The organism is Ruminococcus albus 7 = DSM 20455 (assembly GCF_000179635.2).
GTDB lineage: Bacteria > Bacillota > Clostridia > Oscillospirales > Ruminococcaceae > Hominimerdicola > Hominimerdicola alba.
In genome coordinates, this window is the sequence record NC_014825.1 from 230,687 (window position 1) to 288,357 (window position 57,671).

The 57,671-nt window shown below is 44.4% G+C and carries 47 protein-coding genes (2 of these 47 running past the window's edge); 13 read left to right on the top strand and 34 right to left on the bottom strand.

The annotated features are described in order from the left end of the window. The 11 genes from RUMAL_RS19750 to RUMAL_RS19800 form a co-directional block, all read right to left on the bottom strand. Positions 1-870, bottom strand: partial view of a VirB4-like conjugal transfer ATPase, CD1110 family gene (locus RUMAL_RS19750; RefSeq protein ID WP_013483850.1) — the start only. It extends 1,980 nt beyond the left edge of the window; only the first 870 of its 2,850 coding nucleotides appear in the window; the start codon lies at positions 868-870; the stop codon falls past the left edge of the window. Positions 871-960: 90 nt separating this feature from the next. Then, positions 961-1,848 (bottom strand): fibronectin type III domain-containing protein, encoded by an 888-nt coding sequence (locus tag RUMAL_RS21515; protein WP_013483851.1) that lies wholly within the window; start codon positions 1,846-1,848, stop codon positions 961-963. 9 nt (positions 1,849-1,857) lie between these two features. Next, positions 1,858-2,253, bottom strand: a complete 396-nt coding sequence (locus tag RUMAL_RS19765; protein ID WP_013483852.1) for a PrgI family protein — start codon at positions 2,251-2,253, stop codon at positions 1,858-1,860. Beyond that, positions 2,231-2,359 carry a hypothetical protein gene (locus RUMAL_RS22780; RefSeq protein WP_013483853.1) on the bottom strand — a complete coding sequence of 43 codons (129 nt, stop codon included), beginning with the start codon at positions 2,357-2,359 and terminating at the stop codon, positions 2,231-2,233. Before RUMAL_RS22780 ends, RUMAL_RS19765 begins: the two co-directional genes overlap by 23 nt. Positions 2,360-2,470: 111 nt before the next feature. Further along, positions 2,471-3,268, bottom strand: coding sequence for a hypothetical protein (locus tag RUMAL_RS19770; RefSeq protein WP_013483854.1), 798 nt, complete (start codon positions 3,266-3,268; stop codon positions 2,471-2,473). Positions 3,269-3,303: 35 nt separating this feature from the next. Further along, positions 3,304-3,744, bottom strand: coding sequence for a hypothetical protein (locus tag RUMAL_RS21100; RefSeq protein WP_154662917.1), 441 nt, complete (start codon positions 3,742-3,744; stop codon positions 3,304-3,306). After that, a complete protein-coding gene (locus RUMAL_RS19780; RefSeq protein WP_154662918.1) occupies positions 3,731-5,926 on the bottom strand; it encodes a VirD4-like conjugal transfer protein, CD1115 family in 2,196 nt (731 codons plus the stop codon). Before RUMAL_RS19780 ends, RUMAL_RS21100 begins: the two co-directional genes overlap by 14 nt. A 71-nt stretch (positions 5,927-5,997) precedes the next feature. Then, a complete protein-coding gene (locus RUMAL_RS19785) occupies positions 5,998-7,365 on the bottom strand; it encodes a DUF3801 domain-containing protein (protein WP_013483857.1) in 1,368 nt (455 codons plus the stop codon). Between the two features lie 136 nt (positions 7,366-7,501). Then, on the bottom strand, positions 7,502-8,230 hold the full coding sequence (locus RUMAL_RS19790) for a hypothetical protein (protein ID WP_013483858.1): 729 nt from the start codon (positions 8,228-8,230) through the stop codon (positions 7,502-7,504). A gap of 395 nt (positions 8,231-8,625) precedes the next feature. Next, complete coding sequence (locus RUMAL_RS19795; protein WP_013483859.1) at positions 8,626-8,844, bottom strand: hypothetical protein; 219 nt, start codon at positions 8,842-8,844, stop codon at positions 8,626-8,628. Next, positions 8,834-9,556 (bottom strand): ImmA/IrrE family metallo-endopeptidase, encoded by a 723-nt coding sequence (locus tag RUMAL_RS19800; RefSeq protein ID WP_013483860.1) that lies wholly within the window; start codon positions 9,554-9,556, stop codon positions 8,834-8,836. The genes RUMAL_RS19795 and RUMAL_RS19800 overlap by 11 nt, the downstream gene beginning before the upstream one ends. Positions 9,557-9,872: 316 nt before the next feature. Here RUMAL_RS19800 and RUMAL_RS19805 point away from each other — a divergent pair, with 316 nt between their 5' ends. The 7 genes from RUMAL_RS19805 (at position 9,873) to RUMAL_RS19835 (ending at position 15,366) form a co-directional block, all read left to right on the top strand. Further along, a complete protein-coding gene (locus RUMAL_RS19805; protein ID WP_013483861.1) occupies positions 9,873-10,271 on the top strand; it encodes a helix-turn-helix domain-containing protein in 399 nt (132 codons plus the stop codon). A gap of 21 nt (positions 10,272-10,292) precedes the next feature. Beyond that, the gene (locus tag RUMAL_RS19810; RefSeq protein WP_013483862.1) at positions 10,293-10,790 is read left to right on the top strand and encodes an ImmA/IrrE family metallo-endopeptidase; all 498 of its coding nucleotides are present in this window, start codon (positions 10,293-10,295) and stop codon (positions 10,788-10,790) included. Between the two features lie 27 nt (positions 10,791-10,817). Beyond that, complete coding sequence (locus RUMAL_RS19815) at positions 10,818-12,083, top strand: Y-family DNA polymerase (protein WP_013483863.1); 1,266 nt, start codon at positions 10,818-10,820, stop codon at positions 12,081-12,083. Continuing rightward, positions 12,076-12,411, top strand: coding sequence for a YolD-like family protein (locus RUMAL_RS19820; RefSeq protein ID WP_013483864.1), 336 nt, complete (start codon positions 12,076-12,078; stop codon positions 12,409-12,411). Before RUMAL_RS19815 ends, RUMAL_RS19820 begins: the two co-directional genes overlap by 8 nt. Before the next feature lie 17 nt (positions 12,412-12,428). Next, complete coding sequence (locus RUMAL_RS19825; protein WP_013483865.1) at positions 12,429-13,238, top strand: hypothetical protein; 810 nt, start codon at positions 12,429-12,431, stop codon at positions 13,236-13,238. A 184-nt stretch (positions 13,239-13,422) separates the two neighbouring features. Next, positions 13,423-13,785, top strand: a complete 363-nt coding sequence (locus RUMAL_RS19830; protein WP_013483866.1) for a hypothetical protein — start codon at positions 13,423-13,425, stop codon at positions 13,783-13,785. Positions 13,786-13,869: 84 nt separating this feature from the next. Further along, positions 13,870-15,366 carry a restriction endonuclease subunit S gene (locus RUMAL_RS19835; protein WP_013483867.1) on the top strand — a complete coding sequence of 499 codons (1,497 nt, stop codon included), beginning with the start codon at positions 13,870-13,872 and terminating at the stop codon, positions 15,364-15,366. A 36-nt stretch (positions 15,367-15,402) separates the two neighbouring features. Here the strand turns inward: RUMAL_RS19835 and RUMAL_RS19840 are convergent, their stop codons facing one another. Beyond that, positions 15,403-16,209 (bottom strand): tyrosine-type recombinase/integrase, encoded by an 807-nt coding sequence (locus tag RUMAL_RS19840; RefSeq protein ID WP_013483868.1) that lies wholly within the window; start codon positions 16,207-16,209, stop codon positions 15,403-15,405. A 42-nt stretch (positions 16,210-16,251) separates the two neighbouring features. Here RUMAL_RS19840 and RUMAL_RS19845 point away from each other — a divergent pair, with 42 nt between their 5' ends. Beyond that, positions 16,252-16,881 (top strand): restriction endonuclease subunit S, encoded by a 630-nt coding sequence (locus RUMAL_RS19845; RefSeq protein ID WP_242843421.1) that lies wholly within the window; start codon positions 16,252-16,254, stop codon positions 16,879-16,881. Here the strand turns inward: RUMAL_RS19845 and RUMAL_RS19850 are convergent. Genes RUMAL_RS19850 through hsdR form a run of 3 tightly spaced genes read right to left on the bottom strand, consistent with a single transcriptional unit; the run spans position 16,874 to position 23,171 of the window. Continuing rightward, positions 16,874-18,484, bottom strand: coding sequence for a restriction endonuclease subunit S (locus RUMAL_RS19850; RefSeq protein WP_013483869.1), 1,611 nt, complete (start codon positions 18,482-18,484; stop codon positions 16,874-16,876). The two genes, RUMAL_RS19845 and RUMAL_RS19850, sit on opposite strands and share 8 nt — an antisense overlap. Beyond that, a complete protein-coding gene (locus tag RUMAL_RS19855; protein ID WP_013483870.1) occupies positions 18,484-19,914 on the bottom strand; it encodes a type I restriction-modification system subunit M in 1,431 nt (476 codons plus the stop codon). Before RUMAL_RS19855 ends, RUMAL_RS19850 begins: the two co-directional genes overlap by 1 nt. Then, complete coding sequence (hsdR, locus tag RUMAL_RS19860; protein WP_013483871.1) at positions 19,911-23,171, bottom strand: type I restriction-modification system endonuclease; 3,261 nt, start codon at positions 23,169-23,171, stop codon at positions 19,911-19,913. The genes RUMAL_RS19855 and hsdR overlap by 4 nt, the downstream gene beginning before the upstream one ends. Positions 23,172-23,433: 262 nt before the next feature. On the opposite strand from hsdR, the gene RUMAL_RS19865 reads away from it, so the two are divergent. The 4 genes from RUMAL_RS19865 (at position 23,434) to RUMAL_RS19880 (ending at position 29,485) form a co-directional block, all read left to right on the top strand. Then, positions 23,434-24,549, top strand: coding sequence for a hypothetical protein (locus tag RUMAL_RS19865; protein WP_028504496.1), 1,116 nt, complete (start codon positions 23,434-23,436; stop codon positions 24,547-24,549). 195 nt (positions 24,550-24,744) lie between these two features. Continuing rightward, positions 24,745-26,778 carry a recombinase family protein gene (locus tag RUMAL_RS21105; RefSeq protein ID WP_013483873.1) on the top strand — a complete coding sequence of 678 codons (2,034 nt, stop codon included), beginning with the start codon at positions 24,745-24,747 and terminating at the stop codon, positions 26,776-26,778. Further along, complete coding sequence (locus RUMAL_RS19875) at positions 26,771-28,369, top strand: recombinase family protein (protein WP_013483874.1); 1,599 nt, start codon at positions 26,771-26,773, stop codon at positions 28,367-28,369. Before RUMAL_RS21105 ends, RUMAL_RS19875 begins: the two co-directional genes overlap by 8 nt. 57 nt (positions 28,370-28,426) lie before the next feature. Next, positions 28,427-29,485, top strand: a complete 1,059-nt coding sequence (locus tag RUMAL_RS19880) for a hypothetical protein (protein ID WP_028504497.1) — start codon at positions 28,427-28,429, stop codon at positions 29,483-29,485. 100 nt (positions 29,486-29,585) lie between these two features. Here RUMAL_RS19880 and RUMAL_RS19885 read toward each other — a convergent pair whose 3' ends face one another. The 9 genes from RUMAL_RS19885 to RUMAL_RS19930 all read right to left on the bottom strand — a co-directional run bounded on the left by RUMAL_RS19885 (position 29,586) and on the right by RUMAL_RS19930 (position 39,985). Further along, a complete protein-coding gene (locus RUMAL_RS19885) occupies positions 29,586-30,848 on the bottom strand; it encodes a hypothetical protein (RefSeq protein WP_013483876.1) in 1,263 nt (420 codons plus the stop codon). 382 nt (positions 30,849-31,230) lie between these two features. Beyond that, on the bottom strand, positions 31,231-32,832 hold the full coding sequence (locus tag RUMAL_RS19890; RefSeq protein WP_013498894.1) for an AAA family ATPase: 1,602 nt from the start codon (positions 32,830-32,832) through the stop codon (positions 31,231-31,233). 133 nt (positions 32,833-32,965) lie between these two features. Beyond that, positions 32,966-34,603, bottom strand: coding sequence for a recombinase family protein (locus tag RUMAL_RS19895; protein WP_013483878.1), 1,638 nt, complete (start codon positions 34,601-34,603; stop codon positions 32,966-32,968). Next, complete coding sequence (locus RUMAL_RS19900) at positions 34,590-35,459, bottom strand: recombinase family protein (protein WP_013483879.1); 870 nt, start codon at positions 35,457-35,459, stop codon at positions 34,590-34,592. Before RUMAL_RS19900 ends, RUMAL_RS19895 begins: the two co-directional genes overlap by 14 nt. Beyond that, positions 35,449-36,987 carry a recombinase family protein gene (locus tag RUMAL_RS19905; protein WP_013483880.1) on the bottom strand — a complete coding sequence of 513 codons (1,539 nt, stop codon included), beginning with the start codon at positions 36,985-36,987 and terminating at the stop codon, positions 35,449-35,451. The genes RUMAL_RS19900 and RUMAL_RS19905 overlap by 11 nt, the downstream gene beginning before the upstream one ends. A 113-nt stretch (positions 36,988-37,100) precedes the next feature. Then, positions 37,101-37,310 carry a hypothetical protein gene (locus RUMAL_RS19910; protein ID WP_013483881.1) on the bottom strand — a complete coding sequence of 70 codons (210 nt, stop codon included), beginning with the start codon at positions 37,308-37,310 and terminating at the stop codon, positions 37,101-37,103. Beyond that, the gene (locus RUMAL_RS19915) at positions 37,303-37,554 is read right to left on the bottom strand and encodes a hypothetical protein (protein WP_013483882.1); all 252 of its coding nucleotides are present in this window, start codon (positions 37,552-37,554) and stop codon (positions 37,303-37,305) included. Before RUMAL_RS19915 ends, RUMAL_RS19910 begins: the two co-directional genes overlap by 8 nt. 507 nt (positions 37,555-38,061) lie before the next feature. Next, positions 38,062-39,435, bottom strand: a complete 1,374-nt coding sequence (locus RUMAL_RS19925) for a DNA primase family protein (RefSeq protein WP_013498895.1) — start codon at positions 39,433-39,435, stop codon at positions 38,062-38,064. Continuing rightward, the gene (locus tag RUMAL_RS19930; protein ID WP_013483884.1) at positions 39,371-39,985 is read right to left on the bottom strand and encodes a CHC2 zinc finger domain-containing protein; all 615 of its coding nucleotides are present in this window, start codon (positions 39,983-39,985) and stop codon (positions 39,371-39,373) included. The genes RUMAL_RS19925 and RUMAL_RS19930 overlap by 65 nt, the downstream gene beginning before the upstream one ends. A gap of 219 nt (positions 39,986-40,204) precedes the next feature. Between RUMAL_RS19930 and RUMAL_RS19935 the strand changes: the two genes are divergently transcribed. Next, positions 40,205-42,733, top strand: a complete 2,529-nt coding sequence (locus tag RUMAL_RS19935) for a hypothetical protein (protein WP_013483885.1) — start codon at positions 40,205-40,207, stop codon at positions 42,731-42,733. On the opposite strand, the gene RUMAL_RS19940 is transcribed toward RUMAL_RS19935, so the two are convergent. From RUMAL_RS19940 to RUMAL_RS19985, 10 genes are all read right to left on the bottom strand, one after another. Next, positions 42,716-43,057, bottom strand: a complete 342-nt coding sequence (locus RUMAL_RS19940; RefSeq protein WP_028504500.1) for a hypothetical protein — start codon at positions 43,055-43,057, stop codon at positions 42,716-42,718. The genes RUMAL_RS19935 and RUMAL_RS19940 overlap by 18 nt on opposite strands. Next, complete coding sequence (locus RUMAL_RS19945) at positions 42,999-44,285, bottom strand: relaxase/mobilization nuclease domain-containing protein (RefSeq protein WP_013483886.1); 1,287 nt, start codon at positions 44,283-44,285, stop codon at positions 42,999-43,001. The genes RUMAL_RS19940 and RUMAL_RS19945 overlap by 59 nt, the downstream gene beginning before the upstream one ends. Further along, positions 44,285-44,638 carry a plasmid mobilization protein gene (locus RUMAL_RS19950; protein ID WP_013483887.1) on the bottom strand — a complete coding sequence of 118 codons (354 nt, stop codon included), beginning with the start codon at positions 44,636-44,638 and terminating at the stop codon, positions 44,285-44,287. Before RUMAL_RS19950 ends, RUMAL_RS19945 begins: the two co-directional genes overlap by 1 nt. 359 nt (positions 44,639-44,997) lie before the next feature. Beyond that, positions 44,998-45,459, bottom strand: a complete 462-nt coding sequence (locus tag RUMAL_RS19955) for a hypothetical protein (RefSeq protein WP_013483888.1) — start codon at positions 45,457-45,459, stop codon at positions 44,998-45,000. Continuing rightward, positions 45,456-46,379, bottom strand: a complete 924-nt coding sequence (locus RUMAL_RS19960) for a ParM/StbA family protein (RefSeq protein WP_013483889.1) — start codon at positions 46,377-46,379, stop codon at positions 45,456-45,458. The genes RUMAL_RS19955 and RUMAL_RS19960 overlap by 4 nt, the downstream gene beginning before the upstream one ends. 302 nt (positions 46,380-46,681) lie before the next feature. Further along, a complete protein-coding gene (locus tag RUMAL_RS19965) occupies positions 46,682-47,221 on the bottom strand; it encodes a hypothetical protein (protein WP_013483890.1) in 540 nt (179 codons plus the stop codon). Next, positions 47,211-48,722 (bottom strand): IS66 family transposase, encoded by a 1,512-nt coding sequence (gene tnpC / locus RUMAL_RS19970; RefSeq protein WP_013483394.1) that lies wholly within the window; start codon positions 48,720-48,722, stop codon positions 47,211-47,213. The genes RUMAL_RS19965 and tnpC overlap by 11 nt, the downstream gene beginning before the upstream one ends. Before the next feature lie 92 nt (positions 48,723-48,814). Next, positions 48,815-49,171 (bottom strand): IS66 family insertion sequence element accessory protein TnpB, encoded by a 357-nt coding sequence (gene tnpB, locus RUMAL_RS19975; RefSeq protein WP_013483393.1) that lies wholly within the window; start codon positions 49,169-49,171, stop codon positions 48,815-48,817. Next, the gene (gene tnpA / locus RUMAL_RS19980) at positions 49,165-49,482 is read right to left on the bottom strand and encodes an IS66 family insertion sequence element accessory protein TnpA (RefSeq protein WP_013483496.1); all 318 of its coding nucleotides are present in this window, start codon (positions 49,480-49,482) and stop codon (positions 49,165-49,167) included. The genes tnpB and tnpA overlap by 7 nt, the downstream gene beginning before the upstream one ends. Positions 49,483-49,748: 266 nt before the next feature. Then, positions 49,749-57,671: the 3' portion of a hypothetical protein gene (locus RUMAL_RS19985; RefSeq protein WP_013483891.1), read on the bottom strand. 3,330 nt of this gene lie beyond the right edge of the window; only the last 7,923 of its 11,253 coding nucleotides appear in the window; its start codon lies off the right edge, out of view; the stop codon is at positions 49,749-49,751.

Below are 57,671 nucleotides of genomic sequence, written 5' to 3' on the forward strand. Positions count from 1 at the left end.
CTCGATGAGCATATCGTTATACTCATCGCGGTAGTTATCGTAACCGTCGCCCTTGTGACCGATAAGCACCATGCGCTCGAAATCGGCACGATTGACGCGGTTATTATGTACCGTTATCTGAATGTCGGCGTTAGTATCGAAGCTGTTGAGCACCGAGCAATAGCCTAAGAAAATGCTCTCCTGCTCGTCCTGCTTGGCGATCTGATAATTTATATCCTCAAACTTATATGTTTTGGAATATCGGTTATCGTCCACTTTGAAGATATAGTCGTCGCACACCCTCTGGTATGGCAGAGTTTTCTGCACCGTTTTGGGTACGACACGCTTTTTCTTGATCTTCTTCTGCTTAGGCTTCTTCTTGTTTTCCTCACGAAGCCTGATCTCGTCGCGCTCCTTTGCCGTAAGCGCCGATAATTCGGATTCTTCTTTCTTTTTCTTACCGCGCACCTTTACCATGATTACCGCCGCAGCGATCACCACTCCGAAAGCCCCGGCAAGCAGAGTAAAAGCCTGCGCCTGCTTTGCGTTGAGCGTTATAACGGGCTGCTCCGTAACTGAAGAAACCTCTGTCTCGCTCGCCGTACCCGATGAAAGAACCGTTTCCGCACTCACTTCTCCTTCTGATGAAACTGTCTCGGATATATCTTCTTCCGACGTGTATCCGCTCTCATAAGGTGAAGCTTCGGAATGACCGGAATACGTTGTCTGCGGATAATAGGTCGTGGTCTGCTGTACTCCGGTCTGTGCATAGCTGTCAACTCCCTCATATATGTTATCGGCTGAACTCTGCGGAGAGGTATATGTAACCGGCGCAGCAGTTGTGACCGTTGTGTTTGTAGTAATAGTTTCGGGCGCAGACGCTTCTGACATTGAAGCAGTGGTTACAGTAGTTGTCGCCGTCTTTCGCGTCGTTTCCGCCCTCGAACTGTCATTGTTAGTAGGAATCTCTATCGCCCCCTATTAGTATTCGACAGGCTCACCATAATTGATCTTCTTGATACTCTGTATGTTGCTGCTCAGATCAAGACCGTACCAATTATAGTAGCCCCATGAACCGCTGTAAGCCACACACCCCGGCAGGCTTGCGTCGTCATAGATAAATTCTATGATACATTTTCCGTTGCCCTCGCCGCCGAACCAGTGCCACTTGCCTTCGCCGTCATCTGCCCAGCCCTTGCTGTCGCACTGTTTGACGGTGAACTGTGTCCCGTCCTCCATACAAACGAGATAACGATCCCCGTCAAGCCCGAAGTGCAGACCCATAGCAACACAGTAATCTCCGTATTCATCACGGCGGATACCGGTATGCGTCACGGGGTCGGGGATAGAGCCGTAAATAGCTCCCGACGCAGGTTGTGCCGTCAAGCCGCTGGCTCTCTCGCCCGCCATTGCCGAGGTCCAGCCGTCTATATGCTCAAATTCCCATATAACCTCAACGGTTTCAGTTTCAGCCTTTACGGTCTGACCCTTCAGCTTGGTTGACTTATCTTCGTTTTCTTTCAGTTCGGGGGTCACAGTTATCTCATACTCAGTGCCTTCTCGGAGCCCGTTTATGTAGCACATATCGTTGCCCCGGAACTCGAAGTACATATTATCGGCGTACTCGCCGGCGGTCTCGGTGCTGCACTCAACATAATAGTCGCGGTCTTTCTCGGCGTTCCATGTCACCTTGATGGTGGACACGGAAATGTTGCTTGCTTTCAGATCGGTAACAGCAACTATTGGCGTAGGCTCCTTTATGGGCTTGGGTTCTGCCTTCGGCACATCTGCCGCCTGTGAGGACACCGCCACTGCTCCTGCCATTATCATTCGTATAATGTGATTTACGAGCGGTTCAATACTTAACATTTTGCCTCCTTACTTTTTCCTGAAAAGCCGCTTCTTCCGGGACTTCTTTTCCTCTGTTTCAGTGATAAGCTCCTCGGTCATGTATCCGTTTCTCAGCTCCATAAAGGGCGGTTCATACGAATATATCCTTTGCTGCGGAGAGGTATAGAATCTTATGATCTCCAGTGCGAACTGCTCAAACGCCATATCGTTATACCGGAAAAATCCCGTAAACATTAGCGGAACAGCTATGAGGATAACGACCCACGAAACAGCCTCCTGCGGCAGAAATCTGTTGCCGAAAATGTATATCGGCACACAGATGAGCAGCGCTATTGCCGTACAAATACACTGCCGCAGCGTCAGTCCGAAAAACAGCTTTTCACGATAGTTCTTTATTTCTTTAGGAATACGGATCTCTATCATAGGCATACACCTCGTAGAAATAGTCATTCAGCCGCACAAGTACGCAGATGGTGTATATTATCCCCGCAGCACCCGCGAACACGGCAGCCCAACTCATGAACTGCATCTCTTATCTCCCCCTTACCCTGCGCACGATAAATGCGCCTACTGTCCCGACAGCGATGACCGCTGCGGAAACAATTATCTTCTTGACCATTCACATCACCTACCCTCTGTACTAACCACATCCGATAGCTTGACGCGCCCATTGCCCCGATTTCGCAACACCCAGAGCCAATGACAGCGCTACTATTGTTATTCCTACCTTGTCCGAGCCTCCCATCAGGTCAATGACCTGCGAGAAGGAATAGAACATCAGCACCACTACTAACCCTTGCAGGCAGACAGCGGCATAGTACTTCAGGAAAGCCTTTGCGCTGTCGTGCCAGCCCTCTGCCGCGAATGTAGCAAGCGGTATAGGGGAAACGGCGGTGTAGACAACTATCTCGAAAATACGCCCGATAAGTATAAGGTTTATCACCCAGCAGGCACCCATGAGAATGAGAAAGGTAGGCATGACCTCTAAGTATTTTACAAGGTAGTTCAGATTCATGAACCCCTCCTCGGCGGGCTCGCTGAGGATAGCATCCGTTTCAAAGCTTGATAAGAAACCATAGCTTTCTTCAACGAGCCCTGCCGCAAGTCCATTGAAACTGTTGTAGATTATCCCCATCAAAGCGCTCGCATTCTGTACGATGACCTTAGCGAGAATAAATCTGAAAAATACCTTGAAGACCTGTTCGTATGATTGTAACTTCAAAAGCATAGCCTCGTTGCAAAGCTGCATTGCGAAAAACAGCGATACAAGCACAAGAGCCACGCCCTCAACAGCCGACATCGCCGTGCTTACGGCGGTTATCGAGCTGTTAAAAGGAGATATCGTGAGGGTCTCCATTGCGGTGTCGAAGGCGTTGTTTATCATGCAAAGCCAGTCGTACACCCAATCCTCGACGGTTTCCCATTCAATAAAACTCATGTGTCACCACCCCATTTCGACAAGAGAAAGGGAGCTTACATGGTGAACATATCGTAAGCCTTAGCGACCGCGAACACGATGAAGCCTGATGCCAGACACATAAGACCTCTTGTCTTGCCGTCTGCCGAATCGTCCTTGAAGCCGAGTGCAAACTGGATAGCACCGATAAAGCCGATAACAAGACCGATACGGGCTACCCAGTCAACGATGAACTGAACGACCGTGTTAAAAGTCTCAACACCGTCACCGCCGCCTCCTTCGCCCTCAGCAAATGCTGTGATACCGAAAAGCGAAGTCATCATCATGACCGCCATAAAGCCCATAGAGATCCTGCGCACAGCTCGCTCACGCTTTCTGTCACGCTGCTCGACTGTCAGTTCACTGTTTCTTGTAAAATCCTCTTTGAAGGCGGTCTTTATCTCAGCCGCCTTGTTACGAATCCACTTCGTAGTAACCATCTCCTTAAAATTCATCATAATTATCAAGGTAATCATTTGCATTCACACAAATGTAGTCCTTATCATTTTCCATTTCCGGCTCTGTTGTCACAACAGTATCCTCGTCATCAAGGCTTGCCGGCTCCGGTTTTCCGTTCTTCGGCTTTTTCGGGATATTTGCAAGCCTTTTGGCTGCTTCCATTTCGGCTATCCTGCTGTGAGGCTGCTCCGAATCGACCGATATATCCTCGACATGACAATCAAGCTCTTTTTCTTCATTATTATTTTCGGGGGCTGATTCATGTTCGGTATTATCATCGGCTTCATTATCTTCCGCAGGCTCACTGTGCAAGTCCTCATCATCGGTTTCCGCCGCCTGACCGAATTTCACGGTCATGACATCTTTTACAAGATAAGCGTTATCGCCGTTGAAATCCTCCAGCAGCTTGTAATTCGGGTGCTTTTCGATCTTGAACTTATTGCAGAAAAACGGGAAAATACCTCTGACGAACAGGATACATTCGTTATCCTTCATCGTTTTCAGCTCATCAACTGTCATAAGCTCGCGTCCGAGAATACCGTCATTTTCCGATGTCGAACCCTGCCGTCCGCGTGTGCGGTTATGCGACCTTGTATCTATTGTTTCTTTTCCGAGTGTCTTTGAAATATGCTCTAATGTAGTCGGCTCCTGACCGCCCAAAAACAGCAGGCTGTCGCAGTTACCAAGTACATTCTCCCAGCTGTCCTTGTACATCTTTTTGAGCTGAGAAAGGTTCTGGATTATGACGTTAGCGGATATTTCCATAGAACGCATAGTTGCCAAAAGCTCCTCAAAGCGCGGAATTTGACCAAGATTTGCGAACTCATCGAGCAGACAGCGCACATGAACGGGCAGCCGCCCGCCGTACTTGAAATTCGCTCTGTCGTACAGCACATCAAAAAGCTGAGTGTACATCATAGCCGCCAGAAAATTGAACGTATCGTCCGAGCTTGGTATAATGATAAACATCGCCACGGGCTTATCGCCTATCGTTTCAAGGTGGATATTATCGCAGCTCGTTAAGTCCATTACTTCGGGGATATTGAATGCCTGCAAGCGCACCGCCGTCGATATTAGAATCGACTTTGCCGTATCTCCCGCCGCCTTTTTGAAATCCTTGTAGTATTTGATACACATATACTCATGGGGCTGCTTGTCTTTTTTGGCAAGATCAATAAGGTTTAAATCCTTGACCCTCTTATCAATTTTTCCTGCCTCCTCGGTATATTTATCGGGATTTTCAAGCGCGTCGAAGATCAGATCGAGATCGGACATATATGCATCATCGCCCTCTTTGACTTCAGCCTTTTTCAGCAGCTTCATGACTTCGGAAAAGTTTTGGCGGCTTTTGTCCTCGCATTCTACAAGGTAGAAGCAAAGTGCAGCCAGCAGGGCTTTTGTGCTGTCATCCCAGAACTGGTCGCCCCCGCTATTTTCCTTAGATGTGTTCTTCATCAGCACGTTTACCATTTTAATAACGGCGGTAGCGCTGTAATGCCCGTCCACATCATAGATGTACTCAAAGGGATTGTAGTTATTGGAGTGCGCCATATCTATCAGATTAAAAACTCTGATGTCATATCCGTAATGCTCCAACATCTTTCCGGTTGACCGCAGCAGCTCACCCTTCGGGTCGGTACAGACATAAGAGGTGTTTGCCTGCATGAGATTTGGCTTGACGTAGAATCGGGACTTACCGCTGCCCGAACCGCCTATGACCATCACATTCAGGTTTTTCCTCGTCTGCCTTGTGTTCAGCGACATTTTTACTTCGTTTGTCAGAACCACGTTATTATCAATGGTGTAGGTCTTATCTTTCTTTTTCCAGAATTTCAAACGCTCGAAGAAATTATGCACCTTGACCTTGAACGGCAGCTTTTGTTTCTTGGGCTTGTCCAGCAGGCTCTTGACCTCTTTCGAGTTTGCCCACCTTGCCGAGCCGTGTTCCTCACCTTTGCGGTGAAACTTCTTTTTGCTTGTGTACTTATTCAGCGCATACAGACCTATCCCAAAAGCTGCAAACATAGGTATCTTTGCAGCATAACCGCCAGCCTTCACAAGCTCGAAAACAAGGTGAGTATCCTTCAATGTACTATCCAAAGATTTGGACAGCATATCTAAATCTACCTTTTCCCTATCATCAGCAGCTATATCCATACAGGCACCTACCGCTGCCAACATATACACCGTAAATCCCGCAAGAGCCGAATAGATACTGACCGTTAAAAAATCAAGTTTCTTAGGCTCGCGGCTTATTTTCTCGACCCCCTGTTCTTTGTCTTGTTTGTAAGCGGGTTGGTAGGCTTTGGCAATTTTGCCTTGACCCTCTGGAGCGTGTTCATCGAAACGCTCTGTTTCTTTGCTTTGTTGAAGATCTTTTCAGCCTTGCTCCTGCTTATTCCGAACTTGTCCGTCAGCTGTTTTATTGCCGAATCCTTATCCGTCAGATCAAGCCGCAGCACAGTATTTCCGCCCGTGACCGTAAAGCTGTTCTGAGATTCACGCTCTATGACGAAATTCTTGAAATTCAGCATTACAGCCTTTTCTGCAAATCCGAGCTTTTCAGCCTTTGCCAAAATAGCGGCAATGGTCTCGTTATCATTGACCTTCAAGTAATCGCGGATATTCCGTTCCACGTCCTCGCGCCTGATACTTGCCGCTGACAGCACGACAAAATTGCCCTCGCTGTCGGTAATAGTAAGATGCGGCGCTTTCTCGTTTTTGAACTTCATTCTCGCAAAGGAAAACTTCTCAGTGAGGATATTGTCATCATCAAGCTTTATATCCTTTTCAAAGTAATCCATTTGCTCGACCGTTCGGGAGCTGCTGTAATAGAACTTCTTCTGTTCATCGGTCAGCCTGCCCGCAAGGACATTTGCGACCTCCGCTGCCTTGAACGGCTCGAAGCCCATACGCTCATTCAGCATTCGTTCCAGCCTTGCTTTCGTACAGAAGTTCATGGTCAGCTTTTTACCGTCGTTCATATCGGTAATGACGATCTTAGGCTTGCCCTTTTCCTTTACGACCTCCACCGATATTTTCGATAGTTCCGCCTGCATTTTTCTGTAATTCACAAGCGCCCGGTCTATCTGCTTTTCGTAAGCCGCATTGAAGATACACTTAACACCGTCCTGCGATTCCATGAAATTCACGGGAATATCGTGGTCGGCGCAGTACATCTGAAAGCCCTCGACATTAGCCTTATCAAAGGTTATCATCTTTTCGGCTTGCTCCGGCGGTCCCTGCGCCTTCATAGCATGGATATCCTTTACGATATTATCAAGCGTAGGCTTGTCCTTTAGGTTGAAGAACACGGACAAGGTGTTTTCCTTGCCCTTTTCTTGAATACCGGCAACAGGTATCCCAAGCTTCTTGGCTCTTTTTGCAAGTTCCTTGAAGTCCTCCTTGCTGTACGACGGCAGCATACCTATCTCGCCGCCCGATTTCAGCTTCTTCAAACTGACATCGCCGCGATACTCCTTGGCTTTCTTGACCTTCGGTCCCTTCTGCCGTTCTTTGTCGATGTTTATCTTGATTATTTCCAGAATTATCTCGTTAGCCTTCGAGATAAGATCCGTTGTAACAGTAACACCGGCACTTGCGACGTCATCTCCGTGCATATTTTCACCACTCCTTTCATGATAGGATGATCGCTGTTAAGAGTGACTTGCCTGTCTTGCCCTCTCATAAGTTAGGGGTCGGGAAGCCGTTTTTTTGAGGTCGGACAGAGCAAGTTCTCTTTTTTGCACAAACGAATTACAGTCCGAAGTATTCTCTGCCGGCATTTTTGACAATAGACTTGATCTTTTCGACCGACTCCCATGCGGAGTGAGTGCTTATGCCCTCGTGCTTTGCAATCATGGTCGGGGTCTGTGCATAGCAGAGATACATCACGGCTCTGTTGGTCAGTATCTCGCCGTAGGGCTTGAACAGTTCTCTGACGGTGATGAGCAGTTCGATCTTTCTGGTATTATCCTCCTGATACATACCGTTCATCTCACCTCTCGCCACTTCCTCGAAGCCCTTTCCGTCACGCTTTTTTCTCAGCTTTTCCTTTTCGTAATTATCCTCGCTTCTGTATTTTGCAAGCTGCATACAGATCTTGTTGGATACCTCAATAAAATCGGGACAGTCTCTGTAATCCTCCATAAGATCACAGAGCTTTACAAGCACCGTCTTGCGGCTGTTTACATGGTTGAGCTGGCTTACATACGTTTCGGGAGTAACATACACCCATGTTTCTTTCTTGCACAGGTGCGGATAAAATCTCCTGATGTCCATCTTTACCGCATCATCACTCTCGCTCACAAGCGAAGACATAAGCTCCTTGTAGCGGCAGAGGTCATTATACGCCTCCAGACCCACGTCAAAATACTCCACGCCCGAAATGTCCTCGGGGAAGTATTCCTTAACAGCGATCCTCATGGTCACGCTGCTCTTGCTGCCGTTTTCCTTATTGCCGATAACCTTTACATTCTTATTCATGATAAAATTCCTCCGTTTTGATAATTGTTTTGATTGATTTTTGTTAAATTCAAATTCAAAACGGAGATCATGGATATTTAGCTGTAAGGCACAGCCATTTTGCCGATAAAAACACGAAAAGCCCCTTTCCCGCACACAAATGCCGGAAAGGGGCTATCTAACACAGTACAAAATCGAGCACAAAAAAAGCGCTGCACAAAACGACCGAATAAGCCTGCGTACATGAGTACAGATATACTCATATACCGGTTTTTCGGTCAGATTTTGTACGGCGCTTGGTAGTCCGCAGTTTTTAAGCTGCGCCTCCGCTAAGACGGGTTTCTCTCCCGCCCCAATTATGCACGATTAGAAATCTTAGTCTATATCCAATTGTAATTATTGATTATGTGGTATTCTCAGAAATACCTCTTTGCTGTCCTGAAATACGCAAGATTTATCGCAAAAATGCGCTTGCACTTGGGACACTTTATATTCATATGTCCGGTGCAGTCGGAATAAACGCTCTGCACCTTGTAATTGCACTTTGGGCATTTGATGAACCTCTCGTTCAGCCCTGCCGCGTCTATTTCCATAGAGGAAATAGAAAGATATTTATACATAGCCTCAGTGGTCACTCGCAGCACCTCCGAGGAAAAAGCCTCCCGTAAGCTCTTTTATGTTATGCTTTTCGAGCATATTCAGATGCTTCAGACGGATAATAAGTGCGCTCATGGATACCTGCATGAAATCGGCGATCTCACGGAGCTTGTTCTGCGTTTCTCTGTCAAAGGTATCATTACCGTAAACACATATAGGCTGATCCTCCATTACCGAGCGGCAGGTGTTTCTCACAAGTCTTCTCGGCATGAGGAGCGCGGCAGCACCTCTGTCTGCCTGAAGCTCCCTTTTATCCATGAGAGTTTTGAGTTCTGCGACAGAACACTTCTTTTCCATGCTGAACTCGGTACGGTATGCCGCAATAGGGGTTCCGTTATTAAAAACGGTTTCAAGATGATGATACACCTCATGAGCCAGCGTAAAGCGACGTTTATGTTTCTTTTCGTCTACCTTAAGTTCATCAGCGATAAGAATGTTAAATGCAGGGAAGGTCACGCTCCTCGGTCCTTCTTTAGTCATAACGTTTACCGGAGTTTCTCCGTCGGAATAGAAACCGAGCCTTTTTTCATCTTCCTCATTACAGAAGGAAACATATCTGAGCGTCAGTCCGATAGACCTTGCAAAGCCTGCAATGTCAACGGGCTGGTACGAATAGTAAAGTCCCGCAAAATCCTTGATAAGCTGTTCGCAGATCTCGTCCTGCGCTCTCGGTGATAAATAGTAGTTCATGTTTCTTTACTCCTTTCACTTTACCTGATACGTTGATATATTTTCATCAGCTCCCGCGACCGGGGCTTGCACGTTTGCTGTGATATGAATTATATCACTTCAAAAGCACAATGTCAAGCGCATTTCAACAAATTTTGAAATTTTGTAAGTTTGCACCGAAAAGCGCATTTCAAATGCGTAAAAGTCACAAAAATAGATAAATCGTCGCATTTACTCGGATTTGCTATTGACAAATGCACTTTTTTGTGTTATCTTAAATATACCAAAGTGCGCTTTATAACATTTTGGTTGAGCGCAAATAAACGGAGGTAATATTATGACTTTTGGTGAAAAATTAAAAAATCTGCGCATTTCAATAGATAAGACGCAGGGAGAAGCAGCAGACGGAATAGGCATTTCAAGGAGAGCTTTGCAGCAGTATGAAATGGGCGAAACTATCCCGAGATTTGACAGGATCTATGAACAGGCAGCAAAATACTATAATGTCCCCGTAGAGTTTTTAAAGAACGAATCCGAAGATGATTTTAAGAAGTGCGCAGAATACGGTTACGGTGCCAAAGGAAAAAAGCAGGCTGAGGAGCTTGCAAACGAGATTGCCGGACTTTTTGCGGGCGGCGAGCTTTCCGAGGAAGATGCCGACAAGATCATGAAGGTCATGGAAGAAGCATACTGGGAAATAAAGATAAGAAAAAAGAATAAAGACAACAATACATGATGTTCCGGAGGTATTCAAACATTGGAAAGTATCTATGCTCTTGTTATGCAAATTATTTTGACATATATGACGAGAGACCCCTTTGAGATAGCAGAAAGTCTGGGGATACTCGTAAAAGAAGCAGACATGGGTAATCAGCAGGGCTTTTTCAGATATATTGATGGTGTTCCCTGCATTTTCATTTCATCACGATTAAATGTTTTTCAGCGGCTGATAGTGTGTGCTCATGAGCTTGGACACTATTATCTTCATTCGGAAATAGCAAAGGAAAAAGTGCTCCGGGAGTTTGGATTGTTCAACATGAAAAACATAGTTGAAAATGAAGCTAACGTTTTCGCCGCGGAGCTGCTCATTGACGAAGATGAGTTACTGGAAAAGTTTGAAGAAGGCTATACCATATTTCAAGCTGCAAGTGCTTTGGGCTACAGCAGCAATCTCATATATATAAAGCTAAGAGAAATGAACAGACGAGGCTATAATTTCGATTTATCATGGGGAAATCGTGAACTGTTCAATTGATGATAGTTTGATCTATGAAGGGAGGGAGTGCAATGGCAGAACAATGCTATATGTGCGTGGATCTGTCGAAGTTTTTTCGCAAGTGCAGAATGTGTAGCCAGGAATCTTGACCCGAATACGACCGACCTTGTAGTTGCCGACGAATCGAGAGGCAAGGGCGCTATCTGCCTTGCTGTATCTCCCGCTATTCATAAAAAGGGTGTTAAGAACCGCTGCCGCCTTTATGAGATACCCGACAACCTCGACTACATCATTGCAAAGCCACGAATGAGAATGTACATGAACATCTCGGCTCATATCTACGGCATTTACAAGAAGTTCGTAGCCCCCGAGGACGTTTATCCTTATTCCATCGACGAGGTTTTTCTGAATGCCGGTCCATATCTTTCGTTATACAAGATGACCCCGAAAGAGTTTGCTAATGCGATAATGGACAAGATAATGGAAGAAACGGGCATCACCGCGACCGCAGGTATCGGCACGAATATGTTTCTTGCGAAAGTTGCGCTTGACATAACGGCGAAGCACGTTCCCAATCACATAGGCGTTCTTGACGAGGACACCTTTATTGCGACTGTTCAGAAGCACCGCCCCATAACCGACATCTGGGGTATAGGCAGAGGAACAGCGCAGCGGCTGGAGCGTTTCGGAGTATTTGACCTTGAAGGGATAACCCATATTCCCGAAGCAACCATGTACCGAACCTTCGGTAAGAACGCCGAAATATTGATAGACCACGCATACGGTCGGGAGCCATGTACACTTGCCGACGTTCAGAATTATCAGTCAAAAACACGTTCTTTGTCAAACAGTCAGGTACTTTTCAAAGATTATTCACATTCAGGTGCTCGGCTCATACTGAAAGAAATGGTGGACAGCCTTACGAACGAGCTTGTGGGACAGGCTATGTACACTAATCACGTTTCACTGTATATTCGTTACAGTAATGACGTTATAGCCCCTACGGGTGGCTCAAAGAAACTGGAACAGCACACCAATTCCTACAAGGATATTTCAGAGATGATGCTGAAAATATACGACAGCACCACAAACAAAGGATACAGTATCCGTCAGATCGGTATCAGCTATGGTGATCTCGTTTACGAGCACTGTGAGCAGCTGTCGTTTTTCAAGGACGACGTTAAGGCACAAAAGGAGCAACAGCTTCTTCATGCGGTTTCGGTCTTAAAGGACAGGTTCGGCAAAAACTCCGTTCTGCGAGGAATGAGCTTGCAGGAGGACGCTACGGCAATGATACGAAATACACTTGTAGGAGGTCACAGCGGTGGATAGAGCAGAACGAGCGAAGATTTTTATGCCTTTCGCCAGTCTGAAAGGCTACTATGACCTTATCCTCGCACAAGAGGACGGACAAGAGGTCAAACGGCAGGTGGACGATGAAACCGCCGCAAAGATCTCCGACAAGCTGAACCGTATCAATAAAGGCAGCAGCATCAAGGTCGAGTATTTTGAGTGCGGCAACTACATCACAGAAAAAGGCAAGGTCAGCCGTATTGATTACTCGTACAAGTTCCTTGTGGTGAACGAACAGAAGATATGGTTTGATGATATTATGGATATTGATGACTATGTTCCCTATGGACGGGAAACGTGGCTGTAGAAAGGAAGGAATACAACATGGGTTATTTATTTACAACAAGCAAGGATATTAATGATCTGGATATATACAAGTTCGATACCATTATGGCAACAGACGAGGAGGTCGAAATAGCAAGACTGTTTCTTCTCTCCGAATTTGATGATGACTTTGTCAGAATGGAGAAGAATTATTCCGAAGAAGCGGCGTCCTATGTATATAGGAGAACGCTTGTAACATTTCTAAGATATGTTCAGGAGTGGATGAACATAGCCGTGTATCCCGGCTTAATGGGGCAGGAGCACAGACCCTCTGCCGGGGAGGAAGCCGTAATGGTTATAGTTACAAGGTCTATTTTACCGGAAATGGTATCGGATTATTTAGAGGGAAAAAGTTCCTCACAGGGCTACACTATATATCAGATGTCCGACGAAGATGTTTTAAGCATTCGTGAAGAGTTTACAGGGAAAGAAGCTACGATCAATGAAGATGATCTGATAGCCATCGGCTCCGACGCATTTCATGTCATTGACTACGAAAGCGTCCTCCCTGTCAAAGTAACCGACCGCAAAGGATTTCTATTCTTCTGCGAAGATAGTGAGGGAGAAGACTATGTTGTACCTTTCCACCGGCTCTTCCGAACCGAGGAAGAAGCTGACAGACTGGTTGCGGAAAGGAATGAACGCCGTAATAGTGCGATTGAACAATATCATCTTCTTGATTTTACCGATGATAAGAAATTACAGCATGATCGGAAAATAGCGCTTGAATGGCTGCATTATAACCATGATATACCCGAGTTGCTGGCTTATAGGCTCAACAAAGGTATTAAACTGACAACAGCCGTATAAGAATAAGAACCGACATCTGAGTTCACTGATTAGGCTTGATTATATATTGGATGCCGGTGACTACGTTCCAAATGGTCTGAAAAGCGGATATAAAGCCTGCTTCTAAAATGGACTTGCATTATGAGATAAACTATGGTATAATCTATATAACGGTTGTTACTATAAAAACGAGGAGACTTCATCAATGGACGACAGCAATAATATTGGAATCAGAATCGTAACGCTATTTGATATACTTGTATCAATATTTGTCGGAATAAAGTGCATACCCTCCGGCGTTCATATCCTGCTGAGAATACTCATTATTTTCGCCATATTCTTTGCAGCTTTCTTTATAATGAACATAAAAAAGTTCGGCATCGGCTTGATTGCCATTGTCGCCCTAAGCTTATTGTTCACATGGGTCGCAAACGGGATCATTATTGCACCTAAAGTGGAAGATACGGTATGGAAATGGGTACTAAGAGCCTGCGCTTTTCTGATCTGCTTTCTCGGACACATTAAGCTTACTGTTTGGGACGAGGAGATCAAGGACAGATTTTTTTGATTAAAAAACCTGCCTCAGCATCTGCGATGATGTTGGGATAGGTTTTCCTTTCGTTTACTATATATACCAACATAATGGAGATAAATGTGGCTTATATTATTTTGCCATGATAATCACATCATGGCATTATGTTTGTTGGCAAGCTCCTTTGTCAATGAACTTCCAATGGCAAATTCATATTATGATAGTTTGCATTATGAGAAGTTCCCCGATGGTTCGGTGAAGTGCATCGAAGATGAGATACCGTTTGAGCTGCCGGAGGGGTGGCGTTGGGATAGGCTTGGTAATGTATCAATCATTGCAAGAGGTGGTTCACCACGTCCAATAGAATCGTATATAACAGACGATGAAAACGGTATAAATTGGATTAAAATCGGTGATACAGAAAAGGACGGAAAATATATATTTAAGACGAAAGAAAAAATAAAACCTGAAGGATTATCCAAATCACGTTATGTTGAATCAGGCGATTTTCTTCTTACTAACTCCATGAGTTTTGGCAGACCATATATATTGAGAACTGATGGCTGTATTCATGACGGTTGGCTTGTAATCGGAAATATAGATACCGTATTTAATCAGGATTTCCTCTACTATGCACTTAGTTCGGATTTTATGTATCAAACTCTATCGTTGTTAGCAGCAGGATCTACCGTGAAAAATTTGAAATCTGATACTGTTAAATCGGTTCTATTCCCTATACCACCTATGCGGGAACAAAAACGGATAGCAGAAAAACTTGATTCTTTAATATCATTCGTTATCAAAATAGAATCTGACAAAACAGACCTCCAAACCACCATACAGCTCACTAAATCAAAAATCCTCGACCTCGCTATCAGAGGCAAGCTCGTTCCGCAGAATCCTGATGATGAGCCTGCAAGCGTTCTCCTTGAACGTATCAGAGCTGAGAAAGAGGAGCTTATCAAACAGGGCAAGATTAAGCGTGATAAGAAGGAATCCGTTATCTTCCGAGGTGATGATAACTCTTATTATGAAACTATCGGAAGTGAAACCACCAATATTGATGATAAGATACCGTTTGATTTGCCTGATGGTTGGTCATTTGAAAGATTGTGTAATATAGCATCATTTTCAGGAGGTAAAACTCCATCAACCTCAAAAGATGAATACTGGGGTAATGATTATTTTTGGATCACTTCAAAAGATATGAAAAGTAAGTATATTGATTCTTCTCAAATCAGTTTAAGTGAAAAAGGCGCAGAAATAATGCAGATAATAGCCCCCGATACGCTTTTGTTAGTTGCAAGAAGCGGTATCTTACGTCACACTCTCCCTGTTGCTATTCTAAAAAGACAGGCTACTATCAATCAAGACATTAAAGCAATTTCAATATATAATACCTCTCTTGTTGAGTTTATATACACCTTCTTAAAGGGTATGGAAAACTCTATACTGCTGAGATACACTAAATCAGGCACAACTGTTGAGAATATCAATTTTGATGAATTTAAGAGTATTGTCATTCCTATACCACCATTAAACGAACAAAAAAGAATAGCCGACAAAGTTAGTCAGCTATTCTCCCTGCTTGATTCCATAGCGGAAAATGTGAATTGATATATCAGCCGTTCTCAGCCGAGGACGGCTATTTAATCACCATGTAACGATCTTATCCACGATAGCCTGCTGTTCGCTTGCGGTCTTACGCAGATAGATACGGGTAGTTTCAATGCTCTCATGCCCCATAAGATCGGCAAGCAGAGCGATGTCATTATACTTCTCCAAAAAGTTCTTTGCATAACGGTGACGGAAAGAGTGCGGATACACTACCTTTTTATCAAGCCCGTACTTTTCGGCGTAGTTTTTGAGCTGTTGAGATATGCCCCTTGCTGTAATACGCTCACCAAAGCGATTAAGAAACAGGTAGCCAGATGTACGCTCCTGAGTTTTGAGCCATTCAAGTGTTTCATTGCGGAGCTTCTTCGGAATATACAGCCTGCGGAGCTTACCACCCTTAGAATAGAGATCAAAATAGCCCGTTTCAACGTGTTCAATCTTAATGCGAATCAGCTCACTCACTCTCGCACCCGTAGCACAAAGATACCATACAACGAAGTACCATTCCATAATGCCGTCCTTTTTGAGCGACTTTTTCAAAAATTTGTAGTCTGCATTGCTGATTACATTTTCAAGGAAGTTCTTCTGCTGCACCTTGACTGCCTTGATGCGAAGCGACTCCTTACCGAGATACACAAGATACTTGTTCATAGCCTGAATACGGAGATTTACGGTCTTAGGCTTGAAATTCTCCATAAGATAGCCCTTGTAGGCAAGCAGGTTCTCCTTAGTGATACCATCATAGTGTTCCTCGAAATACTTTACCGTCCAGAGATAGACCTCTATCGTGTTTGCCGAGAGATTGGTCTTTTTCAGGAACGCTTCAAATGTGCTGTCTGTCATTTACTTCTACTCCTTTTTATACTGAATTTGGTGCGAAATTCCTTGTATAATCATTATACCAAAAGAGTAGAAGTCTCTTATTATGAGAAGATCGGTGATACCGTCACTTGTATTGACGAGGAACTGCCGTTTGATATTCCCGAAAATTGGGCGTGGATACGACTTTCAAGTGCTTGCATTATCAATCCAAAGAACAATATAAGCGATGATACTCTTGTATCTTTTGTGCCTATGACGCTGATTCAGGACGGATATGCCAATCAGTTTACGTTTGAGCAGAGGAAATGGGGCGAGGTTAAAAAAGGTTTTACCCATTTTGCTGAAAATGACGTAGGCTTCGCCAAAATAACACCTTGCTTTGAAAACCGCAAATCTGTTGTATTCCGTGGTTTGTGCAATGGATACGGTGCAGGAACAACGGAACTATATATTCTGAGAACATTTCCTGATACTATTATGCCTGAATACATACTATATATCGTAAAGACGGAGAGTTTCTTGGTAGGTGGTAAACAAACCTGTGCAGGCGTTGTAGGTCAACAACGAATAAGCAAGGACTATGTTTGCGATTACTTAGTCCCTGTACCTCCGCTGAATGAACAGGTACGAATAATAAATAAATGCACCGAGATCATGACAATGCTTCATAATATAGAAAAGAGCCTCAGCTGAGGCTCTTTTCTATATTGGTCATGATTTCAAATGCTGCTGTGATAATCTCAATGATACGTTCCTGTTCTGCATAAGGCGGTAGAGCCACTATCAGGTTCTTCAATGTCAATGGCTTTAACTCCTTTTGATTGGTTGAGCCTTCACCGAGCTTTTCAAGTTCATGCTGATGTGCTTTCAAAAAATGGTAAATATATTCTGCACTTATTTCATTATTAGTTCTTATAACAGTAACGTGAGAATCAGGCACGACAGGCATTTCACGTCTATTATCGGTTCTTCTATATATGCCGACTCTACCGAGAGTTCCTGTGCCTGTTGAGTTTATTACTGTATCCTTATCCTGCATATATTCATCATCAGGATACTTTACAAGCGTGGATTCATCAAGATACAGAGCTAAGTCCATATTGATACCGTCATATTTGGTATTACATTTTTGAGCGAACACAAGCGTACCACTGCTTTCGGTGTATTTAGGAGATTTTCCACGCTTTATTTCCTTTTGACAGCACGTTTGAAGCCGTACCCACGCCCACCCGTCGGGCAGTTCAAACGGCAACTCCTCGTCAATACAAGTGACGGTATCACCGATCTTCTCATAATAAGAGTTATCATCACCTTTGAAGATGACAGATTCCTTCTTATCACGTTTGATTTTGCCCTGTTTGATAAGCTCCTCTTTCTCAGCTCTGATACGGTCAAGGAGAACACTCGCAGGCTCATCATCAGGATTCTGCGGTACGAGCTTGCCCCTGATAGCGAGGTCAAGGATTTTAGATTTGGTGAGCTGTATGGTGGTTTGTAGGTCTGTTTTGTCGGATTCTATATTATCCGCAAAAGAAAGTAGTTGCTCTAATTTAGCTGCTATTCGATTTTGCTCGTTAATGGGAGCAACAGGAATCAAGGTTGTGCGAATGTGTTCCAAATGAAGATTAGGAACGCCAATCCCTTTAAGCGAAGAATTGAAATAGTTTTGTATGGTTGAACTTGCTATTGTTGATAGCAAGTATTCAGGAGAGATTATATACCCTATGATTCTAAGTAAAGCCAAACTTACATAGATGTCAAATACACAATCCCTATTAACTATTGCAGCAACACCCGTTGTTCCGTTTTTAGCAAGAAGAATGTCATTCTTTTGTGGTGCTAATCTTGCATACAGTTCATTATGGAGGGATTCAGGAATATACATTATATTGTCCCAATCAATATGTCCAGATGTGACATTTTTTGAAGATAAGAATATGAAGCCCTCATCGCTGTATGTTGGAGTTTTATGAGTGCCGTCGGTAATTGGTTCACATATAGACTGTAATCTTGCCCATTCCCACCCCTCCGGCAGATCATAGGGTATCTCATCTTCAATGCACTTTACCGTGCCGTCGGGCATCTTCTCATAATGCAAATTATCATCACCGAGGAATATAACAGTATCGTTCTTTATATCCTTAGCTTTCAGCTTGCCGTCCTTGACCATCTGCTGTTTTTCGGCTCTGATACGCTCCAACAGCACAGAAGCAGGCTCATCGTTCGGATCTTGCGGAACGAGCTTGCCCCTGATCGCAAGGTCAAGGATTTTCTGTCTTAATGCTTTTGTATCCATTATTCATCTACCTCGCCGATAAGACTTTCAAGCTGAGCTACGGCACTTGCGATATTCTCCGATTTTGTCTTTATCGTTTCAAGAAGCTCAGTCAGCGTATAATCATCGCTTGTATTCGCTGACTTAATCCAGCTTATATCAAGGCTTGTCTTATCTCGCTCTAAAATATCCTCATATGAGTATCTGCGCCATCTGCCGTTCGGATTCTCCTCACTCCATGTTTCCTGTCTTGCGGAAATATCCTCAGCATGATAGCACTCTACAAATTCATCAAAGTGACTTTCTTTCAGTGGATTGGTCTTGCCGAAGGACGGCATTTCGGAACGGAGATCGTATATCCATACTTCCTTAGTGTTGCCCTTATCCGCAGTACCCCTTGTGAAGAAAAGCACATTGGTCTTTACACCCTGGGCATAGAAAATACCCGTAGGCAGACGCAGGATCGTATGCAGATTGCATTTTTTCATAAGGTCACGGCGTATCTTTTCACCGTCACCGTCAGCAAAAAGCACGTTATCAGGCAGAACAACGGCAGCACGAGCATGACCTGACTGATTCAGGCTTCTGTAAATATGCTGTAAGAAATTGAGCTGTTTATTGCTTGTGGGGAAAGTAAGGTCATCACGGGTAGCACGTTCACCGCCTTTTTTCGTGCCAAACGGCGGATTCGTCAGTACAACGTCAAAACCTTTCATCTGCTTGCCGTAATTGGAAAGCGTATCACCGAGATAGATCGGACCGCTAATGTCGTGAAGCATAGCGTTCATAAGGGCAAGCCTATGGGTATCATGAACAAGCTCACAGCCCGAAAATGCTTGTGTACGCTGAAATTCCTGCTCATCAACCGACAAATCGAACAGATCGTCGGTCTGTTCCTTAACGTAGTGATCGGCAGCAATCATAAATCCGAAAGTACCGCAGGCAGGATCGTTACAGCGTTCTCCCGCCTTCGGAGCAATCAGCCTTGTCATAACATTGATAAGAACACGGGGCGTGAAATACTGTCCTGCACCGGACTTCTTTTCGGTAGCATTCTTCTCTAACAGTCCTTCATAAAGGTTGCCCAAGCCTTCTTCCTTTGCACTGTACCAGTCAAACTGGTCAATAGTGGTGATGATTTTTTCAAGATTCTTAGGCTCGTCAATGTTAGTCTGTGCGCCTTGATAAATCTCACGCACACGACCTTGACAGTTCTCTCCGAGGTGTTCCAAAAGCTCTTTATAGAACTTCTTCAACTCAATACCTTGCTTTGAAAGCAGCTTATCCCAACGATATTCTTCGGGAATAGCCTTTTCGGTATCGGTTTCCTTGCACATCTTCAAAAACAGTATATAGGTAAGCTCCGTAACATACTGCTGATAGGTGATACCGTCATCACGCAGTACGTTACACAGATTCCAGAGCTTTGCGACAATTTCCTGATTATTCAAGCTACGATTCCTCCATCGTCATATAAGTATTGGTTCAGTTCCATAATAACCTCATGGAGCTGTCCCTCAAATCGGCGGTCAATGCCTTTGAATCCGCCATTATTCTTGAAAGCACCCTGTTCAAACATCTGCTCATCAAGCACAGCTTCTTCAAGCATGACCTTCTCTATACGTTTCAGCCAGTCAAGCTGAACCTTGTTAAACTTGTGGTTCTGTCTCAGCTTTGCAAAGGCATTTTTTACCCTTGTTTCATGACTTATCAGCGCCGAGCCAATAGCCTGCTGCCGAACAAATGCGATAATATCCGCAACAATATCTTCGTTTGTCATTTCATTCCAAGCTGTATTAAGCTGTTTTTCCGTGAAATCATGACGGTCAAGCTCCATTTTCAGCTCTTTGAGAGTAGCCCTTGTCAACTCAGAGGGGCGAGTGCATACGATTTTGAGTGCATTTATTTCATTAAGGTTCTCCACAACAAATTTTCTGAATGCTTCAATATAGTCTTCGGGTTTGCTTGCCTTGCCGTAACCTCTTTCATGTGATACGACCTCATCATCATGATCGTCTATTACAACTGGACGCTTTCTATGTGTTCTGTCTTTATCAAGCACAGCAAATGCCTCCGAGCATTCCAAAGCTCTCTTTGTGGAGTCGGCAACTTTGCCGTCATTCAGCTCTTTTGCAAAAGCATTAAGGTCTTTACCGCCTGTCAGGTATATAAATTGCTCAAGAGCTTTTGCACTGATCTTACGGCTTTTCCTTTGCAGTTTGGCAATAATCAAACTGAGCTGATATGCCTGTTTGTCCTTCTCAACAACTCTCAAACCGTTAAGTAAGTCCTCAAAGGTAGTCTGGGGATTTGGTGTAACAGGCTTCATATTGCTTACAGGCTCTAAGGTTTCATAGACACCTACGGGATCATAGATCTCGAAGTGGTCTTTGTCTATCTTACTGCACAATCTCGTAGCTCTGCCGAGCATCTGCTCAAACAGGATACGGGACTTGATACGACGCATAAATACAAGATTGACGATCTCAGGCACATCAATACCTGTTGTCAGCAGGTCAACAGTAACAACAACCTTTGGATAGGCTTCATTCTTAAACTGCCGTATCGCTTCAAGTATCTTCTTTTTATTGCCACCCTCTATGCTTCCGGTGATTTTCTTGACTACATCGTTATCAATACCGTATTTCGAGTAAATATCTTTCAGTATCTTTACGATAAGGTCAGCATGATCGTCATCGACCGCATAGATAAGCGTTTTGCCCTCACCGTCAGGATTGAAGTCCATAGCGATTTCATTAAACACGGCTAAATTGAACTTCTCAGTAATTACGTCCTTATTGAATTTGTCTATTTCAAACTTCATATCGTCCTCAAGCTCATCGCTGTTGAGGACTTCGCCCGTGTTCGGATCGTAGATTGCGAGCGTTTCACCCTTTTTGTATTCAATGCCGTTATCACGGAGCTTAGTGTGAATATCATGCGGAGCATCGTGATCGACAAGATAACCGTCAATGACAGCTTCTCTGTAAGAGTATGTAAACACGGGCTTTCCGAAAATCTCTGTTGTATGCAGAGCAGGAGTAGCCGTGAGAGCAACCTTGACAGCATCGAAATACTCTATAACAGTACGATATTTGCTGATATAATCTTCCTGATTACGATACAGCATTTCATCATCGCTCAATTCTTTGTCGAGCGTATAACCTCTATGCGCTTCATCAACAACAATCAGGTCATAGTCAGAAACAGAGGGCATTGTGCCATCTTCGTTGTATATCAGGCGTTTTACAAGGCTCTGGACAGTAGCTATATGTATCTTTGTTTCCTTATCAATCTCTTTTTCGTCAAGACCTTTGATATTATATATCTCGTCGAGAGTCATTAAATCCTCTATCTTGACTTCCTTGAATACATCGGCTGCCTGTTCACCGAGCGCAGTTCTGTCCACAAGGAACAGAATACGTCTGAAACGGTTGCTCTTGATAAAGCGGTATATCATTCCGAGGATTGTTCTGGTCTTACCGGTTCCCGTAGCCATAGACAGCAACGCTGTTTTCTTACCATCAATGATAGCATTCTCAGCAGCTTCAATAGCTCTTATCTGATATTCACGCAGATTCAGTCCATCTGGATCACGCAGTAAATCGTATGGGGTATTCTGCAACGTCTGATTAGCAGAAGCAATATCCTTATCGAGCATTTCCATAAGACCGTCAGGGCTAAACCAACCTTGCAGAGCCTTTGGAGTATTCGCACCGTCACGCAGATCAAGAAACCATATTCCGGATTTCAGCTCTATCTGTTTCAGATACTTTCTGCCATTAGTAGCAAACACAAACGGAACTTTATAGCCGTTCCAATCTTTGATAACATAATCGCTATGCTCCGATTTTATCATACGGGCATAGTCTTTGCACTGATAGTCTATTACAGACGGAATATCTATACTTGCTTTCTTTGCTTCAATAATAGCAACAAGTTTAAGCCCCACAAAGAGAGCATAGTCCGCATAACCACCCTTAGTTACCGTAGAATCAGTCGGAAACTCAGCGATAGCAAGGTTACGTCCCTTTTGTGGTCTGGTTCCCTTAGAATAGCGAAGATTGTTTGTATCAACCTCCCAGCCGTACTTTCTGAGCTGATCATCAATGATAATGCGTGTTTCAGCTTCTGAAAGTTCCATTGCTTCTGTAACTTCTGCTGACTTGTCGGCTCTTTCTTTTGAAGTTGATCCGTCGGTAGCTGTTACAACAGGTTCAGCCTTAGCAGCTTTCGCAAGCTGTTCCTCTAAGCCTTTGATTATGCTTTCATAGTCAGGGATAGGCTCATTCTGGGGCATAACAAAATCAGGTGCTTTGAAGCTGTAATCACCATACACCTCCATAAACCACACAGCAAGCCTGAATGCCATTCTGAGCAAAGATTTAGCGGTATCAACCGAATCCTCATACTTATGAACAGCGTCATTACGCTTCATTCTGAGAGAATACAGTATATCATCGATTCTTCCACCACGATCAATAAGCCCCTCACGTTTCAGGATTTTTATTCTATTGGCGTGAGTATTATCGTAATCAGGCTCGTCAAGCCCCTCGTTCGCAAATATCTCCTGTACAAGACGTTCAGCAAACATTCCGAGCTTATAAATACACGCATTAGGATCGTTATAGAGATAGCTTTCAGCAGTTTTTCCGATTTTAGCAAGAGTTCCCCAATACTTGCTCAAAAAATCAAAATTAGATTTCATGACGAATCACCTCCATCATAAAGTAACTTCCCATAATACCGTACTATGAGAACTTATTATCTATTCTATTATACCACAATTTGCACAATTAGTCAATTGTCATACAGCGAAAAAAATATAGTTTCACACCGAGCTGATTGATTCATAAGTATCTGAAACAAGCTATAGATCATAGATATTAGATTATTCCATTCATCGCTACATCAACTATTTTCTGTAGAAAAAACGATAATTTTCTGTCGCGTTATGATAATTTTCTTGCATGGAAAAGTTCATCTATTTTTCTGAGGTGGCATATGCTTGGTTTACGATGAGCCGCGAGGTTGAAGTAAAAGGAATCAAAATGGTAGCAACAGTCCCTGAAGATTTACAGATTTCTGTTGGTAAGATTACTGCTACCAAGAACCTTAATGACACAGATAGCTTTTTGGCTGATTTAAGCAGCGGAAAGGCGATTGCTCCAACGGAAAATATCATGTGGTCGAACACTGTAAATTTAAGCCAGTATTATGAATTTGGTCGCTTAATTCCTGCTTCATCCTCTAAAGGAACGAATATATTCTTTACTCCCGATGCAACAGAAGAAGGTAAAAATGTTGCAAGAAATGCAAAATATATACAAGCAGCAACAGGATTGACGCCTACAACTAGCACTTCTAGTATGATGGCAACACTTCATGCTAGAACGGGTGCCGCTGATGCATGGGCGGCTCCAACTGGAACGGGTTATACTCAAGCTGTAAACTACATGGATACGCAGGATGATGGATATTATGTTGATATTCCCGTATGGATTAGAACTTCCACCACTGAAAATGTTGATCTTAAAGTTGAGGGCTTTGTAATTCCTAAGGATGCAACTAATAAAGGTTTAAAGGATGCAACAGCGGCTGAACTGTATAAGGCTACCCGTGTAGCCATCTTACCTGCTGCTGGCGATACAACTAATGCCGAAAAAGGTACTAAAGGTGTAATTGACCTTAAGGATGGTGCTGCTACTGATACACCTGGTTGGAGTAGTGTTACCTCAATAATTGACTATTATGGCACCAGTGCAATGCACGGGATAGCTAATGGTGCAGTTAAAGCTGCAGTAGACGCAAATGGTACAGAGAATCACGTTGAGGGTGGTTCAGAAACCAATGCTGATAATTGGTCATTAATTTACGAAGCTGCTACTGTATATAATGGAACAGCGAGCATTGCAACAATTGCAGGTGCGACAGCTGGTGCAGAGTATGGAACAGCAACACAGCTTTGGATTCGTGTATGGCTTGAAGGCGAAGATCCCGAGTGTTGGAACAAGAATGCTGGGCAGGATTGGAATATATCGCTTAAGTTCTCAAAGATTGAACCTGCCGCACCATCTGATCCGTAACAACCACACTAAACAAAACATGGATATTTGTGTCCCCCCTCCTCGCAGAGGGGGGATTTTTTTAACTATACACATCATCGCGATGCAACACTATACTGTAATCGGCAAAAAAGATGAACCATTAAACATAAAAATATTCTCATAATAACGCTGTCACAAAGCCGTGCTATACTTATTCTGAAAGGAGTTGATAGCATGGCTGAAATAACTATAATACAGCCAAGAGAACAGCCCCGCAGAAAACTTCGCTGCGGGGCATATTGCAGGGTATCGACGGGGCGAGAGGAACAGCAGCACTCATATGAGGCGCAGCGGCTGTGGTTCATGACGCTGCTCGGTGGCTCGCAGACAGAGGAGCTTGTGGACATCTATGCGGACATAGGGATAAGCGGAACGACCACCGACCGCCCTGAGTTCATGCGTATGCTTAACGATTGCAGGCATGGGTGCATTGACCGCATACTCACCAAGTCGATCAGCCGCTTCGCCCGCAACACCCGTGATTGTCTTGCAATACTGCGTGAGCTTCGGGAACTGGGCGTGACGGTTTTCTTCGAGAAAGAGAACATCGACACTGCGAGAACTGCCGACGAAATGATGATAGCGATTATGGGCGGTCTTGCACAGGAAGAATCGCAGTCCATTTCGAGGAACATTCGCTGGAGCCTGCACCGCAAAATGGCGGCAGGGACGCTCGGCGTGGCGCGTGTACCTTACGGTTATGACAAGGTGAACGGCAGACTTGTGATAAATGATGAACAGGCGGCGGTCGTCCGGCGCATTTTTTCGCTGTATCTCGGCGGAATGGGTGCAAGACGAATCGCCGCTCTTTTCAATTCCGAGGGTCTGCCTGCACCCGAATCCACCGCATGGAACAATATCACTGTCTACAAAATGCTCGCACAGGAGATGTATCTCGGTGATATTCGCTGGCAGAAAACAGTGTCCGTGTTTATGGGGACAAGCCACCCGAACACGGGGCAAGCTAACAGCTTCTATGTCAGTGGAAGTCATGAGCCGATAATTGACCGAGAGACTTTTGAATCGGCGCAGGCTTTGCGGTTAAAAAGCGTTCGTCCCGCCGAAAAGACCAATAACAGCCCGTTTCGTCAAAAGGTTGTCTGCGGAATTTGTGGGAGGTCGTACTACTTGATTGGTGCGGCTCGCCCTTACTGGCAATGCACGAGGCGATTTGATCTTGTCAAGCCCTGCACGAACGATATTCTGCATGATGAAACGCTTTCCGACTTGTGGCGAGTGATATGGACAAAGTTCACCAACCATGCCGATGATGTTCTCCTGCCGCTTATTGGGCAGCTTGAAAGGATCGCTGAAAAGGTCTCTGAAAATGCAGAAAGCGGTCGCCTTGACGAAATAATGCAACAGAAAATGACCCTTCGCAAAATGTGTGCGGAGGGTCTTATTTCTTATGGGGAAGTCATAACCTCCGAGACCGAGCTTAACGCCGAGTATTCCTCCTTGATTGAGAATTGCAGAAAACAAAAGGAGCATAATTCACTTTTGATAAATGAGGTAAAAACGCTCTACAAAGCGGTTTCCGCTGCTCATAGTGATTGTTGTGCCGATATTCTCAAATCTATCCGATTTGCCCACGATACCGCTGATTTTGAGCTTGTGAGCGGCATACATATCATTATGAGCATCCCGAAGCATAAAAAACGAATAATTACATCACATAATCCTATAAATGCGATTCGCTCACTTGCCTTGTGCGGAGGCTGCGGAGGAAGGCTTTCACGGCGCAAGGTCGAGGGTGTATATCTCTGGAAATGCTCAAACCGCCGTTGTTCTTATTGGAGGTCAAAGCATACGGACGAAGATATGATAGGCAACACAACTGACGTTTTTTCAAAGGTATACGCTGACCCACGCTTAGTAAGTCTTAAATGTTCCATGACGGAATATCGTCCAACGGAAAGTGTTCTCACAATGCTGGAAAGCCTTGAAAAGCTGATAGCTTTGGGAGAAAACGCTGAAATGCTTATCAAAGCGGCGGTTCATCTTGCAGAGGAAAAAATCGGCTGCATTGAGTACAACGTGAAAACCGAGCAGACCGCGCATATAGAGGACGCTATCAAGAATTGTGTGGAGCTGCCGGAGTTTCTAATACAAGCGGTCAGGCACATCTATGTCACGCCCGACAGAGTGCGTGTTAAGTTCATCAACGGAAAGACGGTCAAAAGTGAAAGGAGCACCAACCATGAGTAATATAAAGACAGCGGCAAACGTGACACTTATCCCTGCAAAGGAGCAGGCAAACAGCGTATTTACAGGCAAAAAGCTGAAAGTGGCGGCTTATTGCAGGGTCAGCACAGACGAAACCGAGCAGATGAACAGCTTCGGAGTACAGATCGCGTACTACACCGACTACATCGGCAGCCGACCCGACTGGCAGATGATCGGCATTTTTGCGGACGAGGGCATCAGCGGCACGCAGACCGAGAACCGCACACAGTTCAACCGCATGATCGAGCTGTGCCGCAAGGGGCGCATCGACCTGATACTCTGCAAGTCGATCAGCCGTTTTGCGCGGAATACCGTCGATTGCCTTGATTTCGTGCGTGAGCTGAAAAGGCTGAATGTGGCGGTACAGTTTGAAAAGGAGAACATCAACACGCTGTCGGTCAGTTCGGAGTTTGCGATAACGCTGTACGCAAGCTTCGCGCAGGCGGAAAGCGAGAGCATCAGCCGCAACATAACATGGGGTATCGAAAAGTCGTTCAAGGAAGGCAACGTGCGGTATCAGATGAGATACACGCTGGGGTATCGGCTGGTGGACGGCGTTCCGCAGATAATCGAGGACGAAGCCGTGATCGTGAGGGAGATTTTCAGCCTTTTTGCGGGCGGTATGAGTCTGCGAAAGATAGCAGAAAGACTAACCTCTGAGGGTGCAGCCCGCAGAAATGGCAGCACCGTCTGGAACCGCGACCATGTGAACTCTATCCTCAAAAACGAAAAATATGTGGGAGACGCCATTTTGCAGAAGTACTATACGGTCGATTGCCTGACCCACACCTGTGCGAAGAACAACGGTCAGAAGCCAAAGTATCTGGTGCAGAACTGTCACGCCCCGATCATCGACCGCGAAACTTGGGACAGGGTGCAGCTGGAGTTGTCCCGTCGCAGTGCTATGACGAAAGGCAACGCTCGCGGGGGACGTTACCGCACTGAATACGCCCTGAGCGAGCTGCTCGTCTGCGGCAGCTGCGGCTGCAATTACAAGCGTGTGCTGTGGAAAAGTGGCACCGGCAAGCGTGCCGTGTGGCGCTGCAAAAGCACTCTTGACGGTGGTAAGGCGAGGTGCGATTCGCCCAGCCTGCACGAGGAAGCACTGCACAGCGCGATAGTGAGGGCGATAAACGAGCAGATACTTGACAGTAGCGGCTTTGATAGACAGTCTGCTCTTTCCGCAGATACCCTTGAATCCGAAAACGCCGACCTTGAACGCAGGATAGCTTCGGTCAGTGCTCGCCTTGGAGAAATAGAAGTTGAGCGTAACCGCCTGCTTGCGGATATTTCTGCTATTCCTGCCGACGTTCTTGGTAGCAAGTTAAAGCTCCTGCACACGGAGGAACAGGAGCTGAAATCCAAACTTGATGAACTGAACAGCAAGCGCGATTCGGGGCGGCATGATCTGTACCGTATCAAGGCGGCGAGGAATCTGACGCATGGTATTGAAGCGCTCGGGGAGTTTGATAATGATCTGGTCAGACAGGTTGTTGAGGAGATCACTGTTAAGAGCGCTGATAAGGTCGTTGTGAAGTTTTGTGGTGGCGAGAAGGTAACAGTTAAGGTTTAATATTTTATCATCTTTGCGGTCATCTCTTTTTCAAAAGTGGAATATGCTTGGTTTACGATGAGCAAGGAAGTTGAAGTTACAGGAATTAAGATGACAGCTTCAGTTCCTGAGAATATTCAAGTTTCACTTGGTGCTGGTACAAATGGTACAGCAGGTTTAACAGGCGCTTCGTTTGTGGAAGCAAACGATGGTTCAACTCGTACACTTACTGTCACAACTCCTAGTGTAGCAGACGGAACAACAGATTGGACTAATACTGTTGCAATATCCGATTACTATACTTTTGGTCGTTTGACTCCTGCTACATCAAAAGATGGCAATGATATATTCTTTACTTCTGATGCTACTAGAGCTGGTCGTGCGCTGTTACAAGACACTTATGATGCAAATCAAAAAGCACTTACTGGTAAGAGTTATGCGGCATTCGTTCAAGCAGATACAGCTGCAACAAGTAAATATCAGGCATGGACAGAGCCTAATGATGTAACTGGTGCTTCAATGACCACAACCACAAAGGGTGCTACTACTAATGTGACTATTGCGGATATTGATAAGACTGGTGGAGGTTACTATGTTGACATTCCTGTATGGTTTAGAACATCTATTACGGGTGCGGAAAATGAGAATGTTCAGCTTGCTGTAATCGCAACAATTACTCCTAAAAAGACAGGTGCTACTGCTGATGCAGTAACTACGCCTGATTTGTATCTTGCTGCTCGATGTGCATTGATTCCTAGTGGTGGAAGTGCAGTTGGAGCAATTATGGATAGCACAACAAAGTATTACCATACTGAAGAGGGCGCTGTAGATAGTGTTAATGGTTATGCTCCAGCATCTGCGTATACAGTAAATGCTGCAACCGATAATTCGACTGCTCCTACATGGGTTCAGGTAGATCCTGTTACACAAGCCACAACTGCGGCTATAAATGATGGAATTGCTGGTGATGGTGAGGCGGTAGTCCTTGTGCCTAAGTCTACATCAACAAGTGGCGAATATGGCTCTGCTGCCGCTTATACTTTACGTGTTTGGCTTGAAGGCGAAGATGTTAACTGCTGGGATGAAACTGCCGCTCAGGACTTCCAGATTGATCTTAGATTCATAAGAAAGAGCTAATCTTTATAGTATATGAACTCATAAATTATGCAATATAGCCCCTCTCTCCAAATTCGGAGAGAGGGGCTTATGGTATGCTTTATGGTTTTATATACAACTATTAGCTTTCGATCTTTGCAAACTTCAGAGCAATTGCCCAATCCTGTCCAGCATTATCATTCCAGCATTCAAAGTCTTCACCATCAAGCCAAACTCTTATGATGAGCTTCTTAGCAGCACCATACTGTCCATTAGTTGTACTACCTGCAACAGTTGCTACATTAGACCAGGCAGAAGCAGCAGAAGTAGGTGTTATGCAAGTGTAGTCAGTATAAGTACCAGCATAAGTATCAACCACTCCATCACCATCGGGATCAGTTGCTGTTGTAGCTGCTGCACTTACGCCAGCATACATCTGCCCCTCAGCACCCTTGGCATACTTTGGCTGATTTGCAGCAGTAAGTGCTGACGGAAGAGTTCTGCCAGTAGTAGCAAGGTTAGCAGAGTCGACAACAGATGTAAGAGTATTAGCCCACGGATTTGCAACGCCTGTAATAGCTGAAAATGTTCCATCTGTAACATTAGCTGATGTATCCCATGCATCTTTCAAAGGAATTATATTATTAGTGTTTGCAACTGCTGCATCACCTGCGGTACAAGCAACAGCACCAGTAGAAGCATTTTCAGAAACTGTCTCACCATCAAGGATTGCAACCCTAATTGCTCTGTACAGTTCAAGATCTGTTTCCTTGTTTGATGCGCCTTCGCCAGTATTTAAACTTCCAGGTAAAACATAGCCATCAACAGAAAGATTTATAGCTTCATTAGAAGAGGTTCTAAGCCATATAGGAATGTCAACATAATAACCATCATCTTTTGTTTTATTCCAAGTATCTGCCTGAGCATAAGCACCTGTACCTACAACGTTCCAGTTATCAGCTGTTGAAGTCTTAGCATGCAGCGTAGTTTTGTAAGTTGTTCCAGTGCCAGCGTCCGCAACAGGTGTGAGTTTATCTGTCGCTTGATAATAAGAAGCATTACCCTTAACTGTTTTACCAACACCATTTGCATCAGGCGTAAAGAATATCTCTCTGCCGTCATATGAAGATGCAGGTATCAATCTACCAAACTGGTAATAAGCACTTATATCTGCACTATTTGACCAATCCCACGATTTTTCAGGAGCAGAAGCACCGCCATTGTCAGCAGCACCAGCCGATGCAGAATACAGAACACCAGTACTAGCTCCAAGAGAAACACCATTCTCATCAACTTCAGCAGAATTGGGTGTATCGACATCTGCTAATCTTCCTAACGAAATCTGCAGGTCTTCTGGTACGGTTGCAGTCATCTTAATACCTGTGACTTCAACTTCCCTGCTCATGGTAAACCAGGCATATATCGCTTTAACGGTATAGATACATAGCCTTAAAACCGCCTAATATCGTCATTTTTCACACTTTATTTGAACGTTCAAAAAAGTGTGTTTTCGTAGATGACCGAGCCTATTTTGTACCGACTTTCATTTTCAATATCTAAAATTGATATTTCGTATATCAATCATTCATAGCTGTGATATTGAACGCAAAAAATAATAATATAATAATTTTAACCTCGCATTTCTTATTCATCGTGACAAAATATCGGTGCATTATTTATCCATAGTGAACTTGTAATTTGTTTCGATAAAAGCACAAAGCAATCTCCCCTTGTATCATTGAGAAATAATACAAGGGGAGAAATTATCTCTGTGAAATTTTGAAAGTTTACTTTGTGACCGTTTCTATCGTGCAAGTATGAACCTTAGTCTTTTCATCATAGTTGATGCCGACAAGTATGATCTTACCTTTACGGTTCTTTAGGATAGTCGGATATTCACGGTCTTTGATCTGCTGAATGGCTGCCGTGTCAGACTTGTTCCATTTCAGCTCGATAACAAGTGTCGGATCGGTAGCCTTACGAGGAATGAAAACAACATCAGCGATACCCTTACCGCTTGGAAGCTCCTCGATCTTCATGTAGTTATCAACACAAACGATATAGGCAAACTTGATAACATACCTGAGTGCCTGCTCGTCATTGTAATAGGTGGGAGCATAGTTCATCATACGAATTTCGTCAATGGCTTTCGCAACAGCTTCTTCATTTCCGCTTATTGTATCTTGCAGGAGCTTTTTGGAATTACTGAGAAGATCGACCAGCACTTCATGCTTGGTCATTTTAAGGATATTGGAAAATTCAAGCCTGATTTCGTCGTTCGGGATATGAACAAACTCCCTGATGATCTCGTCCTCGTCATCGCCCTCTCCGAGTATCTCAACTTTCTGTTCGTATGCCAGATAGCCGAGGTGAACAAGTAAGGTCAGAACATCGTCTTTCAGCTTGAATCCTGTTACGTCATTCTTAAAACTGCTTGTGTTGATCTCAATGGTCTCGCCAGCAATAAGCTGTGCAATATCCCCTTGCAGACCTTCTTCGTCCATTTCAATATAGTCAAGCAGATTATCCGCCGCCGAGGTCTGTCTCCAATACGATGTGTATTTTTTCTTTTTGGCAGCACAGATAACCGAATACGGGTTGTAAACAGACTGAACATCACCAACAGTATAGCCGTCATACCATTTCTTCATCTTGCGGAAGTCAGCGTGATATTTGTCGCATATCTTATGAACATCTTCTTCCAAAAAACCAGTATATTTTGCAAATTCATCAGGCTCTATGATTGAATGTTCCTCAAAATCAGATATAGCAGACTGTGAACCATCTTTCTTTATAGGCAGGATACCTGTCATATATGCTGCGGCAAATATCTTGGGCGTTGTTGAACTGCTTTTAAAAAGCATACGCAAGAACAGTAGGTATTCTTTGGAATTGACCATAGACTCACGAATGGGTGCGTCCCACTCGTCTATTATCATCACAATTTTTCTGCCTGTTTTTTCTACTGCGTTAATAAGCGTTTGATCGAATGATGAACCTTTTATGATGTTTGTATCAGTAGCAAGGATTTCATTTTCAACGTTGTCCTTAATGAATTGAATCAGCTTCTCAGGTTCAACTTTTTCAAGCAAATTTGTCATATCAAGATAAATAACATGATATTTATTGATATTACTCTCATAGGTTCTATCGCTGCTGATCTCATACTTTTCAAAAAGGCTGTGAGAATCGCAAGTGTAGTCATAGTAGGCACAAAGCATTTTAGCAGCATAAGACTTGCCGAAACGGCGCGGACGGCTGATACACACCAATTTGCTCGGAGTATTGATACGCTGATTTATCAAGGCGATAAGACCTGTCTTATCAATGTAGTCACCATTCAGCACTTCCTCAAATCCGCTGTTGCCGGGATTGAGATATGTTCCCATAAAAATCACCTCCGTGATCGTAACACGATACACTTTATCTATTCTATTATACCCTATATCAAACAAAATTGCAAGAGGTCACAACTAATTTCTTCCGAAAAATCGTAGGCTGTGACCTCCTGCATATGTAACATTACTTCTCTACCGCCACATTCATTTCATGCCCATCCTTGAAGATGATCTGCACCTCGTTCTTGGACAGTACCCTGATAACCTCAATGACCTTGCGGACGGTCACATCGTCATATTCGGCAAGGTGGCAGTCATGACGGCGCAGCTCCTCACCGACAGCCATGAGAGCGTATTTCTTCTCATCACTCAGCTTGGCTTTGGTCTGCATATCGTCAAGCTGGGTTTTCAGGTAGGCTTCCTCGTCGTTCAGGCTCTCAAAGTTTTTGTCGAGGGCATCTTCATCGACTGCACCGCTTGTGATCTGACGGACAAGTGAATCCCTCTCGTCCTCTATTTCTTCAAGGCGTTTCTGTATTTTGGCAGTCTGTTTCTGCATATCGCCATTGTCGCCGATGACAGCAAGGATATTCTGCTCCATTCGGGCAAGCATATCGCCGTTTCGGGAATAGACAGCGTTCAGAGCCTTGACGATAGCATTTTGCAGGCTTTCTTCGCTGATTGAGGGAGAATGTTTGCAGTATTTACTGCCGTGATCGAGCCTGCTGATACACCGCCACACGATACGCTTGTGACCGTGTGAAGTCCATGTTACCCTTCGGTATGCCGTTCCGCACTCTCCGCATATTAGAATATCGGTCAGGGCGTATTTGCTTGAATACTGCCCCAATTCCGTCCTTGCCTTTGCAGAGCGTTTCTTGATCGCTCCACGCTTCGCAAGTTCCTGCTGAACACGATTATATGTATCACGGTCGATAATGGCAGGGTGGCAGTCATGAACGATGTACTTATTTTTCTCGCCGTTGTTCTTGACACGCTTGTGGGTGATGCAGTCGATGGTGTAGCTTTTTTGGAGGATTGCATCGCCTGCGTATTTCTCATTTTTGAGGATGAAATTCACATTCGCCCTGTTCCATGTTGACGAACCGCTTCGGCGTTTGATACCCTCCGACTGCAATTGATCTGCGATGCCCTGCATACTCATACCGTCAAGAAACATGACATAGATACGGCGGACAATCTCCGCTTCTTCCTCCACTATATACGGCACACCGTCCTCGCCCATGCGGTAGCCGAGTGTCTTGTCGAGAACATACTTGACCTTGCCCTCACGGAAAGATTTCTCGATACCCCACGATACATTTTTGCTGATACTCTCGCTCTCTGCCTGAGCGAATGAACCATACAGCGATATGATAAATTCGCTGTTCATCATCATGGTGTTAATGTTCTCTTTCTCAAAAATAACGCCAATGCCGAGCAGTCTCAGTTCACGGATATATTCAAGACAATCCACAGTATTTCGGGCGAAACGGCTGATTGACTTGCACAGCACAAGGTCGATTTTCTTTTGCTGACACTTGCGTATCATCTTGTTGAACTGCTTGCGGTTCTTGGTCTGCGTACCGCTGATGCCCTCGTCTGCGAATATGCCTGCAAGCGTCCATTCGGGGTTGGAGTTGATGAGGTTCGTGTAGTATTCTATCTGCACCTGATAGCTGTTCGCCTGTTCCTCGCTGTCGGTGGATACACGGCAGTAGGCAGCCACACGAATTTGCCTGTATTTGGACTGTTTCAGCTCGGCAGGCGAGAGGGCAGGTATCATCGTAACATTGGAAGCCATATCGTTATTCTTCGGCATTGTTAACCTCCTTGTATGCGATGCGCTTTCCGTTTCTGAACTCTATCGCTATAACCTTGTTTTCATCAACGGTTATTCTGCTTACGATCTGCAATAAAAGCTCCGTATCAATCGTTTCGGAAGGCTCATGTCCTGCAATCAGGTCTTGAAGCTCCTGCGTGATATACGGCTCTCTGCTGTATGTGCAGGCGTTGTATTTCATGACTGCCAGCGCAAGCGTTTTCGACTTTATCAGCTCATATTCAATGGGCTGAACAGCACAGAGCTGAGATATTTCCTTTTCTGCCTGCCGTATTTCTTCGGTAGGCTCATACACAGTCAGAGGCGTACCTGTTTCAAGCATATCGGAATTACCGACAACATCGTTCATAATGCTCTGCACCACCGACACGAAATAATCATCGGGAATCCTCGGCTTAAAGTTCGCACAGCCCTTACGAGTACACCGCCACCGTTTGTAGCCTGTCCTGTCGGAGAAATGCACCATATTCGTACCGCACACGGTACAATAGGACAGCTTTTTCAGCACCGTGTAGGTATCGGGGACTTTCACTTTTTTGGCTGAGTTTCCGATATTTGAAGCGCCGAAAATGTCCTCCGAAATGATTGCAGGATAGCCGTCCGCACCGCAGTACCGCCCGTCACGGAGAATGCCGTACACCTTGTCGATAGCTTTTTTCTTATCCTCCGAGAAATAGGGTATCTGTTCATCATAGAGTGCTGCACCGATCTTACTGCCAGATAAGCCGTTTGCCTTTTCGTCAAAGATACGGCGGATTATCTCGGCTTCACCAATATCAACAGCGATCCTGCCCTCTGCCCAAATGTAGCCGTAGGGGGTCTTTTTAATTGCCATTCCTATCCAACCTTTCTGTAAATTCAAGTCCGCTGGGCAGCCTGAAAGTCAGCGTATCGCCCGAAATGGTGATGCTCTCGACTGCTGTTTCAAGTATCTCCTTACGGGCTTCGGGAGTGCCGTCATAGCCTTTGAAAAGCTCTGCAAGAGTTTCCATATCATCAATGGTCTTGTCCTTGTTCTCACTTGCCCTGTCCATACTGCGTGACAGGCTGCTGATCTGCATATCAATTTCCGTGACCTCACGGTCATACTTCTCGGTGGTGATAAAGCGTTTTCTGTACAGCGTGGCGAGCCTGAGCTTCTGCTCTTTCAGGTCGGCAATGGTTTTTAGCTGATTTGCTCCCTCTGCCGTACCGTATTCCATAAGTCTTTGAAGCTCCGTGAGCTGTGCATAGCACTTGCCGATGATCTCCGCATTATGGGTATGGAGCTTGTCGCACAGTGCTGTGAAAGCAGTCTGCAATTCATCAGCATATAAAACAGTGTTATTGCAGGGATTGCCGACATCGTAGCGATAACCGCATTGCCAATAATCACGCTTTTTGGAGCGTATCAGGGCATATGTGTGACCGCATTTTCCGCAAATCAGCTTCTTTCTGAATGGCGATTCGACCTTAGTGCTTTTCTGAGGTGTGGACGCTTTCCGCATATCCCTGACAAGGGCGAATTTCTCCTTGCTAATGATGGCAGGGTGGCTGCCCTCGATGTAATACTGCGGCACCTGTCCCGAATTGGGAATGAACTTCTCACCCATGAATTTGGAGTAGGTTTTCTGCCAGAGTGTATCGCCGATATACTTCTCCTGTTCCAGAATGTTCAGCACCGTCTTTTGATTCCACGCTTTACCTGTGGGTGAGGGTATGCCCTCATCGGTCAGAGTAAGAGCGATCTTCCTTGCACCCATTCCGCTGATATACATATCGAATATCCTGCGGACGACCTCGGCTTTATCGGGTTCGATGATGAGCTTGCCTGTTTTCTTCTCTTTGGTGTAACCGTAGGGGACACGGCAATGCCCGAACGTACCCGATGCCATTTTCTTTTGAATGCCCCAGCGGACGTTGTTGGATATGGACTGTGATTCCTCCTGCGCCAGACCGCCCATGACGGTTATCATCATTTCGTCCGATAGCCTTGCCGTGTCGATATTTTCTTTCTCAAATGCTATGGTGATGCCCAGCTCTTTCAGCTCTCGGATAGATTTCAGGCAGTCCTTAGTATTTCGGGCGAAACGGCTGATAGACTTCGTGACGATACGGTCGATTTTGCCAGCCCTGCAATCCTCCATGAGCCTTTGAAACTCCACACGCTTATCCATGCTCGTCCCCGAAATGCCCTCATCTGCGTACACACCGACAAGCTCCGATGTCTCCGAACCTCTGTACAGGCTCGTGAAGTACCGCACCTGTGTTTCGTAGGAATGCTCCTGATCGTCCTTGTTGCTCGATACTCTGCAATACGCAGCCACTCTGATACGTCCCTGCCTGATCTGCGACACGGCAGGGATCACTGTCATTTTCTTCATAAACATCAGCTCCTGTTTTTACTGTTCAGATTTTGATACATATTTACGGTTTAGATGACCTGTTGCTTTTTGAATACGGAACAAGCAATTCGCCTGTTCCGTACCAATTCCGTTTAATCTTCGTCAGTGCAGTATGTCAGCCCATTCTGCAACTGGATAAAAATGCACTCGTTTCTTTCATGCTCCTCGCCGTCCGATGCCATCATCGCTTCAAGAAAGAAATGCTGTGCGTCTTCACGGTCAGACCATACACGTTTTACTCCGTTGCAGACGGTTGTAATCTTGCGACTGCGGTTCATTGCCAATTCGGGGATTTTAAGCATCTGTGATACCTCCTAAACCATAATCTTCGATAGACGGATAACTGGAGAAGATCATATCACGGTCAAGCTCGTCAATTTTTCTGCGCTGTTCCTCGGTGATAAGGTTCTTGCTGACGAGGTCGGCAAGAATTTCACGGCTGACAGCGTAATAATACTCTGCCTGACCGTAGCGTGTCCGCTCCGTTACACTGTCGCTCTTTGTACAGAGAGCCGATGTACTTTCGTAGGATATTCCGTTAAGCATTGTTCCTCCTTCCCCTTGTCGGGGAGACATGGAATACCCTCATCTTCAATGTTACACTTTAAAGCGGTGAAAGTCAACTGTTTCGCAGCAAGTTTGGAGATGCGCCGCAAGAGTGACACTGAAAAGGGATATTCCCCGGTTGATTTTGCACATACATATAGCAATACAAGAAAATAGCAGCATAAAGATTTCGAGAGAAAATTTCACAGTGCAAGGAAAACGACCGCAGTTGGGCTGTCGCCCTGCAAGGGAGTTTGACGCAGCAATGTGGAATTTTATCCGAAAGATTTGTGTTGGTATTTTCTTGGATTGCTATAATATAGGTGCGACTTACAAAAATGGTGTCTTGGTGTCTGAATGGCGTAATATCGCCGTTTTGGGTGTCTGGTTTGCCGTCTTATCAGACAGAAAGGTGTCTGCTCCATACACCCTGCCTGTCTTTCATACACCATTTCAGACATCTGAAACAACGTAATATCGCCGATAAGACACCAAGACACCTTAAACTCAGGTCGATATATATTTTATAGCGATACCTCTGAATCCTCTGACGGTCTTTCCACCTACTGAGATGTTATTGGTGTACTTGATGCTGAACTGGTCGCTGTTCTGCTTTACCCAGCTTGTGAAAGTGTCTCGCTTCAATGCCGTCAGAGCATTATCATCACACCATCGGTAATAACTGTCATATAGTGCCGCCGATGAAACGCACAGCTTTTCCCCATACATCACCCTGTCCGTATCTTCCAGAAACTCCGTGATATTGCAGTTATCCTGCATAGTCTCCATGACGTTCTGCCTTGCCCTGTCGGATATCGTGAAGCGGTAATTGTTGGCAAGCAGGCGGAGCAGTCCGTCATACATCCAGCAGAAAATCTTCTCTTTCTCAGCGATGAATTTCTCGGCGATATAGGGGTCAATAATTCGCCTTTCGGGCGGCGGCAGGGTGGTAAGGATTATCATTCGGCGTGAGAAGCCCTTGCTCTTGTCATAGAGCGTTTTGGGACTGCCGTTGCCGAAGCACAAAAGCCGTGTATACAAGAGCGCCTGTTCCGACTGCTTGCCCTTTGCTTCAACATCTATGGGCGTTTCGGCGGTGACGAGGTTCTTGATGTAACCCGTTGAGGACAGCGCCTGCATTTGCATATCGTCATCTATCATAAGCAGACGGTCTTTCAGATTGTAGCGAAAAAAGCGGTCTGTCTCGATTCGGTGGATATTGCCCGTAAGCATATTATCCCTGAAAATCTCACGGAGTACGATGCCGATGCGAGACTTTCCCTCGCCGCCCTGACCTATGAGAAACATCATCTTTTGCCCTTTCGTGGAGGGTATCAACAGATAGCCGAGATATTCCTGCAAAGTGACCACATCTTCCGGTGTGAGCAGTTCCAACAGAAACGTCATGAACTGTTCGGGATAATAAGCACCGTTTCGGATATTCGGGTCATAGCAGATGTTCAGGCGGTTGGTGCAGAACTCCCTGTTGGGATAGAAGTTCCCTTGGAGGTCCAGCTTTCCGTTCTGAACATGGATAAAGTTCATGTCGGGCGGTATAGGCTCGCTGTATGTATAGAGCCTGAGCGCGTCCATTATCTGCACGACTTTCTTTGACAGCCCTATCCACACACCCAGACGGAGCATACGATAGACCTCGTTGCCGAGTGCGTTCTCGTCCACAAGTCCGTCATAATCGAAGAACCGTCCGCCGATGCATTTCATAGGGTGCTTCTGCGTGAACAGCTTGCAGAATTTCAGCTCATTAACGGTGGTCTTGTCCAGCATCCAATCGGGAAGCTCACGCTCTTTCTTCTTTTCAGGTGAAACGGTTGCCGAGGCATTCTCCCCATTCTTCGATACATCGTTTGTATTCTCGTTCAATCCTGTCTACCTCCGTTTTTATTTCTTCCTGTTGCTCTTTGTCGAAACGATTGAACGTTTCAAGCATATACTCCGCATAGCCGATATTCTGCAAAGCGTATACGAAACGCCTGTCCGTTTCATCATCGGGAGAAGTCGGAACATAAAGCATTTTGTACTTGTCCAGCAAAGTAAAATACCTGAGCAGAACATCATACATATGCTCCGCCCTTGCTTTCTCTGCCTTACGCTCGGCGATCTCCCTGCGCCGTCTGTTGACTTTCTCCATATCCGGTGGCTTGTCCACGTCCAGACCAAGTGCAAAATCGCTGTTGAGCTGTTTCACCGCTTCGATAGATGACAAGCCGAAAAGCTCCTGCACCAGCTTGATAACATCGCCGTGTGCCTGACAACCGAAACAGTAATAGTGGTCATCATACAGCTTGCAGGACGGGTGACGCTCCCTGTGGAATGGACAGAGCGCCATGTTTCCTCGGTGGACTTCCACGCCGTAACTGCGGGCGGCGGTGGGTACGTCCACAAGCTCTTTTACTTCATCAAATATTGTCATTAAAAGACCTCCTTCACATACAGCCTTTTTCACCCCAAAAGTTGTACGAAAACGTACAACTTTAAATAAAATATGTTTTTATTAAATTAAAAATCATATGTTATCACAAAATGAGAGCCTGCATTTTGTGATAACAGCACAGCACATTTCCCGATACTTGAAATACATATCGCTTTGTGCTATAATGTATATTGGATAATTATTGAAAGGCGGCTATCTATGTACAAGTTCTGCGACTTTCAGTCTGTTACCAAATTGCTGTACAGTGGGCTGATAAAATCTACGATCAAATCATATAACGTAATGATGAGCGACCTTTTTGGTGCATATAACGCCGCTGAAAGAAAACAGGCGTTTACAAGCAGTGAGCTTTCACGTCTGGGCAACGGTAAGCGTGTGCCGTCAAAAACGTGGGTAGACTTCTATCAGCGGAATGATAAGTCTGTCATGATCGCAGATATTATGAGCATTATTCCAAATATCGTAGATAAAACATCAATGCAGAAAGCACTGTTTGAGCTTTACACCAACGACAGATTTATCCCCGATGATTATATGCAGATATTTTTATCAAGCCATAAACCTGAATATTCCGATGATAACGCACTTGCGGAACTCATTTATGATGTTCTGTTCATTTCTATCGTCCGTCCTTATGAAGAAAAAACAAAGGAATGTTTTGTAGTTATACCCTTTGATGTTTCCGAGAATGAAGTTCCGTTTACAGATCAGAAAGCCGATGTACTGCCCACTGTAAACATAAAATCTCCGGAATCGCCTGACACATTGTTCGCCAACAGCGAATATGTACCGCCGTGTCCGCATTTCTGCGGTTATGCGTCTGATATTGATGACCTGAACACAATGTTTGCAAAGGACAACAAGCTGTTTGTGACAGGCTATCCCTGTGTTGGCAAAAGTGAGTTTGTTCGTGCTTATATTGAGAAATACCGTTCCCAATATAAGAAAATCGGTTATTATTTTTACAGCGGCAGCCTGCGTTCGATCATTGCAAATATGAACTCGGATATGCCTGTATCGCTGAGTGATACAAATAACGCTCTCTACATAAGCAACCTTAATATTCTCCACACACTTGATGAAAGCACCCTTATCGTTATTGACAATTTCAACGTCGGCATTGAAGATGATGAATGTGCGGACGATATTCTCAAACTGAAATGCAGGGTCATCTTTACTTCACGCAGGCGATATGAGGGAGTGACTACATTCAAGCTAAATGGTATTTCCAAGAATGACGGAATGGAGCTTGTAGAAAAGTTTTTTGACAACCCCACGCCTTTAGCTGAACATAGGCTTAAGGGCATTGTCAGTATGCTCGGAAGAAATCCTCTTTTCATAGAAATAGTCGGCAAAATGCTGATAAAGGGCGGCTGTACAACCGAAAGATTAGATTTTGAGCTTCTCGCCGGAGACTATTCCAAATTTGATCAAAAAGTAACCTTCACAAAAGATGGAAAACTCATGAAAGAGTCTCTTATCGGTGTTCTGAGAAATATGTTCGGATTTTCTGAACTCTCGGAGGTTCATCGCAAGGTTCTGTGTATGATGCACGTTGCAGTAGAAGCCCCCATACGAAAAGATGCAGCAATAGCCATGTTTGGGATTAACAGCGTTCAGCCGATAGACGATCTGATCGACGCAGGTTTTGTATCGGAAACTTCAAACGGCATGATACAGATGAGCCATTTCATATCGGAGATTGTTTTCAGCGCCCTGAAACCCGACAAGAATATCTGCCGTGAGCTGATAGACCGAATCAGGCTTATCGGAAAAGATGAAAGTATTCAGTGCGATTTCGGCGATATAAGAAATATCATAGCTGAGTTTGCATTTTTCCCCATAGTAAAGCCTGACACTGAAGCCGTGGAGGTCGCCTTCGACTGTTTCAAATTCTTTTGGCGTATCCATGATATTGAACGTATGGAAGAACTGAATGAGAGAACCTTTACCCTTCGTGGATTGACAGAGCCGAAACAGCTTGCGATACAAGAACTGGAAGAAGCCGCTATCGAAGCCGAAAAGAGAAATTATGTCAAGGCATTGGAATTTCAGAAAAACGCCATTGAAAAAATCATGGCACTTGATGATGAATATCTGAAAGCAGAAGCTGTAAGCAGCTATGCCTATTACCTTGAATATTCGGAAACGGCTGATTCCACCGAAGAATTATATGAAGCCTACCAAAGAGGTATAGAACTGTTTGAAGGTCTTGAACTTGATAACGGCGGCAAAGTGGAACAATGCCGTATCATCACCCGTTATGCCTACTTGCTCCTCATGACCTGTAAAACAGATGAAGCACTTGCGTGGGCTGATAGAGCCGTTAATACACTTGCAAATCTCAGACCAAGAACTGTACCCAGATATGAGTCTTTTGCCGATGCGCTATATGTCGGAGGGCTGTGCCATTTGCTTAAAAATGATGATAAAATCGCAAAATTTGAACTGGACAGGGCTTTCCGCATATACTTAATGGATCACAAAAGAGAATCCGATTTCATCGAAGACAAGCTCGAATGGGTATTCAATTTTGCCTTAGATGTGGACTCTGATATTATGGAAACGAAGCCTTTGAAATATCTGTTTGAGGTTGAAGATGATTACGATGATGACCTTGATGATGACGATCTGATCGATGACGATGAAGAGTTCTTCCTTGATCCCGATGCCTTTACAGAAGATGAGGACACCGATAAATCCGACTCATCAGATGAAATCGAATAACCTCAGCAGCACATCAATCACCACAGCAACAGGTGCGGCATAGTACAAAACATCGCCAATCGTTCTGACGGTGCAGAAACGTTTTACTGACTTGCTGATTTGCTCGGAAGCATTTTCCGCCGCCGCTGTTGCCGATCTCACGCTGTTGGTGCAGGAAGTTATATCCTTCTCCATCTGATCGCTGTTTGCCTGCACATACTGCATCAGCTCGTTGATGGCTTCTTTCTCCTGCGCTTTGACCTGATGATAGATGTTGTAAACACTGTCAGAGACCTCTGTCCTGACGCTTTTTGCGTACTGCTCTTGCAGGCTCAGGTTCTGCATCTGATGTTCGGACAACCTTTGTATTTCGGCGTTTATAGCTGTCGAATAGTTCTTCAAAAGTTGGCACATCTTTAGCGTTGCCGTTACCAGAAGAAGGACTCTCTCGTCCCTCTGTGCGTCCACTGACGATACTCCGATCTCCTCCGCCATTTCCCGAACTCTCGTTTCGATTGCGTCCAGTTCCGGCAAAGGTGCTGCCTGTTTCTTGGTTTCCATTGGTCTTACCCCCTGTCTCTGTGCCTTGTGTGATTGTTCGTACTCCCTGTGGATACGCTCCGCTTCTTTTATCATCTGTTCCCGTGTAAAGACCGCCGTTTGCTGTTTGTGTTCTGTCTGCGGTTCTTGTACTGTCGGCGGTGAGGGCTTCGGCTCTGTCGGCTTCTTGCCCTCGCCAAATCTTGGTAAGCTCATATTTGATTCCTTTCACTGTATATTTGTCACCCAGCTTACTGCCCCTGACCGAGACAAGTTTACCGTTCTTATCGGTATAATTCGGGTGACGGTAGGATATAGTGTTGCCCTTGACACGGCATTCCACATGATAATGCTTCATCAGGGCATTGACCACATCTTCTAAAGTTTTGTTGTTCGAGTCGGCGCACTCGATACGAATGACTTCCCGAAGTTCATCTTTGAATGTTTCCTTACCCTTAGCTTTCATCTGCTTCTCGGCAAAGGTTTCCTTGTCACGGTCGGGATCATCGTTATAATAATCCTTACGGACAGAGTGTACAAGCCCTCGCTTCATGCACTGCTCCCCGAAAAATTCGCACATGGTCTGCAAATCTTTCTGACTGCGGCGGTATGCCTTGCCTGTGACGGTGTGGCAGTTGCCCAGAAGAAAATGGACGTGCTTGTGCGGTTTGTCGGTGTGAACGGCAAACATGACCTGATAGCCGTCAAAAAACTTCTCGGCGAACTCCTTTGCAATGTTAAACACTTCTTCATAGGTCAGCTTGTCATTATCATCGGGAGAGAACGACAGCGACATCTTGAACGCAAGGTTCGTCCGCTTGTTATCACGCTTGCCGAACAGCTTTCGTGTGGTGAGAATGTCACAAGAATAAATGTTGCGGTCGCAGTTCATCTCCCAGCACAAATGCGGCGCAGTTTTTATGACACCTGCCTGCTGCTGTTCGGGCAGCTCACCCAGCATATACCGTGAAGCCCGGTCAAGCTGTATCTGCGATTTGCAGGGTTTATAGTCCACATTGACATTTCCGTACATCACTTAACGCCTTTAATGCTGAACTTCGGATTATCCAGAAATGCAAGAATCCGCTTCATGACGGCTTCATTGGTAATTCGGATAGCCCCGATCTCGGCTCTGACCTTATCGTCCTGCCCGATGTTGGAATAGTAAGCAAGCTGATTGAGGTTCGTGCCGATCTTGCGAATCTCGTGGATAAGCGGTGCGATGTCATCTGCCACGCTGTAGATCCTGACTTCGCTGTCCCTGATTGCTTGCATCAGATAGTCGGTCTTGCTCAGTCCGCTTGTTTCATGCTTGGTATTCCAGAGCTGAAGCTCCTCGTCGGTCAGTTTCAGACTGATCGAGTGATAGCGCTTTCTGTTTATCATTTTTATCCTTTCTCCGCCTGCGGCGGTCTTAGGGGAAGGTCTCGGAGGGGGAACGTCTCTGAGCAGGGAGACCGATGTGTCACTACATCGGTGCTACCTGCCCGGCGCAATCCGACGGGTCACGGTCCTGTTATTACAAGACATCACGGCGATAAGCCGTTTTTTCATAAGCAATTCGCTCCGCCGATTGCGTTCGAGTCTGCAAATTCCTCTGTGATATTTGCAGGCTTTCTCTTTTCGCATAAAATGCTATCGGGCATTTTTGCGTTATATCCCCGATTTTTCCACCGTCTATTGGTTTGTTGCTGTTGTTGTAACACTCCGATATATGTACGGCGGTAAAGCTGTTTCAAGCAGTATCAGCCGCCGATAAAATCGAAATCAATACCGGAATAATCATCATTTTCGCTGTTATCAGCGTTGCCAAAGCCCTCCGCGGCGCTCGGATTGCCGCTCACGGCATATCCTCTGCTGTCCATTGTTCCCATGGGAACAGCTCGAATCTCATTGAACTGTACAGGGTAACTGCTGTTCAGACTCAGCATCAGACTTGCGAGAAACTTCGGCATTTCGGCGATAAACGCCTTGCCTACCTCGCTGACGATCTGCTGAATGAAACGCTCCTCACGCTGACGGGTCTCGAAATACGGGTCATCAGCCAGTTTTCCCATACGGTCAAAGTAGTCATTGACCGCCGTAATGGCTGCAACATTGGTGGACTTGATCTTGTCCTTATCATAGTTATGAAGATAGTCCCAGGCTTTGGCGTGTTCGGGGTTATCCATATTGAAGCGGAAACAAGTAGTCAGAACCTTGCTCATTTCTTCTCCTCCTTTTTAAGCTGTGCAACGGCGAAATATTCATAGCCCTTTGCAGAAGCCTTAATGTCCTCGATGATAGTTACTCTATCCTTATCATAGTTTCCGAAATTTTTGATGAGCTTTCCTCCGCCGCCCGTGATGTAAAGGCGCATCATTTTCGGGTCATATTCATACTTGCGGAGCAGAGCAAAAATGCTCTCGGCGTATTCGGAAATTGCCTGTCTGAGAACCTCGGCATACTCGCTGTCAATGTCGGCAGTTCCGTAACGGATCATCGACTGGATAATGGTCTCGTCAACGGTCACGCCCAGCTTGTTCATCATAGCATTGGACGCAGCCTTTACGCACTGGTTCACGCCCATTTTCTCGGTGTAGGTTTTGGTGTTGATGACACGCTTGTTGCTGACGAAAATGATGTTGACCGTTCCGTTGCCGATGTCTGCAATCATGCTGAGACCTGTCATATCGTTCAGCTTGTCCACCACGGCAGCGTAGCCCTGCGGATACACATAGCAACCGATGATGCGGACGGAGTAGAGCTTGTCCTCGTATTTGAAGTCCACGCTCTCCCTCTGCAACATATACTTGCGGAAATCCTCACGCTGTCTGCCTACCCAGGTGATCGGCAGTCCTACAGCGAGGTAAATCTTAGCCGAGGTGATGCCCTCTTGGTTCAGCTCACGGGCGATACCCATAAGCGTGAAGATGTAGTTGTCATCGTCCTGCCACTTGTCGGCAAGATACTCCTTGTGTCCCTCACCGATCTGATAGTAGTTCCCTTCAAAGAAAAGAGTATTTTTCGTAAAGGTCGGTGCGGCATCGAGCTTGGTGATGCCTGTGGGCGTGACCGTGTTGGCGGTCTTGATGTTGCCGTAACCGTGGTCGATGCCCACGATCAGGAAGTCGTTATAGTGTTTCATTGGTATTCCTCCAATCTTTTATTCAGTCATTCGGATAGCTGTGCGCTGTCCTTTGGCTGTAATTTTAGTATAGCACAGATCGGCTCTCAGTGGGTTGACAACAACCTGACAAGAACCTGACAAAACAGGTTTGTCAATTCTGTCAACTTTGTCAGGTCATGTTCTGAGTTGCAACGGAGAGGGCAGAAATATGTGCTATAAATGAACAAGCCCTCGGAGCGTTATACTCTGAGGGCTAGTAAGCGTATAACCCCCCGCATCATAAAAGCAAACAGCCGGGCAGATAACACCCGGCCGTAACATCATATTCTGGCTTTGATTTCTCCATTTCTCTTTGCGTCCATGTATATTTCTTTGAAATCAGCTTTGCTGTTCGGACCGAATATGATCGGCATAACAGATACCAGGCCATCGGAAATGATCGCATTTTTAAATGGCAGAAGCGCTGCATCAAGCAAAGTTGGCATCGGTGCATTTCTCAGCATTTCCTCCCAACTGCTGACAATGCCGTTTACAAGAAAAACAGAATTGTCATCGATCGATATAAATACCGATCCCTTTTTCCAATGTCGCTCAATGATAAATCTGCCGGTGATGCACCCTTTCCAGCTTTTAAGTATCTCCATGTGTTCTTCGGGCAGATCCGATCGCTCAAGATAATCATCAATGATCCATGTCCGTTCCCATAAAAAGTGGGCAACCTCCGCAGCGTCCTGTGGGTCGATCATTCCTTGCCCGAAATAATCTTCCTCAGGAAGTATATGATATTCTCTGTTCACATAGTCAAGCAGTGGAAAAAACAGTTCATAAAACAGCTTTGCATCTTCATTACTAAGTTTCATTTTCTTCCCTCCATGGTAATAATATCGTCCCCGCAGGCTGTGAAAACAGCTCGGTCAGGTATTTCTCAGCATCAACACCGTTCGCCTGTGCAGTTGAAATGATCGAATACAGCGTTGCACTTGATCTGGCTCCGTTTGCTGTATTTGAAAACAGCCAATTTTTTCGGCCTAACGCAAACGGTCTTATTGCGTTTTCGGCTCTGTTGTTGTCGATAGGCACGTCTCCGTTTTCAAGAAACGTGTAAAGATATTTCCGTTCATTCAACGCATATCTTACTGCATCTGTCAGCTTGCCCTTACCACTGACCTGAACATTTTCAAGCCACGCAAAAAACTCGTCAAGCAAAGGCTTTACCTTCACAAGGCGCTGTTTATATCTGTATTCTGTGGAGCTGTCGGCAAGCAGATTTTCTTCGTGATATATCTTGTTGAAATATTCTACTGCCTTTGCCGCAACAGAAGTGCTGTGCAGCTTTTGGTCGTTCGGAAGAGCCTGAATAAAACCACGCCTTGCATGAGTCATACAGCCGCATCGCTTAGCACCCTCGACTGCATTGTAGGCATCGTATCCGTCACAGATAAGATAGCCGATAAATCCTTTCAGGAAATTCGAGGCGTGCTCACCCTTTCGTGTCGGCTGATAATCGAAAATGATGATGCTCCTGTCATTCATTTTGCCGTTGCAGTAGACCCACATTCTTGATGTCGTGGTAGGCTTTCGGCCTTCCTCGTGAAGCACCTGAACGGTCGTTTCATCGGCATGGATCATCTGCCCTGCGATAAGCGTCTCATGCATTTTCTCCACAATCGGCAAACACCATTTTTCGGCAGCAGTGCCTACCCAATTAGACATAGTCGCTTTGAGCAGAGGTATGTTTTTGGAATTAAAGTCCTTTTCCTGACGGTGCAGAGGTACTGACTTTGCATATTTTTCGTAGATGATATGAGCCAGAAGTTCGGGAGAGCAATAGCTTCCCGGGATCATAGCGTGAGGATATGGCGCACGGATGATATGACAAGGTTCGTCCCTTTCTTCGGGCTTTTCTCCGCACTCGGGACACTTGTACTTATGTACTATATGCCTGCGGATATGATATTTTGGCGGCGTAAATATAAGTTCATCGTAAGCCTTTTCGGGAGTCAGTTCTTCCATTTCGGCGCCGCATATTTCGCATACCGGGTTGTCAATTTTGTGATGTTCTTCTTTTACAGGCAGATTGTTCATCCATTCATCGTGAGTGCGTTTTTTCTTGCGCTTGTGTTCGGGAACAGTAATTGTTTCGGCAGATTTAGCTGCGGATTTTTCTTCATTGTTTCCGAACATGGAAAGCTGAACACCGAACTCCTTTTCCATAACAACAGATGTCTGCTCTGTTTTTCTTCCGAATATCTGCTTTCTGAACCACGCTAACTGCTGATTGGCAAGTGCTAGTTCTTCCTTGAGAACAGCGTTTTCATTACGGAGCGATACAATTTCCGATGTCATATTTGGTTCGGACATAAAGCACCCCTCCGTTCGTGATGATACTTTAATGATACCACGAAAAGAGGGGCTTTTCAAGCACATATTCTGAATATTCGGTAAGTATTGCCTTAATACAGCGCCCCCGGCTTTCCCTCACGGATAGCCTTCGGCTGCTCTATTTTCAAGCCTTCCAGAAGCCAGCGAATTTGCTGAGATGTGAGCATTACTGCTTCGGTCTCACTGCGCGGCCACTGGAATCTTCCGTTGTCAAGGCGCTTGTACAACAGCAGAAAACCATCGCCCTCCCACAGCAGACCTTTGATGCGGTCACAACGTCTGCCGCAGAACAAAAACAATGCTTTCGAGAACGGGTCAAGTCGAAGCTGAGCCTGAACGATAGTCGCAAGTCCGTCTATCCCGCGTCGAAGGTCGGTGTATCCCGTAACAAGATAGACCTGTGCGTCCGCTGCCAGATCATTCAGCATAGCTCATGCACCAAAGCGGTCAGAGTGTCCGCAGATATATCTGCCGGAAGAGATATTTGAAGTCCGTTTTTCTCAATGCGGATATTTTCGTTTGAGCAAGGAACTGATACAGGAACGATGGTCGGAGAATTTTCGATATACTTTTCACGAACTTTTCTTAGGCGGTTGTAATACGTGTTTGGCTTGATCCCTTTTTCTTTGCACCATTCCCGGATCGTCAGACCGCTTGCCTGCTGTGCTTTGATCTGCGCAGACCATTCCTGAAGCTGCATTTCTTTTTTGATTGTTGTGATGGATGTTGTTTTGTCCATACCTGTTACCTCCTTGTCTAATCGTCTCCAATGAACTCCATGGATCAATTTGGATTATTCAATTTACTTCATGGTGTTCCTTGGAGTTTATTATACTTTATTAGACTTCGGTGGGGTAGGTGCTGGGGGTTATACGCTTACGGTTATACGCTTACGAGGGCTATTTAATGTGTGGTAGCAGGGCAGGGTAACTTTGATCCCACCGGAATCAAAGTTGACATAAAAACGGCTCCGGAATATTTCATCCAGAGCCGTTTTCGGGTTAATTATGGGTTGCTTTTAGATTGCTCAATAACAGTAGGATATACCTTTGCATTGGTGTATACCAAATAATCAGTAGGCTTATTACCAATTGTTTCGCCACTGCCATCAATCAACTCGGCTTCAAGAAATACTTGATAGTTTGCATATTCAGTGAAGCCGCTTCCGGTAATCACATAGTATTGAATTGTTGCACTATAAATCTTATCAGTTGCAGGATCTATTGACATTTCATAGATATATGTATCGTTTGTGCTTTCGCCAATCTTTGTTAATGAAGTATTGCCAATTTTTAAATCAATACCAGAAAGATAATTTGAAATATCACTTACTTTGACATACTCAACTTTAGTAATAGCTGCATTGGCAATTTGAGGAGTATCCGTTTTCTTATTTAATGTTAAAGTAAATCGTATTTTTCTTGTTGTTGCGTGTGTTTCGTCCTCAATTGCCGTTGCATTTAATACCGCTTCCGAGTCTATCAACATAGCAGTTCTATCGTTGTTTGTGCCGTTAGAGGTTCGACCATTTACACCCAGCCTTGAATAGTTCTTACTCTCCTCGCCTATGGTATCATAGATGTCTAATTCTCTTTTGGCTTTGTAGGTTAAAATCGAAGCGTTTGCTGATTCTCTGTAATAGTAGTAATTATTTGGTGCAAACGGTTTTGTCATACTTGTATGCGTAAGCTGTGTACTGTCATAAGCAAGATTTGATGTGGCAGAGACCTTTACACCAACACGAGGATTTGAAGTGAGTTTTTCAGGAAATTCAGCTTGAATATCTGAAAATACCATGTCTATATCAGCAGATACTGTTAAGGTGTAGTTGCTTGCATTTAGCAGATTAGACATCACGTTAGTTGTGTTTACGAGTATATAGTTTGATTGCTTATCCACCACACAAGCAGTAGCTGAGCTATTTCCTATTTTATAGGCAGCTGTGCTGTTTGTAGCATCATAGCCGGCGATCTCATTTACTACACTTCCGTCCTCGCCATAGCAGTTCAATGAAATATCGAATGCATGATATAGTGGTTTGCCGCTATCAAGTAAATATGATCTCGCTGTATCATTTGTTAATCTGATAGTGGTTTCTGCATTAACTTCAATATGCCTATTGGAATCGGTGATTTGAACCTGAGTATTTCCTAATGTGTAAGAGGTTGTCTGTTCATACAAATCAGCAATAAGAACATTGTAAGGTGAATTTGAAGTTCTTGCAGCAGATTTTGTTCCGGTCAACCGTGATGGTGAGTCAATTCTATAAAAATATAGTTCACTATCATAGCCGTCAACCTTTGGAACATACATACTGATATAGTAATCTTCGTTCAGAACATAACTATTTGAAACGGACAAGTTGATATTACCGCTGCCGCCAACATATTCATAATAGTGCTTTATTCCGTTGTTGTCTATACGATATACACTATACTCATTATCTGTGACCGTATGACCTTCTGCGAATGTCAGCTCATTATACATTCCTCCTGTATCTGATTCTAATGTTTCAACCTCGATTTCCTTTGCAATCATTTTATTAAAGCTGCTTACGGAAAATGAAGTACCACCGCTATCACTTGTGAAGTTAGTTAAATCAATCTTCCAGCCTGCTTCACCTAAAATATAACCGGTTTCGCCGGAATCAGGCAGAGCTTCAAAGTCATCTGCTGATGCATAGTATACCTTATCTGAATCTCCGTTCGGGTCAACAAGTACCATGTAAGTATCATCCGGCAGCTTATACGAAGCTATCTGCGTGTTGAATGTCACATACTTGTTATGATTCCATTTAAGATTTCCAGCAGAAAGCAGGATATTCAAGTCTTCTGCTGTATAGGAAAATCTGATGTATTGTGTAACCCAGGTGTTAAGGCTGTCAACGTGAAGACGATTATTGCTTGCCATTGCAGCTTCATAGTCAGAAACAACTGATGGTGTCTGATATGTAACAGAGTTTGTATCGGTCAGTGCTGCAGCCGAGAAACTGAATGTCATCTGCTTGACTGTATATACAGGAACATACAGATGATAAGCTACATCAGTATGATCTGAGTCAAAAGGATCGGTGAATTGAACGTCAATCAGCGTAAATGTGTTTTCTTTTCTTGCTCCCGAATCAGCATTTGCACCACTTAAAGCGAATACTCCATTATTAAACGTCAGACCAGGAGCATAATCAGGATCATCTGTATCAGTTATAACACTAAACTTTCCGCCGCTGTACTTGCAAGTGTTTATTGCAATATTATAATAATTGCTTGAAGTTGTATAGTCGTTGGAAGTATTTGTTACTAACTGAATATAGCGATTGATAAGATTAGTTGTCTCTGTGTTGTCTGTGTTTGATATAACAACCACAGCAAAATTGTTTACTCCTGTTGGCAATGAGCCTGCCTCGGTTTGATAAGTCGAGATACGATCTCCGTCTTCGCCTGCTATGTGCTTCATGTAATTATCAATAGATACGCCCGTATTATCATCTCTTGTCGGAATAGGATCATCAACAAATGAAGTATAACGTCTTGTATTTGTTGTGTCGCTAAGTTCCGAATAGATTTTAGCTGCCATAGTTTGGTCGGCAGTCTTACCGCTGTATCCTGTGATTGATGAGCCGAAAAGCACAGCACCGTCACCTGAAATGATTTCATTAGTGCCAACAGCAGAGTGTGGATTGATATTAACATATGGAGCTTTAGGCATTCCAACATTGTTAGTATCATTGAAATTAGATACTGTGTTATTGGCTGATGTCTTACTCCGTCCGTCATAATCTGCGAATACGAAGCTTGCATTATCGAAGTTCTCCCTATTGCCTACGTTTTTAGTAAAACCGTTTTCATAAACAGCCATACCCGAGAACTGAATAGAGGTTGTATCATCACTTCCGTCAACATAGCCTACCCAAGCACCCATATTAGTGCCTGTTACAGCTTCTACATCATCAAGTTTGATATTATAGCCGAGGATTTTGTTTGTGCTTGATGCACTTTTTCTGTCAATTCGTCCGATAGCACCGCCGGCATAATTACCGGAATCACCCATAGTACAATTAATAACAGAACTATCGTGAATATAGCAGGTTACAGAACTATTATTAGCAAATGAACCAGAGTAACCAATGAATCCTCCACAATAAGTACCCTTAATGCTGTAATTTGAAACGGTACTATCCTGAATGAGAATGTTAGGATCGCCGTTATCCAATACCAATGCTCTACCGATAAATCCGCCTGCATAGTTTGCATCAGTTGTATAGACGGTCACTGCCTCTATTGTGTTTGGTGAAGCAGAATTACCCGTCACTTTACAATTGTTTATGGCGATTGAATAAGGTGTATAGCCTGTTGTTCCCCATTTGCCGCCATAGATACCGCCGACAAATTGACCTTTGAAATTGATATTTTCTATTGTGCAATTCTCAAAAACAGCATAACAGGTCGGCACATAATCGGGTATAGGATCGCCTGCCGTGTGACCATTTTCTGTTTTTTCATAAGCACCGGAAGTTCTCGACTGCATAGCTCCGCAAATTCCGCCGGCAAAACGTATTCCTCCGCCGCCAATCGTAACAGGGCTGCTGCTATCACTTGATTGTATCTTCATATTGTAAGCCTGACAGCCGTCACCTGCGAAACCAACAAGTCCTCCTGCTGATGAAAGGTATTCTGCATTAGCTGATTCAAAGCCGATAGATTTCAAACCTACTGTTGAATAGCTTGCTGAATTACCCTGAACGATTACCTTTCCTTGGAAACATACACCTACAAATCCGCCTAAACCATTTCGGGCTTTTTCGGAGCTTTCCTGATCGGAACTTGAATTCATCTTCATTGAAAGATTTGTTGCACTGCACTGTGTCGCTGTGATAATGTTTGTCTCTACACCATTAACAGCTTTACCAACATTGCCGGAATAGCCGAGAAGACCGCCTACGGCACTTGAACCGCATACTGTCAGGTCATTCAATGAGATTTGATCAAAAGTAATATTCACATCAGTCAAACTTGCACCGCAGACACCACCCACGCTCAGAAATCTTGCAGTTGCCGATGCAACAATATCCATTTCGTGTGTTGAAGCGCTGTAATCGTTACTGAAAATTTCAGTATTTACAGAACCAGAGAGAGTGAAATTGGAAATACTGCTGCTTGCATTTTTGGTTACTATGCTGTCAAACAAGCCTATTCCGTGGTTTGAATCCGACTTGCTGACATTATTAGTACCGCTGTCTGCACTCAAAATTTGGGTTGTAGTTGAATGAAGGTTATTGAAGTAGTTGTCATACTCAAACTTATTCAAGTATATATCAACATCTATTGTGCACTTAGACGCAGTAGAGGTAAAAGAGTCAACCTTCATTTTACTTCCTGCTACATAGTTTCCAACACAACCTAATCCACGGAAACTATCAGGCATGACATAGGAAGAACCTGTAAGACTTATGTCGTAATATCCTGTTGATGATGTTACAAAGCGAGCAGGATAGCTGTATGTGATTTCGTCATATTCTTCGCCTGTCTTCTCATAGAAATCCAGCTGCGCTCCATTACCTCCACCACCTTGTGCCTGACCAGTGAAATGATTGCCATTTCTTAAACCTAAGTATTTCCTATTATCTGAAGTAGAACCCTTTATTTCCCATTTTCCTGCCGCTTCTCCTGAGGTTATTTGTGTTATTTCGAAGTTGTATGAATTATTAGATGAAATAATATTTCTACTTGTACCATTTTCAAATGCAATATAATTAGAACCATTATTAAAAGATATTGTATAATCATTGCCACTTATTTTAGTAAATGTTAACGGTAATTTTGTTGTATTATCAGAATTAACAGCTTGAAATCCTTTCGCATTAGAGTAAGTACCTGTTGTACTGCTTAAAAACATATTTCCAAATGCGATGTATAGTTCTTTTCCATTGGGATCATCGCCTGAAAACAGTTTTACTCCCGAAGCATGATGAGTGTTTGTGGAAGTTCCGTATGTATACCACTTGATTATATATGGTAAAGCGGTATTAGCAGCCGTATCTTTGCTTGCAAAATTATCATAGTCCGTTACTGTGTATTTATCCGTGACCGCAGTACCCACGTCACTATAATCCGCTATATGGCTCATACCGTAAACATTAGTATTATTAATTCCATACGAAAACGAATTTACATAAGCATTGCTGTTAGACGTTGTAGCTGTTCCTGCACCAGACTGCGTTATAAGCGACAGAATGAAGAGTGCTTGTGCATTAGGAACCGTTATCGTTCCGTCTGCTGTTGCACTTGTAGGTGGTGTGACAGAAAGTGAATTAGCTGTTGTTATAGTCGTATACTTCTGAATATCGGCAATAGAATAATGCTTTTTACCGTTTTTCAGAGTGTGTTGTGTTCCTGTTCTTGCAGCACCTGCGTCACTATTAGCATCATCGTGATAAGTGCCGTTTTCGGTCACTGATAATTGATTTGATTCATTGACCGCATAACCGTTGATGACACGTCCGACAATCGGATTTACATAAATTGCTTCCTCAGCGGAATCCTGTGCAAGATTATGTGTTGTATTAGTCTTGTAATATACGTTAAGTCCCGTATTAGCTACAGTTGTTTTTGAGGAAGTCATATTTTTGAAAATAAGACCGCCATAAACAACAACACCCACATAACCGCCGACAGGCACTATTGTACCATAAGTATTTGTTCCGTTATCTGTCAACTGTATCGCTGTAGAGAAAGATTCATCGTTCTCATCACCATCGGTGTCGGTATAAGAATATCTCACATAGCTGTTGTCAATGATATTGTCGCCGCCCATAATTTCGCCAATGATTCCACCGTAATACTGACACTGAGAATTATAACCAAAATAAGCAGCACTGTTAGTAGCAGCGGACTGAGTACGCACGATAGTATCTGTGTCAACATCAATATTAATGTCTTTTATAACGCTTCCGTTAGAGACATTGATGAGCGGATAAGGGCTATTGTTCGTGATAGTCCATTTTGGAACGGCATTGCTTGCACTTGTCTGTTCTCCAACAATAACTCCTCGGAAAGCATAATTTCCATTTATTACTGTTGTACAGCCTAAACCGACATAGTTAGCACCAAGAGTAATATCACTGTTTATCTTATAATATGCACTTGCAAGGTACAGACGAACATTATCAGAAGTCCATGTGTAAACCGTTGCAGGGCTTGTTGATGAATCAGTATAGACGTATTTTCCGTTGTTATCACCGGATGTAGCAAGCTCAAATACAGCGCACCCAGTTTTGCTTGCACACCAACGATCACCTTTTGCATTATTTGTAATTCCATTGAGCTGCGTTTTAGGCAGACGTATGCTCTGCATATCACTCGGCTCACCGGAGGAGATGAATTTGGCAATAACTACAAGATTGTCACCTGATACAACATAAGGGTGGTTATAAGTGCCGCATCCGGTCTCAGGACCGGTCTTTTCGACATTGACCTTCAACTCTCTGTTATACATTTCATTGGCATTTGTTGCTGTGAATGCTACGGCAACATAAGGCAGCCAACCACTTGAGAAATTATATACTCCTCCTGTTCCCGATATGGGGTTCGTGTAGGCACGATTTGAGCCGGAGTAGCAGTTTTCAAGGCTAACATCATTTTCTCTGTATTCCAAGGAGTCCTTAACTTCTTTGCCGTATGTTACATATCTGTCTGCTACTGAATCAGCATCGTCTCCGTCCTCCCAATCCTCTGCATAGGTATAGTAGTATTCAAGAGTTGCTGTCTGATTAGTTTTGATAGAATGCAAAAATACAGCATCATTAAATATAGACCTTGATGTGTTATATGCCGTATCCAAACCGCTGTTTCCTGATAATGCAGTAGTTCTTGCATCGAGTTTGACATGAGAAAACTTTATAGTAAGATCATTACCCGTTGCACTGCCTATAAGACTGCTTGCAACAGGGAGAGTGCCGGTATAACCGCTTCCCGAATAAAGATTATTTATAATGAGCTGAGGAGCAGCAACGGTATCACTTTCTCTAACTATATTATTGATAAGCAAATAACCGCCTGTATATGCACCGTTATCTGTTGTTTTAGGAGTTATTCCGGCAAGTGCAATCGAACCGGTTTCGCATATGAAATTACCATTCATCACCTTGCTGATAATAACACCGCTATATCCATTAGCGGAATTTGTTGTCTCATCAACCGTACCGTCAAGACCAAGAAATGTTCCGGCAAGCGATAAATCACCTGTTACCGTTATTGCCTTGCCTGTTTCTAAATTCATAAATAATCCCGAATGCATCAGGAAATGCTGATTTACAGCACCAGGGTCACGGATATAGCTGTCACCATTGATTACATTCTCAGCAGTAGAGTAGATTCCGCTATAATCAAATGTAAGTGAAAGATCACCTATGGTATAGGTGTCAGCATTTTTTAGCGGATAGAAAGAAAGACCTGTAAGATTGGCAGTTCCGCTAAAGGTTAATATACCTGTTTTAGAATCCGCAGCAATCGTTGTACCAAAGCTTTCTCCCTCGCCTTGAATGAATTCATCTGCAATATTGGAAGCAGCATACTTGCTTACACTCCACAATACCAGATTCTGTCCATAATCTGCGTTTGACATTACATCAAGATTGTAGTAGTATCTTGATTTTCCATTCGCATACTTGGCAGCATTTATAGCAGTGATATTTGTGCTGGCTGCCCTTGAAATCTGGTTCTGATATGTACCCTTGACAGTTATTTTTGCTTCCGTTCCGCTTCGACTACTGTTCGTATTTACTGATACAACGCCCCCGCCGCCTGCAATCACATCACTGGCTGAATAAGCAGCAAGTTCGTCAAAATCGCCTATACTATTTGGTAGTGTTATATCAGCATTCGTTAATTTATATCCGGAATTCAGAACGTCAAGATACAAGCCATCAGTGCT

Coding starts and splice junctions, on each gene's coding strand:
- RUMAL_RS19960 (WP_013483889.1), bottom strand. CDS start 46,379: ATGAAACACTATAACGACTTCCTGATCGTGGGCATCGACCACGGTTAC.
- RUMAL_RS19840 (WP_013483868.1), bottom strand. CDS start 16,209: ATGACAGACAGCACATTTGAAGCGTTCCTGAAAAAGACCAATCTCTCG.
- RUMAL_RS19875 (WP_013483874.1), top strand. CDS start 26,771: ATGAGTAATATAAAGACAGCGGCAAACGTGACACTTATCCCTGCAAAG.
- RUMAL_RS19765 (WP_013483852.1), bottom strand. CDS start 2,253: ATGATAGAGATCCGTATTCCTAAAGAAATAAAGAACTATCGTGAAAAG.
- tnpB (WP_013483393.1), bottom strand. CDS start 49,171: ATGCTGAATGATCTGGCAGCGGACGCACAGGTCTATCTTGTTACGGGA.
- RUMAL_RS19835 (WP_013483867.1), top strand. CDS start 13,870: ATGTGGCTTATATTATTTTGCCATGATAATCACATCATGGCATTATGT.
- RUMAL_RS19885 (WP_013483876.1), bottom strand. CDS start 30,848: ATGAGCAGGGAAGTTGAAGTCACAGGTATTAAGATGACTGCAACCGTA.
- RUMAL_RS19805 (WP_013483861.1), top strand. CDS start 9,873: ATGACTTTTGGTGAAAAATTAAAAAATCTGCGCATTTCAATAGATAAG.
- RUMAL_RS19910 (WP_013483881.1), bottom strand. CDS start 37,310: ATGCTTAAAATCCCCGAATTGGCAATGAACCGCAGTCGCAAGATTACA.
- RUMAL_RS19880 (WP_028504497.1), top strand. CDS start 28,427: ATGAGCAAGGAAGTTGAAGTTACAGGAATTAAGATGACAGCTTCAGTT.
- RUMAL_RS19900 (WP_013483879.1), bottom strand. CDS start 35,459: ATGGCAATTAAAAAGACCCCCTACGGCTACATTTGGGCAGAGGGCAGG.
- RUMAL_RS19965 (WP_013483890.1), bottom strand. CDS start 47,221: ATGAAACTTAGTAATGAAGATGCAAAGCTGTTTTATGAACTGTTTTTT.
- RUMAL_RS19800 (WP_013483860.1), bottom strand. CDS start 9,556: ATGAACTACTATTTATCACCGAGAGCGCAGGACGAGATCTGCGAACAG.
- RUMAL_RS19865 (WP_028504496.1), top strand. CDS start 23,434: ATGGAAAAGTTCATCTATTTTTCTGAGGTGGCATATGCTTGGTTTACG.
- hsdR (WP_013483871.1), bottom strand. CDS start 23,171: ATGAAATCTAATTTTGATTTTTTGAGCAAGTATTGGGGAACTCTTGCT.
- RUMAL_RS19770 (WP_013483854.1), bottom strand. CDS start 3,268: ATGAGTTTTATTGAATGGGAAACCGTCGAGGATTGGGTGTACGACTGG.
- RUMAL_RS19930 (WP_013483884.1), bottom strand. CDS start 39,985: ATGACAATATTTGATGAAGTAAAAGAGCTTGTGGACGTACCCACCGCC.
- RUMAL_RS19905 (WP_013483880.1), bottom strand. CDS start 36,987: ATGAAGAAAATGACAGTGATCCCTGCCGTGTCGCAGATCAGGCAGGGA.
- RUMAL_RS21100 (WP_154662917.1), bottom strand. CDS start 3,744: ATGATGAATTTTAAGGAGATGGTTACTACGAAGTGGATTCGTAACAAG.
- RUMAL_RS19945 (WP_013483886.1), bottom strand. CDS start 44,285: ATGTACGGAAATGTCAATGTGGACTATAAACCCTGCAAATCGCAGATA.
- RUMAL_RS19785 (WP_013483857.1), bottom strand. CDS start 7,365: ATGCACGGAGATGACGTCGCAAGTGCCGGTGTTACTGTTACAACGGAT.
- RUMAL_RS19850 (WP_013483869.1), bottom strand. CDS start 18,484: ATGGATACAAAAGCATTAAGACAGAAAATCCTTGACCTTGCGATCAGG.
- RUMAL_RS19780 (WP_154662918.1), bottom strand. CDS start 5,926: ATGTTGGCAGCGGTAGGTGCCTGTATGGATATAGCTGCTGATGATAGG.
- RUMAL_RS19890 (WP_013498894.1), bottom strand. CDS start 32,832: ATGGGAACATATCTCAATCCCGGCAACAGCGGATTTGAGGAAGTGCTG.
- tnpA (WP_013483496.1), bottom strand. CDS start 49,482: ATGGACAAAACAACATCCATCACAACAATCAAAAAAGAAATGCAGCTT.
- RUMAL_RS19825 (WP_013483865.1), top strand. CDS start 12,429: ATGGGTTATTTATTTACAACAAGCAAGGATATTAATGATCTGGATATA.
- RUMAL_RS19955 (WP_013483888.1), bottom strand. CDS start 45,459: ATGAGCAAGGTTCTGACTACTTGTTTCCGCTTCAATATGGATAACCCC.
- RUMAL_RS19915 (WP_013483882.1), bottom strand. CDS start 37,554: ATGCTTAACGGAATATCCTACGAAAGTACATCGGCTCTCTGTACAAAG.
- RUMAL_RS19830 (WP_013483866.1), top strand. CDS start 13,423: ATGGACGACAGCAATAATATTGGAATCAGAATCGTAACGCTATTTGAT.
- RUMAL_RS22780 (WP_013483853.1), bottom strand. CDS start 2,359: ATGCAGTTCATGAGTTGGGCTGCCGTGTTCGCGGGTGCTGCGGGGATA.
- tnpC (WP_013483394.1), bottom strand. CDS start 48,722: ATGTCCGAACCAAATATGACATCGGAAATTGTATCGCTCCGTAATGAA.
- RUMAL_RS19950 (WP_013483887.1), bottom strand. CDS start 44,638: ATGATAAACAGAAAGCGCTATCACTCGATCAGTCTGAAACTGACCGAC.
- RUMAL_RS19895 (WP_013483878.1), bottom strand. CDS start 34,603: ATGCCGAAGAATAACGATATGGCTTCCAATGTTACGATGATACCTGCC.
- RUMAL_RS21515 (WP_013483851.1), bottom strand. CDS start 1,848: ATGTTAAGTATTGAACCGCTCGTAAATCACATTATACGAATGATAATG.
- RUMAL_RS19790 (WP_013483858.1), bottom strand. CDS start 8,230: ATGAATAAGAATGTAAAGGTTATCGGCAATAAGGAAAACGGCAGCAAG.
- RUMAL_RS21105 (WP_013483873.1), top strand. CDS start 24,745: ATGGCTGAAATAACTATAATACAGCCAAGAGAACAGCCCCGCAGAAAA.
- RUMAL_RS19935 (WP_013483885.1), top strand. CDS start 40,205: ATGTACAAGTTCTGCGACTTTCAGTCTGTTACCAAATTGCTGTACAGT.
- RUMAL_RS19940 (WP_028504500.1), bottom strand. CDS start 43,057: ATGCAGAACCTGAGCCTGCAAGAGCAGTACGCAAAAAGCGTCAGGACA.